Below are 57,252 nucleotides of genomic sequence, written 5' to 3' on the forward strand. Positions count from 1 at the left end.
GTTCTTGACGATAGCGCCCAGCACGCCGTCAGCGGTAGCCAGCACTTCCAGCACGACTTTGTCGGTTTCGATGTCGACGATCAGTTCGTCGCGCTTGACCGCATCGCCCGGTTGTTTGTGCCAGGTGGCAACGGTGCCATCGGCAACCGATTCCGGGAAAGTGGGGGCTTTGATCTCGATAGCCATTGTCTGTGGTTCCTTAAATTCGGTTTCAGGTGCGCGAAGGCGTTAAACAGTAAAGGCGTCTTGCAGCAGTTTTTCCTGCTGTTCGGCGTGCATCGATGCGTAACCGCATGCAGGTGCAGCAGAAGCCTCACGGCCCGCGTACTCGAGTACGAGAGACTTGTTGAGGTTGCTGATGCTGCGACGCATGTGGTGTTGGCTGCAGTACCACGCACCCTGGTTCATCGGCTCTTCCTGACACCAGACGGCATGCTTGACGTTGGTATAAGGAGCCAGGACTTCTTTCAAGTCGTCCTCAGGGAATGGGTACAGCTGCTCGATACGCACGATGGCGATGTCGTCACGACCTTCGGCACGGCGTTTTTCCAGCAGGTCGTAGTAGACCTTGCCGCTACACAGAACAACGCGCTCGACCTTTTTCGGGTCTTGGGCATCGATTTCCGGGATGACGGTCTGGAACGAACCTTCGGCCAGATCTTCCAGCGTCGAGATGGCCAGCTTGTGGCGCAGCAGCGACTTCGGAGTCAGGACTACCAGTGGCTTGCGCAGCGGGCGAATCACCTGACGGCGCAGCAAGTGGTAGATCTGAGCCGGCGTCGTCGGCATGCACACCTGAATGTTGTGCTCGGCGCACAGCTGCAGGTAACGCTCCAGACGAGCCGAGGAGTGCTCCGGACCCTGACCTTCATAACCGTGCGGCAGCAGCATGGTCAGACCGCACAGACGGCCCCACTTGTGCTCGCCACTGGTGATGAACTGGTCGATTACAACCTGGGCGCCGTTGGCGAAGTCGCCGAACTGGGCTTCCCAGATAACCAGGGCATTCGGCGTGGTGGTCGAGTAACCGTACTCGAACGCCAATACCGCTTCTTCGGACAGGAACGAGTCGTACAGGTCAAAACGCGGCTGACCGTCGTACAGGTTCTGCAGCGGGATGTAGGTGCCCGCGTCTTTCTGGTTGTGCAGGACAGCGTGACGGTGCGAGAACGTACCGCGGCCGATGTCCTGGCCAGTCATGCGAATCGGGTGACCTTCGAACGCCAGGGTCGCGTACGCCATGGTTTCGGCGTAGCCCCAGTTGATCGGCAGGCCACCGGCTTGCATCTTCTGGCGGTCTTCGTAGATCTTGGCAACCTGGCGCTGAACCACGAAGCCTTCCGGGATTTCCAGCAGCTTGGCGGACAGTTCCTGCAAGGTCTTCAGATCGAAGCGAGTGTCGTGACGCGCGGTCCAGGTGTGACCCAGGTACGGACGCCAGTCCACGAACAGCTCCTTGTTCGGCTCTTTGACCAGGCTCTTCACAACGTGCAGACCGTTGTCCAGTGCGTTGCGGTATTCGTCGACTTTCGCCTGAACACGCTCTGCATCCAGCACACCGGCCTGAGTCAGGCGATCGGCATACAGCTCACGGGTGGTGCGCTGCTTGGTGATCTGCTGATACATCAGAGGCTGGGTGCCGCTTGGCTCGTCGGCCTCGTTGTGGCCGCGACGACGGTAGCAGACCAGGTCGATCACCACGTCACGCTTGAACTGCATGCGGTAGTCGATGGCCAGCTGGGTCACGAACAATACGGCTTCCGGATCATCACCATTCACATGGAGGATCGGCGCCTGGATCATTTTCGCAACGTCGGTCGCGTACTCGGTGGAACGCGAGTCCAGCGGGTTGCTGATGGTGAAACCGACCTGGTTGTTGATCACGATGTGCACGGTACCGCCGGTCTTGAAACCGCGGGTCTGCGACATCTGGAAGGTTTCCATGACCACGCCCTGACCTGCGAAAGCAGCGTCACCGTGGATGGAGATCGGCAGAACCTTCTCGCCGGTCGGGTCGTTGCGACGATCCTGACGGGCGCGAACCGAACCTTCGACCACCGGGGAAACGATTTCCAGGTGGGACGGGTTGAACGCCATCGCCAGGTGAACTTCACCGCCGGTAGTCATCACGTTGGACGAGAAGCCTTGGTGGTATTTCACGTCACCGGAACCGAGCTCGACCTTCTTCTTGCCTTCGAACTCGTCGAACAGCTCGCGCGGGTTCTTGCCGAAGGTATTGACCAGCACGTTCAGACGGCCACGGTGGGCCATGCCGATGACGATTTCCTTGGTGCCGTAGGAACCGGAACGCTGGATCAGCTCGTCGAGCATCGGAATCAGGCTTTCGCCGCCTTCCAGGCCGAAACGCTTGGTACCCGGGTATTTGGTGCCCAGGTATTTCTCCAGGCCTTCACCGGCCGTCACGCGCTCGAGCAGGTGGCTCTTGATGTCGGCGGAGTACGTCGGACGGCCACGCACGCTTTCCAGACGCTGCTGGAACCACTGGCGCTGCTCGGAATCGGTGATATGCGTGAATTCAGCGCCGATGGTGCGGCAATATGTCTGCTGCAACGCTTCGTGAATTTCGCGTAGGCTCGCTTCCTCTTTGCCGATGAACAGGTCGCCGGCACGGAAGGTCGTATCAAGATCGGCATTGGTCAAGCCGTAATGATTGATCGACAGGTCTGCAGGTGCAGGACGCTGCCACAGTCCCAGCGGGTCAAGCTGGGCTGCCTGGTGGCCACGCATACGGTAGGCCTGGATCAATCGCAGCACTTCAACTTGCTTCTTCTCGTGCTCACTGCTCACGCTGCCGGCGGAAACCGGTTGGGCGCGGCGCTGGTTCTTTGCCAGCAAGACGAAATGATCGCGAATTGTGGAGTGCGAAACATCGGTGGCAGAGTTGCCGTCAGCAGGCAACTTCTGGAAGTAGGTGCGCCACTCTTCTGGCACAGCGTTAGGGTCGTGCAGGTAGAGCTCATAAAGCTCTTCCACATAGGCAGCGTTACTACCGGATAGGTAGGCACTGTTCCACATGCGCTGCATCACGCTTTCTTGCATGCTTGGTCACCCTCGGTTAGGGGAACACCACCGGTGTCGACACCGAGCAAACTTGCAGAAGTCCGAATGCAGCGACCAAAACAAGCCACTAGGATCACACTGATAGTCCGGGTACCAGCCCGGATGCCCCTGCTTGTCTCATTTCTTCAAAATAAGAGCCGCAGCCTTTTAAGCTGCTGCTCAGGTTAAAACTACGGCGCCGGTTGAAGCCTGCGCCGCAGCATCTACGGGTACAGCGGGTACAGCAGCTGAATCACACGCCGCTCGAGAGCAACATGTTACGGATGTGACCGATGGCCTTAGTCGGGTTCAGGCCTTTCGGACATACGTTGACGCAGTTCATGATCCCGCGGCAGCGGAATACGCTGAACGGGTCATCCAGCGAAGCCAGACGCTCGGACGTCTTGGTGTCACGGCTGTCTGCCAGGAAGCGGTACGCTTGCAGCAGGGCGGCCGGGCCCAGGAACTTGTCCGGGTTCCACCAGAAGGACGGGCAGGAAGTCGAGCAGCAAGCGCACAGGATGCACTCGTACAGACCGTCCAGCTTTTCACGCTCTTCAGGGGACTGCAGACGCTCGATGGCCGGAGCCGGCGTGTCGTTCTGCAGGTATGGCTTAACCTTCTCGTATTGCTTGTAGAAGATGCTCATATCGACGACCAGGTCACGGATAACCGGCAAACCTGGCAGAGGACGAACGATCAACTTGTTACCTTTTACGACAGCAGACAGCGGCGTGATGCACGCCAGGCCGTTTTTGCCGTTGATGTTCATGCCGTCGGAGCCGCAAACACCTTCACGGCAAGAGCGACGATAGGAGAAACCTTCGTCCTGCTCTTTGATCAGGGCCAGCACGTCCAGCACCATCAGGTCTTTACCACCGGTATCGACCTGGAATTCCTGCATGAACGGCGCAGCGTCCTGATCAGGGTTGTAACGATATACACTGACTTGCAACATGGCGGTCACCCTTAATAAGTCCGGACTTTAGGTTCGAAAGTCGGAACAGTCTTCGGCGAGAAGTTCACGGCACGCTTGGTGACGCGCTTGTCACCCGGGAAGTACAGGGTGTGGCACAGCCAGTTTTCGTCGTCACGATCTTCGAAGTCTTCACGGGCGTGAGCACCGCGAGACTCTTTACGTACTTCGGCAGCGATGGCGGTAGCTTCAGCCACTTCCAGCAGGTTTTGCAGTTCCAGCGCTTCGATACGGGCAGTGTTGAACGCCTGCGACTTGTCGTTGATCTTCACGTTGGCAATGCGCTTGCGCAGGTCAGCCAGCTGGGCAATACCCTTCTGCATGTATTCGCCGGTACGGAATACACCGAAGTAGTTCTGCATGCAGCTTTGCAGCTCGCGACGCAGGGTAGCCACGTCTTCGCCATCAGTACGGTTGTTCAGTGCGTTCAGGCGCGACAGGGCAGCTTCGATGTCGGCTTCGGTAGCGTCGTCGTACTCGATACCGTCGGTCAGCGCCTTTTCCAGGTGCAGGCCGGCAGCACGGCCGAATACCACCAGGTCGAGCAGCGAGTTGCCGCCCAGACGGTTGGCACCGTGAACCGATACGCAAGCCACTTCACCCACAGCGAACAGACCAGGAATGATCTGGTCGACGCCTTCGGCGTTCTGGGTGATCGCCTGACCATGAATGTTGGTGGCAACGCCGCCCATCATGTAGTGGCAGGTCGGAACAACCGGAACCGGAGCAACCACCGGATCAACGTGTGCGAAAGTCTTCGACAGTTCGCAGATGCCTGGCAGACGGCTGTGCAGCACTTCCTCGCCCAGGTGGTCGAGCTTGAGCATCACGTGGTCGCCATTCGGACCGCAACCGTTGCCGGCGATGATCTCTTTAACCATCGAACGGGCAACAACGTCACGACCGGCAAGGTCCTTGGCGTTCGGAGCATAACGCTCCATGAAACGCTCGCCGTGCTTGTTGATCAGGTATCCACCTTCACCACGGCAACCTTCTGTAACCAGTACACCGGCGCCGGCGATACCGGTCGGGTGGAACTGCCACATTTCAATGTCTTGTACCGGTACGCCGGCACGCAGCGCCATGCCAACGCCGTCACCGGTGTTGATCAGGGCGTTGGTGGTCGACGCGTAGATACGGCCTGCACCGCCGGTCGCCAGCACGGTGGCTTTGGCGCGGATGTAGGTGGTTTCACCGGTTTCGATGCAGATCGCGATCACACCGACGAACTCGCCTTCGCCGTTCTTCACCAGATCGACAGCGTAGTACTCGTTCAGGAACGTGGTACCGGCTTTCAGGTTGCCCTGATAGAGGGTGTGCAACAGTGCGTGACCGGTACGGTCGGAGGCAGCGCAAGTACGCGCAGCCTGGCCGCCCTTGCCGTAGTCCTTGGACTGGCCACCGAACGGACGCTGATAGATACGGCCTTGCTCGGTACGCGAGAACGGCAGACCCATGTGGTCCAGTTCGAAAACGGCAGCCGGGCCTTCCTGACACATGTATTCGATAGCGTCCTGGTCACCGATGTAGTCGGAACCCTTGACGGTATCGTACATGTGCCAGCGCCAGTCATCGTTCGGGTCAGCAGACGCGATCGCGCAGGTGATGCCGCCCTGGGCGGATACAGTGTGCGAACGGGTCGGGAACACCTTGGTGATCACGGCAGTCTTGTGACCACCTTGCGCCAGTTGCAGCGCTGCGCGCATGCCGGCACCGCCACCACCAATAATGATGGCGTCGAAAGAAATCGTTGGAATGTTAGCCATGAATCAGATACCCCAGAGAATCTGCACACCCCAGACGAAGTAAGCGAACATCGCAACGCCGCATACCGCCTGGAAAAGGAAACGTACTGCAGTCGCGGACTTGCCCAGCGCCATTGGCGTCAGGTAGTCGGTCGCGATGGTCCACATGCCGACCCAGGCGTGAGCGCCCAGGGCAACGAGGGCCAGCAGACTGAAGATACGCATCCCGTTGTGGGCGAACAGGCCGTGCCATTGGTCGTAGCCAATGCCCGGGTTCGCTGCGAGGTATCCGATCAGGAAGATGAAATAAGCCGCGAGAACGACCGCAGACACACGTTGCGCCATCCAGTCATAAAGACCGGAACGCGAAAGGTTCGTAACGCTGGTTACCATATCCAAACTCCTGCCAGAACGATCAACACCACGGAAACGGCGATGATAATTTTCGAGCCCAGGCGGCCGCCTTCCAGCGTCTCACCGATGCCCATATCCATGATCAAGTGGCGCACACCGGCTACCAGGTGATACAGAAGAGCGGACAGGAGGCCCCATGCTACGAACTTGGCCAGCGGGCTGGTCAAGCATGCCTTCACCTCGGCAAAACCTTCCTCGGAACCCAGGGATTTGCCCAATGCATAAAGCATGAAGCCAAGGCCCAGGAAGAGGATGATGCCGGAAACACGGTGAAGAAACGACGTAACGCCGGTGATGGGGAGTTTGATGGTCCTTAGGTCTAGGTTTACAGGTCGTTGGCTTTTCACGGCTTTTTTTTCACACTGAAGAGCCCCTAACAATCAGGGCAAAGTTGTTGGGGAGTGCACTGGTCAGGTAACCACCACCCAGGGATGCGACCCCCAATAAAGCAGGCCCAAAAGCCCCTGGCGGTCGGTGGCCGAGTATAGACAGTTAGGCTACTAATGACAACGCAAAGACCTAACCCAAACAGCTGATTGCGCAACGGACATAAAAGGCGTAAATGGCAGCCAATTTCGAGAAAAAAGTCCGGTTAAAGCCTTCTGGAGCAAGACTTTAGGCAAATTGACATTCGAATTTATCTCACTATAGTGGTGCGGGCCCTGCGTGGGGGGTCTGTCTGATGATTTCAAGCATAAATAGGAGGCCACATGGCTGACAAAAAAGCGCAGTTGATCATCGAGGGCGCAGCCCCCGTCGAGCTGCCCATTTTAACCGGCACCGTTGGTCCCGATGTTATCGATGTTCGGGGCCTGACGGCCACGGGCCGTTTCACCTTTGACCCAGGCTTCATGTCGACCGCCTCGTGCGAGTCGAAGATCACCTATATTGACGGCGACAACGGCATCCTGCTGCACCGCGGCTACCCGATCGAACAGCTGGCTGAAAAGTCGGACTACCTGGAAACCTGCTATCTGCTGCTCAACGGCGAACTGCCGACCGCAGAACAGAAGGCCCAGTTCGTCAGCACCGTGAAGAACCACACCATGGTTCACGAGCAGTTGAAGACTTTCTTCAACGGCTTCCGTCGCGACGCCCACCCGATGGCCGTCATGTGCGGCGTAGTCGGCGCCCTCTCGGCCTTCTACCACGACTCCCTGGACATCAATAACCCGCAGCATCGCGAAATCTCCGCGATCCGCCTGGTTGCCAAGATGCCGACCCTGGCAGCGATGGTTTACAAGTACTCCATGGGCCAACCCATGATGTACCCGCGCAACGACCTGTCGTACGCGGAAAACTTCCTGCACATGATGTTCAACACCCCGTGCGAGATCAAACCGATCAGCCCGGTACTCGCCAAGGCCATGGACCGGATCTTCATCCTCCATGCCGACCACGAGCAGAACGCCTCGACGTCCACCGTGCGCCTGGCGGGCTCCTCGGGCGCCAACCCGTTCGCCTGTATCGCTGCCGGCATCGCTGCACTGTGGGGCCCTGCCCACGGCGGTGCAAACGAAGCCGTACTGACCATGCTCGATGAAATCGGCGATGTTTCGAACATCGACAAGTTCATCGCCAAGGCCAAGGACAAGAACGATCCGTTCAAACTGATGGGCTTCGGTCACCGCGTTTACAAAAACCGCGACCCGCGCGCCACCGTCATGAAGCAGACCTGCGACGAAGTATTGAAGGAACTGGGCATCCAGAACGATCCGCAACTCGAACTGGCCATGCGCCTGGAAGAGATCGCCCTGACCGACCCATACTTCATCGAACGCTCGCTGTACCCGAACGTCGACTTCTACTCGGGGATCATCCTCAAGGCGATCGGCATTCCAACCAGCATGTTCACCGTGATCTTCGCCCTGGCGCGGACCGTCGGCTGGATCTCCCACTGGAAAGAAATGCTCTCCAGCCCGTACAAGATCGGCCGTCCGCGCCAGCTGTACACCGGCTACGAGTCGCGTGACATCACCAAGCTGGAAGACCGCAAGTAAGATCTGTCTTGCTGTAGCGTGTTGAGTTGTACCGGGAACGGCCTCTGCTTTTTATATAAAGAGCAGGAGGCCGTTTTTGTTTGTGCTTGGCGGTTTTTTGATCGTGGCATATCCGTTATTTAGGTAACGGCGGCTTATGGTTCCGCCCTTACGGCGGGTCACTTGGAAAAGCGCCAAGTAACCAAGCGCTTTTGCCCCTTACATTCGGTGCCTCGCCGCGGCTCGGCATGCCCTCGCTCCGGTCCTGCTCCGTGGGCCCGCCGCCATCGGCCATCCATGGCCGGGGGCGGCTAACCCGGCATCCTTGCCGGGTTGCCCACTGCACAGAACCTGCGCTCGGCCTCACGAGGGGGCGTACACCGCAACAGCGTCCGAGGCGGCCTACCGGCCGGCCTGTTTGCTGGCTTGGATCCGCGAGATTTCGGTCGGCTGACAGGCCGCCATCGCGAGCAAGCTCGCTCCCACAGAAGAGCAAAGGCAGGTCGGCGTACATCTTCGCTCTTCACCACTCATCAGGCCGAGCGTTAGCTCGCCTGCCGCTCTTGATCTTGATCCACCCGCCCCCTCGGAAGGCTGAGCGGAGGTGTTCATCAGGGGGCAGGCGCGCAGCGCCGTTCGACGAAGTCGAACACATCGAGAGGAGGTCGTCGCGAAGCAGACCGGAGGCGATGCGCCCTGATGAATACCGGAGCGAAGGAACCCCGAGCCTAGGCGAGGGGCCGTACGTAAGGGGCGAGCGTTTTTTGCTTACTTTTTTAGGCGCCTGTAAAAAAGTGAGTCGCCGTAAGGGCGAAACCGTAAGCCGCCGTTACCGCAACAATGGATATGTACACGGTCAACAAGAGACAGGTCGGCCGTCAGGCCGCCTTCGCGAGCAAGCCCGCTCCCACAGGATCGAGCACACCCGACAAATTCCGGTCGGTAATCGCCCAACAAAAATGCCCCGATCTCTCGATCGGGGCATTCAATGTCAGCGCAACTTAGATGTAAAGCGTTGAAGCCTTAGTGCGAAACCGCCCCGCTCGCCCCCAACCCAGTCTGCGAACGAACAAACTGCGGGAAGAACAGCGCCCGCTCATTGTCAGCCGCAGTCGACTTGTCAGTGACCGAGAAGAACCAGATCCCGACAAAGGCAATCATCATCGAGAACAACGCCGGGTACTCATACGGGAAGATAGCCTTCTCGTGATGCAGGATCTGCACCCAGATGGTCGGACCAAGGACCATCAGGCCCACTGCACTGATCAGACCCATCCAGCCGCCGATCATCGCACCGCGAGTGGTCAGCTTTTTCCAGTACATGGAAAGCAGCAGTACCGGGAAGTTGCAGCTCGCCGCGATGGAGAACGCCAGGCCCACCATGAACGCGATGTTCTGGCTTTCGAACAGAATGCCAAGAACGATGGCCAACACAGCCAAGGCAATGGTGGTGATCTTCGAAATACGAATCTCATCCTTCTCGTTGGCCTTGCCCTTCTTGATCACACTGGCATACAGGTCGTGGGACACCGCCGAAGCACCCGCCAGGGTCAGGCCAGCCACTACCGCCAGGATGGTCGCGAACGCCACCGCCGAGATGAAGCCCAGGAAGATGCTGCCACCGACCGCATTGGCCAGGTGCACCGCCGCCATGTTGTTACCGCCGAGCAACGCGCCGGCCGCGTCTTTGAAGGCCGGGTTGGTGCTGACCAGCAGGATCGCGCCGAAACCGATGATGAAGGTCAGGATGTAGAAGTAGCCAATGAAACCGGTTGCATACAGCACACTCTTGCGAGCTTCCTTTGCATCACTCACGGTGAAGAAGCGCATCAGGATGTGCGGCAGACCCGCTGTACCGAACATCAGTGCCAGGCCGAGGGAGAACGCCGAGACCGGATCTTTCACCAGACCGCCCGGACTCATGATCGCCTCACCTTTAGGGTGAACCTTGATCGCCTCGGAAAACAGCATGTTGAAGTCGAAGTTGACGTGTTTCATCACCATCAGCGCCATGAAGGAAGCACCGGACAGCAGCAGAACCGCCTTGATGATTTGCACCCAGGTGGTCGCCAGCATGCCGCCGAACAACACATAAAGGCACATCAGCACGCCCACCAGAATCACCGCGACATGGTAGTCGAGGCCGAACAGCAACTGGATCAGCTTGCCCGCACCGACCATCTGCGCGATCAGGTAGAACGCCACCACCACCAGCGAACCGCAGGCGGACAGTGAACGGATCTGGGTTTGCCCCAGGCGGTAGGACGCCACGTCGGCAAATGTGTACTTGCCCAGGTTGCGCAGGCGCTCGGCGATCAGGAACAGAATGATCGGCCAGCCCACCAGGAAGCCGATCGAATAGATCAGCCCGTCGTAGCCTGAAGCGAACACCAGCGCGGAAATACCCAGGAAGGAAGCGGCCGACATGTAGTCACCGGCAATCGCCAGGCCGTTCTGGAACCCGGTGATCTTGCCGCCAGCGGCGTAGTAGTCGGCTGCCGAATTATTACGCTTGGAAGCCCAGTAGGTGATGCACAGGGTGGCACCGACGAAGGCGACAAACATCAGGATTGCCGACACGTTAAGCGGTTGCTTTTGCACGGCACCGGTCAGGGCGTCAGCCGCCCAGGCGCCAGGTGCGAAAGCAGCGATGCTCAAAAGAGCCATTAGACGGCGGATCATTGCTGAGCCTCCTTGAGAATCGCATTGTTCAGGTCGTCAAATTCGCCATTGGCACGGCGTACGTAGATACCGGTCAGGACGAAGGCCGAGACAATCAGCCCGACGCCAATCGGTATGCCCCAGGTAATCGAGGACTCAGGGTTGATTTTCGCCCCCAGCACCTGCGGCCCATAAGCAATCAGAAGAATGAATCCGGAGTAAAGCCCTAGCATGATCGCCGAAAGAATCCAGGCGAATCGTTCCCTCTTGCTAACCAGCTCCTTGAAGCGCGGGCTGTTTTGAATCGAGAGGTAAATGCTGTCGTTCATTGTTTTTATCCTCGCAGCACAGATTGAAGTGGAACGGTATCCACTCTATGCGGCTGCGGGGCAGGTTCCAGACGACCTTAGTCTTAGAACCATATGACAGATTCGCCAATTTCCAGCATGCGCCAAACAACTGTGGGAGCGAGCCTGCTCGCGAAGGCGTCTGATCAGCCGACAACTCAGTCAACTGACAGAACGCTTCGCGAGCAGGCTCGCTCCCACAGGGTCAAGCGTGCTCTTTGTTATTACTTGGTCCAGTCAGCCACGCGCTCAGGGTGCTTGGCGATCCAGTCCTTCGCCGCGGCTTCAGGTTTGGCACCGTCCTGAATAGCCAGCATCACCTGGCCGATTTCATCCTTGGATTCCCACTGGAAGTTCTTCAGGAACTTGGCCACTTCCGGTGCCTTGGCCTCAAGCCCTTTGCTGCCGATGTTGTTCACGGTTTCTGCCGCGCCATACACGCCTTTCGGATCTTCGAGGAAGCGCAGTTTCCACTTGGCGAACATCCAGTGCGGTACCCAGCCGGTGACGGCGATGGATTCGTTTTTCTTCTCGGCACGGGTCAGCTCGGCAATCATGCCCGCGCCGGAACTGGCCTTGAGTTGATAACCGGTCAGGTCGTAGTCCTTGATGGCTTGATCGGTCTTGAGCATCACGCCTGAGCCGGCGTCGATGCCGACGATACGATTCTTGAAGGTGTCGTCGGTTTTCAGGTCCTCGATCGACTTGGCTTTGACGTACTCCGGCACGATCAATCCGATTTTTGCGTCCTTGAAGTTCGGGCCGTAATCGACGACCTGATCCTTGTTCTTCGTCCAGTATTCGCCGTGGGTCACCGGCAGCCAGGCCGACAGCATGGCGTCGAGTTTACCGGTCGCCACGCCCTGCCACATGATCCCGGTGGCAACGGCTTGCAGCTTCACGTCATAACCGAGTTTCTGCCTGATCACTTCGGCGGCCACGTTGGTCGTGGCAACGCTGTCCGACCAGCCGTCGACGTAACCGATAGTCACTTCCTTCCCGGCGGCACTGGCCACGGTAGAACTGATCGCCAGCACCAAAGCGGCACCTGCGCCCAAGAGTCGTCGCATCTTCATCGTTACTTCCCCGAAAGTGCTGCGCTCGACGGATGCCGAGTCGCTTAAACGTATTGTTGTGGTGCACAGCGCCCCCATCACGCCTCACAGCAAACTCGTCCCGACATCAGCGGAGTACTGACGCCTTCGATGATCAACCTGACGCTCATCGCGACCTGCTCTGCCAGCGACCTCAAGGCATCGAGAAACGACATCAGAAAGCCATTAATCCTGACCACGGGAAACGCACCTGCCAAACCGCCCGAACTTTGCATGTCAAAATCATGCAGGCCACCAAGCACGCGGTAAATGCAGGTAACATGCGCCGCTTTGCTCCCACACGGCCTGACCATGTCCGCGACATACCGCTTCCCCTTTGCTGCTTATCTATTCGCTTGCCTGCTCGGGCTGTTTGCCCTTGGCGGCTTCTGGTACGGCCTCGGCAAACCGGTGATCCTGCCGGACGCGGCCAGCGCCACGCACAAGCTGCAATGCGCATCCTATACACCGTTTGACAAGGATCAGTCGCCGTTCGATGTGCCATTCAACCTGCGTCCCGAACGTATGGATGCCGACCTCGCACTGCTGTCAAAAAGCTTCGAATGCATCCGCACCTATTCCATGACCGGCCTTGAAGCCCTGCCGGACCTTGCACGCAAGCACGGCTTGAAGTTGATGATCGGCGCCTGGGTCAACAGCAACCCGGTGGACACGGAAAAAGAAGTCGACCTGCTGATCGCTTCGGCCAACGCCAACCCGGATGTGGTCAGCGCAGTGATCGTAGGCAACGAAACCCTGCTGCGCAAGGAAGTCACCGGTGCGCAATTGGCGAGGCTGATCAACAAGGTCAAGAGCCAGGTCAAACAGCCCGTCACCTATGCCGACGTCTGGGAGTTCTGGCTCAAGCACCCTGAAATTGCCCCTGCCGTGGACTTCCTGACCATCCATTTGCTGCCGTACTGGGAGGACGATCCATCGAACATCGACGCCGCCCTGCAACATGTGGCCGAAGTGCGTCAGGTGTTCGGCAACAAGTTCGCACCCAAGGACATACTGATCGGCGAAACCGGCTGGCCCAGCGAAGGCCGCCAACGCGAAACTGCCCTGCCGAGCCGGGTCAATGAAGCCAAATTCATACGTGGTTTTGTCGCCATGGCCGAGCAGCAAGGCTGGCATTACAACCTGATCGAAGCCTTCGACCAGCCATGGAAGCGCGCCAGTGAAGGCGCAGTCGGCGGCTACTGGGGACTGTTCGATGCCAATCGCCAGGACAAGGGCGTGCTGGCCGGGCCAGTGACAAACGTCCCGTACTGGTCGCAATGGCTGGCAGTGGGCGGCCTGATCTTTATCGGCACCCTGCTGCTTGGCGGCCGGGTTCGCACGACGCGCGCGGCACTGGTGCTGCCACTGCTCGGCGCATTGGCGGCTTGCTCGATTGGCGCCTGGGGCGACCTGGCACGCGTCACCACTCGCTTCACCAGTGAATGGCTGTGGGTCGGGTTGCTGACCGTGCTGAATCTGCTGGTGCTGGCCCATGCAGCACTGGCGCTGAGTCCGCGTGACGGGTGGCGCGGGCAGGCTTTCGATTTACTGGAGCGCCGTGCTGGCTGGCTGGTTGCAACGGCAGGTTTCGCGGTGGCCGTGATGATGCTGGAACTGGTATTCGACCCGCGCTATCGCAGCTTCCCGAGCGTGGCGTTCATCGTGCCGGCGCTGGTCTACCTGTGCCGCCCGGTGAGCGTGCCGCGCCGGGAAATCGCCCTGCTGACCTTCATCATTGGCGCCGGTATCGCACCGCAACTGTTTCGTGAAGGTTTGCTGAACCAGCAGGCCTGGGGCTGGGCGCTGGCGAGTGTGTTGATGGTGGTTGCGTTGTGGCGCTGCTTGCGGGTTCGCACAGCTTGATGTTGCATTGACCCGACTGGCCTCATCGCGAGCAAGCTCGCTCCCACAATTGATCTTTGTCGCACACGGATTTTGTGTTCACTGAAGATCCACTGTGGGAGCGAGCTTGCTCGCGATAGCGGACTATCAGGCGCTGCGGGAAGCCCTGACCAACCGCAACCCGGCAATCACCACCGCCAACACCGCCAACGTCGTGTTGTACAAGGCCAACGCCGGAAAACCGAGCACCAGCGCCAGCACTGCCAACCACCACCCCGCACGCCCGGACAACACAAAGCCGATCACGGCAGCAGCCAAGGCGCCCCAGCCCAGAACCCCGAAGTGAATCATCAGGCCCAGATTCGAACGCACCTGGCATTCCCAACGGCTTGCCTCATCCACGCAAATGCCGACCCACTGCGCATCCTCCATGAAGCCATAACGCGCGCCATAACTGGCGGCCAACCATACAGGCAGCAAAACAAGCAGCAGGATCACGGGCAGGCGGCGGGACATGAAACACTCCAATTGGCGAAAAACGGCGGCCAGCTTAATCGCCCTTGAACGTTTCGCAAGCTATAACAACTGTTAACTGGGCATTCAATCGCTGCAAAGTGTATCGTCCAGCTACTATAACTTCGAAATCAGGCCTGTTTGGTGCCGAGGCTTGGCACTTTGGCGCGTATCCGGTGGTCATAGCCTGCGAAATTCATTTGACACCTTCTTCTAAGGGATTTAGTCATGCTCCGCTCCTTGCGCTTCGCCGCCCTGTTTGGCGGCCTTATACTGAGTGCGTCCGCACTGGCGGTCGACGTTGACGCCGCCAGTTATGGCTACCCCCTGACCAACCCGTTCGAGGCGACCATTGCGACCACGCCGCCGGACCTGCGTCCGGAGCTCCCCCTGGACGATGACATCGATCAGACCGTGCGCAGCGTCACCTTGCGTCCGGAACGGGCGTTCGAATTGCCGGACAATTTCTGGGCAGTCAAGAAACTCGACTACCGCATTGCCACGCAAGATCACGCCGCGCCGCTGATTTTCCTGATCGCCGGCACCGGTGCGCGCTATGACAGCAGCCTGAACGAATACCTGAAGAAGCTCTATTACAAAGCCGGCTACCACGTGGTGCAGTTGTCATCGCCCACCAGCTACGACTTCATCAGTGCCGCCTCGCGCTTCGCCACGCCGGGTGTTTCCAAGGAAGACGCCGAAGATCTGTACCGGGTAATGCAGGCCGTGCGGGCACAGAACCCGAAAGTACCGGTCACCGACTACTACCTGACCGGGTATAGCCTGGGGGCACTGGATGCCGCTTTCGTCGCGCACCTGGACGAAACCCGCCGCAGCTTCAACTTCAAGAAAGTCCTGCTGCTCAACCCGCCAGTCAACCTCTACACCTCGATCACCAACCTCGACAAGCTGGTCCAGACCGAGGTCAAGGGCATCAACACCAGCACCACGTTCTATGAACTGGTTCTGAACAAACTGACCCGCTACTTCCAGCAGAAGGGCTACATCGACCTCAACGATGCCCTGCTCTACGACTTCCAGCAGTCCAAGCAGCACCTGACCAACGAACAGATGGCCATGCTGATCGGCACCTCGTTCCGCTTCTCGGCGGCCGACATTGCCTTTACCTCGGACCTGATCAACCGTCGCGGCCTGATCACCCCGCCCAAGTTCCCGATCACCGAAGGCACCAGCCTCACGCCATTCCTCAAGCGTGCGCTGCAATGCGACTTCGACTGCTACATCACCGAACAAGTCATCCCCATGTGGCGCGCTCGAACCGACGGCGGCAGCCTGCTGCAACTGATTGACCAAGTGAGCCTGTACGCGCTGAAGGACTATCTGCACGAAAGCCCGAAAATCGCCGTCATGCACAACGCCGACGACGTGATCCTCGGTCCTGGCGACCTGGGCTTCCTGCGCAAGACCTTCGGTGATCGCCTGACCGTTTACCCGCACGGGGGCCACTGCGGCAACATTAACTACCGCGTCAACAGCGACGCCATGCTGGAGTTCTTCCGTGGCTAAATACCTCCTGCTTTTCGCAGCGTTACTCTGTGCAGGCGTCGCGCAAGCCGACAACAGCAAGGCCAACGCTCCCGTGGTCGTCGACAGTGACGGCTTCAAGGAGCCGCTGAGCAAACTCAAGTTCAACCCGGGCCTGGACCAGCGCGAATTCGAGCGTTCGACGCTCAGCGCACTGGCCGTCTACGATCCGCTGGAAGAGTGGAACCGGCGCGTCTACCACTTCAACTACCGCTTCGACCAATGGGTATTCCTGCCAGTGGTCAATGGTTACCGCTACGTCACCCCGAGCTTCCTGCGCACCGGCGTCAGCAACTTCTTCAACAACCTCGGCGATGTGCCGAACCTGTTGAACAGCCTGCTGCAACTCAAGGGCCAGCGCTCACTGGAAACCACCGGGCGACTGCTGCTCAACACCACCATCGGCATCGCCGGCCTGTGGGATCCGGCCACCGCCATGGGCCTGCCACGCCAGAGCGAAGACTTCGGCCAGACCCTGGGCTTCTATGGTGTTCCGGGCGGCGCCTACTTCGTCCTGCCGATCCTCGGTCCGTCGAACCTGCGTGATACCGGCGGCCTGCTGGTGGATTACACAGCAGAGAATGCGATCAACTACCTCAACGTGGCCGAAGTCAGCTCCAATCATCCGGAAGTCTGGATCCTGCGCGGCATCGACAAGCGCAACCAGACCACCTTCCGTTATGGCCAACTGAACTCACCGTTCGAGTACGAGAAAGTGCGTTACGTGTATACCGAAGCGCGCAAGTTGCAGATCGCCGAGTAATTCCGATAGCCGAAAAACACTGTGGGAGCGGGCTTGCTCGCGAATAGGGTGTGTCAGATAACCTTTTTGGTGACTGACACACCCTATTCGCGAGCAAGCCCGCTCCCACATTTGTTTAGCGTTGTCTTCAGCCTTTCAGGGCTTTCCAGATCTTGCCGACAGTCATAACCCCAACCAAGACCACCGCCCCCGCCACAATCCCCGCCACGCCATTGAGCAACACCGGCACGATAAATCCGCCACTGCCTGCCGCTGCACCGACACTTTCGATCCAGTGATGCACCACCGGCACACCGTGCGTGAGAATCCCGCCGCCGACCAGGAACATCGCCGCCGTGCCGATCACCGACAGGCTCTTCATCATGTACGGTGCCGCACGCAGAATTCCGCCGCCGATGCTTTTCGCCATCTGCCCGGGTTTTTGGGTCAACCACAGGCCAAGGTCGTCGAGCTTGACGATACCCGCCACCAATCCGTACACGCCGACCGTCATGACAATGGCAATGCCTGAAAGCACGATGATTTGCTGGGTCAATGGCGCACCGGCCACGGTGCCCAAGGTAATGGCGATGATTTCCGCCGAAAGAATGAAGTCGGTGCGGATCGCGCCTTTGATCTTGTCCTTCTCGAACGCCACCAGGTCAGTGGCAGGGTCGGCCACCGCCTCGACCAACTGCGCATGCTCGACGGCGTCTTCGGCCTTGCTGTGCAGGAACTTGTGGGCGAGTTTTTCAAAGCCTTCAAAGCACAGATAAGCGCCGCCGACCATCAACAGCGGTGTGACCAGCCACGGAATGAACGCACTGATCGCCAACGCCGACGGCACCAGGATCAATTTATTGGTGAACGAACCCTTGGCGACCGCCCAGACCACCGGGATTTCCCGCTCGGCCCGCACGCCGCTGACTTGCTGGGCATTGAGTGCCAGGTCGTCACCGAGTACGCCGGCCGTTTTCTTGGCGGCCATTTGGGTCATCAATGAGACGTCATCCAGCACGGCCGCGATGTCGTCGATCAGTACCAGCAAACTGCTTCCTGCCATGAATCTTGTTTCCTTCTGCAATGAATGCGCAGCAGCATAGCGCGGCATCACGGGCTGCGGTGCATTCTTGAGCGCCGCGCGAGGCCGGTGATACCATGCGCAACCGCCAGAACAGGCAAGGAATCACCGGGTTTATGAGCACTATCCGCGAGCGCAACAAACAACTGATCCTGCGTGCCGCCAGTGAGGAATTCGCCGACAAAGGCTTCGCTGCGACCAAAACCAGCGACATCGCAGCCAAGGCGGGATTGCCCAAGCCCAACGTCTACTACTACTTCAAATCCAAGGAAAACCTCTACCGCGAGGTCCTGGAAAGCATCATCGAGCCGATCCTGCAGGCTTCGACACCGTTCAATCCGGACGGCGAACCCGGCGAAGTGCTCAGCGGCTACATTCGCTCGAAAATCCGCATCTCCCGCGACCTGCCTTTCGCCTCCAAGGTGTTCGCCAGCGAAATCATGCACGGCGCGCCCCACCTGAGCACCGACCTGGTCGAACAGCTCAATGGCCAGGCCAAACACAACATCGAGTGCATCCAGACCTGGATCGACCGCGGACAAATCGCCCCCATCGACCCCAACCACCTGATGTTCAGCATCTGGGCCGCCACCCAGACCTACGCCGACTTCGACTGGCAGATCACCGCCATCACCGGCAAGGCCAGGCTGGATGAAGAAGATTACGAAGCGGCGGCGCAGACGATTATCCGGTTGGTGTTGAAGGGGTGTGAGCCGGGCTGAACGACCGCGGTGTGGCCATCGCTGGCAAGCCAGCTCCCACAGGTTTCTGTGTTGAATTCAAAATCCGTGAACGACACAAATCTCTGTGGGAGCTGGCTTGCCAGCGATGAAGGCAACTCTGTGCTGACTCAAACCCAGATAGCATCCCACAGCGGATAGTCGCCAAGTTTTTCAACAAGTCCGGCCCGCAGTGGATTTGCCACGACATACCGGGCCAACTTCACCAAGTCCTCCTCCCGCCTCAACGCCCGGTCGTGATAACCCTGCTGCCAAAGCGGCCCGCTTCTACTACTCGAAAGATTCACCTCCCTCGTAATCAGGGATTTGGTCTGGCGCATCAGCTTTCTTAGCGAGCAGTTTTCCAATTCGACCAGCCAATGAAAATGGTCGGGCATGACGACCCAAGCCAATGTTTTTGCCAATCCGCCATCTTGTGCACGGCGAAATTGATGAACCACCAATCTGCCCAAAGCGAAGTCGGCAAAAATCGGCTCGCGATCCAGAGTGTTGGTGGTCAGCAAATAGATTCGATTGGGTTCGGCATAGCGACCCGTGCGCAGGCGATGTGAAGCAGGTGAGTCGGACATTCCTTTGCCACTCTCAAGATGAAGTCATGAGAAGGCTAGCCCTGGAAATACTGGGGGGTAATGCAGACTTTTAGCTGGATGTGTCCCGTCGATAGCCATCGCGGGCAAGCCCGCTCCCACAGGGTCTGATGGTGCACATAAAATATGTGAGCACCTTCGATCATTGTAGGAGCGAGCCTGCTCGCGATGGCATTAGCTCAAACGCAGAAGATCAAGCCGCCACCCCCGCATCCGCCACCAACCCCAACGCCTCGATGGCATTGATCGCGCACTGCTCGTCAACATCCGACAGATCGCCGCTGATCCCTACTGCTCCCAGCACATTCCCGTCCTGATCCCGCACCAGCACACCACCCGGTGCCGGCACGACGCTGCCCTGCCCCAGGCTGTTCAACGCGGCGATAAACGCCGGGCGTTGCTGGGCGTCCAGCGCCAGCAGGCGTGAGCCCTTGCCCAGCGCGATGGCGCCCCAGGCCTTGCCGATGGCGACGTGCGGGCGCAGCAGGCTGGCGCCGTCTTCGCGTTGCAGGGTGATCAGATGCCCGCCGGCATCCAGTACCGCGATGGTCAAGGGTGCCGCAGAGATTGCACGCCCTGCGTTGATGGCCTCGTTGACCAGGTTGACTGCGACTTTCAAGGTTAAAGCGCTCATGGTGCCGTCCTCATTTTGTTATAGGGAAAGTCGTGGGGCTGCGCTTTTGTGCCGCAGCCCGATGCAACAAATAGAACACAATGAATTATTTTTTTGTATACAATAATTATCGAAAGGCGCCACATGCGACGAAAAGCCACAGTAGAACGGGCTTCCGACGAATGAAACAAGCGCTTGAGAAAATGGATTGACCTGCGCCGTCCGCCGTGAATACACTCTGCGCAAAGCCACTTGTATACAATTACAAAACGTAAAGAGGCACAAAACCATGAGCAAAATGAGAGCAATCGAAGCCGCCGTTCTGGTGATGCGCCGTGAAGGGGTCGATACCGCTTTTGGCATCCCGGGTGCCGCCATCAACCCGCTGTACTCCGCCCTGCAAAAGGTCGGCGGCATCGATCACGTACTCGCTCGCCACGTTGAAGGCGCCTCGCACATGGCCGAGGGCTACACCCGCACCAAGGCCGGCAACATCGGCGTGTGCATCGGCACTTCCGGCCCGGCCGGCACCGACATGGTCACCGGGCTCTACAGCGCCTCGGCCGACTCGATTCCAATCCTCTGCATCACAGGGCAAGCACCCCGCGCCCGTATGCACAAGGAAGACTTCCAGGCTGTCGACATCACCAGCATCGTCAAGCCAGTCACCAAGTGGGCGACCACCGTTCTGGAACCGGGCCAGGTGCCTTACGCGTTCCAGAAAGCCTTCTATGAAATGCGCTCCGGCCGTCCAGGCCCGGTGCTGATCGACCTGCCGTTCGACGTTCAAATGGCGGAAATCGAATTCGACATCGACGCTTACCAGCCACTGCCGCTGGCCAAGCCGACCGCTAGCCGCGTTCAGGTCGAGAAGGCCCTGGCCTTGCTGGATCAGGCCGAGCGTCCATTGCTGGTCGCCGGTGGCGGCATCATCAACGCCGACGCCAGCGACCTGCTGGTGGAGTTCGCCGAGCTGACCGGCATTCCAGTGATCCCGACCCTGATGGGCTGGGGCACCATTCCAGACGATCACCCACTGATGGTGGGCATGGTTGGCTTGCAGACCTCGCACCGCTACGGCAACGCAACCATGCTCAAGTCGGACGTGGTGCTGGGCATCGGTAACCGTTGGGCCAACCGTCACACCGGTTCGGTTGATGTCTACACCGAAGGCCGCAAGTTCATCCACGTCGACATCGAAGGCACTCAGATCGGCCGCGTGTTCACCCCGGACCTGGGCATCGTGTCCGACGCCGCTGCCGCGCTGACCGTGTTCATCGAAGTCGCTCGCGAATGGCAAGCCGCCGGCAAGCTGAAAAACCGCAGCGCCTGGCTGCAAGACTGCCAGCAGCGTAAAGCCAGCCTGCAGCGCAAGACTCACTTCGACAACGTACCGGTCAAGCCGCAACGCGTTTACGAAGAAATGAACCAGGTGTTCGGCAAGGACACCTGCTACGTCAGCACCATCGGTCTGTCGCAAATTGCCGGCGCGCAGTTCCTGCACGTCTACAAGCCGCGCCACTGGATCAACTGCGGTCAGGCAGGCCCTCTGGGCTGGACCATTCCGGCAGCGCTGGGTGTGGTCAAGGCTGATCCGAACCGTAAAGTCGTGGCCCTTTCGGGGGACTATGACTTCCAGTTCATGATCGAGGAATTGGCGGTGGGCGCGCAGTTCAAGCTGCCGTACATCCATGTTGTCGTGAACAACTCGTACCTGGGCCTGATCCGCCAGGCGCAACGCGGTTTCGACATGGACTACTGCGTGCAGCTGTCCTTCGACAACCTGAACGCGCCTGAACTCAACGGCTACGGTGTGGACCACGTCGCGGTGGCCGAAGGCCTCGGCTGCAAGGCACTGCGCGTATTCGAACCGGCTCAGATCCAGCCTGCCCTGCGCAAGGCTCAGGAACTGATCGAAGAGTTCAGGGTGCCGGTGATCGTCGAGATCATCCTGGAGCGCGTGACCAACATTTCCATGGGCACCGAGATCAACGCCGTCAACGAATTCGAAGACCTGGCGCTGGTCGGCAACGACGCACCGACTGCGATTTCGCTGCTCGACTAACTGCTGACCGCTCTCCCTGTGGGAGCGGGCTATGTGGCGAGGGAGCTTGCTCCCGCTCGGCTGCGAAGCAGTCGTAGAGCTTTTGGGGCCGCTTCGCGCCCCAGCGGGAGCAAGCTCCCTCGCCACATGGCTCGCTCCCACAAGGGGATCCTCACAAAATTTACAGGAGACCACCATGCCGCGTTTCGCAGCCAACCTGTCCATGCTGTTCACCGAACAGGACTTTCTTGCCCGTTTCGAAGCGGCCGCCAAAGCCGGCTTCAGTGGTGTCGAGTACCTGTTCCCGTACGACTTCAGCTCCGCCGAAATCAAGGCCAAGCTCGACGCCAACGGTCTGACCCAAGTGCTGTTCAACCTGCCGGCCGGTGACTGGGCCAAAGGCGAGCGCGGTATCGCGTGCCTGCCGGACCGGGTTGAGGAGTTCCGTGCCGGTGTCGATCTGGCCATCGCCTACGCGCAAGTGCTGGGCAACACCCAGGTCAACTGCCTGGCCGGTATCCGGCCGCAGGGCTTTGACGATGCCACCGTGGAGAAAACCTTCGTCGCCAACCTCAAGTACGCGGCCGACAAGCTGCAAGCGGCGGGCATCAAGCTGGTGATGGAAGCGATCAACACCCGTGACATTCCAGGTTTCTACCTGAACAACACGGCGCAAGCCCTGTCGATTCGCGAGCAGGTCGGCAGCGCCAACCTGTTCCTGCAATACGACATCTACCACATGCAAATCATGGAAGGCGACCTGGCCCGCACCCTGCAATCGCACCTGGGCGAGATCAACCATGTGCAGCTCGCGGACAACCCGGGACGCAACGAACCAGGCACCGGTGAAATCAACTACCGCTTCCTGTTCGAACACCTGGACCGCATCGGCTACCAGGGCTGGGTCGGTTGCGAATACAAGCCGCTGACCACCACGGAAGCGGGCCTGGGCTGGCTCAAAACCCATAACGCGATCTAACACAAATCCCTGTGGGAGCGAGCTTGCTCGCGATAGCGGTGGGACAGTCAACTCAATGCTGAATGTTATGGCCCCATCGCGAGCAAGCTCGCTCCCACATAAAAGCAGCACTCCCCTATTTGCTTGAAGCAGCAACAAAAACAAGAGGATTTTCTCATGGCTAAAATCGGATTTATCGGCACCGGCATCATGGGCCACCCAATGGCGTTGAACCTGCAGAAAGCCGGTCACAGCCTGTTCCTGTCGGCGCACCACGACGCCGCTCCTGCCGACCTGGTCGCCGCTGGCGCCGTTGCTCTGGCGAACCCGAAAGAAGTCGCCCAGGAAGCTGAATTCATCATCGTCATGGTGCCGGATACCCCGCAGGTCGATGACGTGCTGTTCCGTGCCGACGGTATCGCTGCCGGCGTGGGCAAAGGCAAAGTAGTGATCGACATGAGCTCGATCTCGCCGACCGCCACCAAGGCTTTCGCCGCGAAGATCAACGAAAAAGGCGCGCAATACCTCGACGCCCCGGTCTCCGGTGGTGAAGTCGGCGCCAAGGCGGCGACCCTGAGCATCATGGTCGGCGGCGATGCCGACGCCTTCGAACGCGCCCTGCCGCTGTTCCAGGCCATGGGCAAGAACATCACCCTGGTCGGTGGCAACGGCGACGGTCAAACCGCCAAGGTGGCCAACCAGATCATCGTGGCCCTGAACATCCAGGCGGTGGCCGAAGCCCTGCTGTTCGCTTCGAAAAACGGCGCCGACCCAGCCAAGGTGCGTGAAGCGCTGATGGGCGGTTTCGCTTCCTCGAAGATCCTCGAAGTGCACGGCGAGCGCATGATCAAGGGCACCTTCGATCCTGGCTTCCGCATCAGCCTGCACCAGAAGGACCTGAACCTGGCCCTGCAAGGCGCCAAGGAGCTGAACATCAACCTGCCGAACACCGCCAACACCCAGCAAGTGTTCAGCACCTGCGCGGCCATCGGTGGCAGCAACTGGGATCACTCGGCGCTGATCAAGGGCCTGGAACACATGGCGAACTTCTCGATTCGCGACAAAAAATAATCTGCGCCTCTGGCTCGCTCCCTGTGGGAGCGGGCTTGCCCGCGATGGCATCGATGCGGTTTTCCTGAATGACCGCGGCGCCTGAATCGCTGGCAAGCCAACTCCCACAGGACCGAGTCGCAACACCTGCTGTCGTCTTATCCCAATAACAAGAATTCCGGGAGCCCGCCATGTCGGTCGATCCGCAACAATTGCTGCGCGAGCTGTTTGCCACAGCCATCGACGCGGCGCATCCGCAACAAGTCCTCGAAGCCCATCTGCCTGCCGACCGCAGCGGTCGCGTGATCGTCATCGGCGCCGGCAAAGCCGCAGCCGCCATGGCCCAGGTGGTCGAGCGTTGCTGGCAGGGCGAAGTGTCAGGCCTGGTGGTGACCCGTTACGGTCACGGCGCCCCTTGCGAAAAAATCGAAGTGGTCGAAGCCGCGCACCCGGTACCGGACGCTGCCGGCCTGGCCGTGGCCAAGCGTGTGCTGGAACTGGTCAGCGACCTCAACGAATCCGACCGCGTGATCTTCCTGCTCTCCGGTGGTGGCTCTGCCCTTCTGGCACTGCCGGCCGAAGGCATCACCCTGGCGGACAAGCAGTCGATCAACAAAGCCCTGCTCAAGTCCGGCGCGACCATCGGCGAGATGAACTGCGTGCGCAAGCACCTCTCGGCGATCAAGGGCGGCCGCCTGGGCAAAGCCTGTTGGCCGGCCACTGTCTACACCTATGCGATTTCCGATGTACCGGGCGATCTGGCCACGGTCATCGCCTCCGGCCCTACCGTGGCCGACCCGAGCACCTCGGCCGAAGCCCTGGCGATCCTCAAGCGTTATGCCATCGAGGTTCCGGCTTCGGTGCGCACCTGGCTGCAAAGCCCCGAGTCGGAAACCGTCAAACCCGGCGATCCGAGCCTGGCACGCAGTCACTTCCAATTGATCGCCCGTCCGCAGCAATCCCTTGAAGCGGCGGCAGTGAAATGCCGTCAGGCCGGGTTCAGCCCGCTGATCCTCGGCGACCTCGAAGGCGAATCCCGCGAGGTGGCGAAGGTCCACGCAGGCATCGCGCGACAGATCGTCCTGCACGGTCAGCCGCTGGCGGCGCCCTGCGTGATTCTCTCGGGCGGCGAAACCACCGTCACCGTGCGCGGCAATGGCCGCGGCGGGCGCAACGCCGAGTTCCTGCTGAGCCTGACCGACAGCCTCAAAGGCCTGCCCGGCGTCTACGCACTGGCCGGTGACACCGACGGCATCGACGGCTCGGAAGACAACGCCGGCGCAATCATGACCCCGGACAGCTACGCCCGCGCCGCCGCAAAGGGCCTGAGCGCCAGCGACGAGTTGGACAACAACAATGGCTACGGCTACTTCGAGGCGCTCGACGCCCTGATCGTCACCGAGCCGACCCGAACCAACGTCAACGACTTCCGCGCCATTCTGATCCTTGAGAGCACTAAACATGACGCCTGACAAAAAGGTCAAAATCCTCGCCACGCTCGGCCCGGCCATCGACGGCATCGACGACATCCGTGAGCTGGTGCTGGCCGGGGTCAATATCTTCCGCCTGAACTTCAGCCATGGCGATCACGCCGACCACGCCCAGCGTTTCCAGTGGATTCGTGAAGTCGAGCGCCAACTGAATTATCCATTGGGCATCCTGATGGACCTGCAAGGCCCGAAACTGCGGGTCGGAAAGTTCGCCGAAGGCAAGGTGCAACTGGTACGCGGCCAGGCCTTGCGCCTGGACCTCGACGCCACGCCGGGCGATGAGCGCCGGGTCAACCTGCCCCACCCGGAAATCATCGCCGCGCTGGAGCCGGGCATGGACCTGCTGCTGGACGACGGCAAGTTGCGCCTGCGGGTCGTGACCAAATACGCCGACGCCATCGACACCACCGTGCTCAATGGCGGCGAACTGTCGGACCGCAAAGGCGTGAACGTACCGCAAGCGGTGCTCGACCTGAGCCCGCTGACCGCCAAGGATCGCCGCGACCTGACCTTCGGTCTGGAGCTGGGCGTGGACTGGGTCGCGCTGTCGTTCGTGCAACGTCCCGACGACATCCGCGAAGCCCGCAGCCTGATCGGCGACAAGGCCTTCCTGATGGCCAAGATCGAGAAACCCTCAGCTGTCGAACAACTGCGCGAGATCGCCGAATTGAGCGATGCGATCATGGTCGCCCGGGGTGACCTGGGCGTAGAAGTGCCGGCCGAAAGCGTGCCGCAGATCCAGAAGAACATCATCAGCACCTGCCGTCAGCTCGGCAAACCGGTGGTGGTGGCCACGCAGATGCTGGAGTCGATGCGCTTCTCGCCGGCGCCCACCCGCGCCGAAGTCACAGACGTCGCCAACGCCGTGGCCGAAGGGGCGGACGCGGTGATGCTGTCGGCGGAAACCGCGTCCGGCGAATACCCGCTCGAAGCCGTGCAGATGATGAGCAAGATCATCCGCCAGGTGGAAAACGGTCCGGACTACCAGACTCAACTCGACGTCAGCCGACCGAAAGCCGAAGCCACCGTTTCCGACGCGATCAGCTGCGCCATTCGCCGTATCAGCAACGTGCTGCCGGTGGCGGTGCTGGTCAATTACAGCGAATCCGGCGCGTCGAGCCTGCGTGCGGCGCGGGAGCGGCCGACCGTGCCGATCCTCAACCTGACGCCGAACCTGCAGACCGCCCGTCGCCTGAGCGTGGCCTGGGGTGTGCACTCGGTGGTCAACGATCGCCTGCGCCAGGTCGATGAAGTCTGCTCCACAGCGCTGGAGATCGCCCAGGCCCAAGGCATGGCGCAGCGTGGCGACACCTTATTGATCACCGCCGGTGTGCCCTTTGGGCAGCCGGGATCGACTAACTCTCTGCGTATCGAGACATTGATCTAGCGCCCATACCGGCCTCATCGCGAGCAAGCTCGCTCCCACAGTTGATTTGTGTACGGCACAAATACAATGACTGAGCAAAGACTCAATGTGGGAGCGAGCTTGCTCGCGATGCAGGCAACTCGGTTTCACTGACTTTCAGAACTGCCATGCCTGCCAATCACTTCAACACCCACTGCCCCGACTGGGCCGAAGCCTTGCTCAACGGCTTCAGCCAGATCTTTCTCCAGCGTAATCCGCTGTGCGGCCTGCTGTGTCTGTTGGCCATTCTGTTCACTGCGCCCGCCTTGCTGGGCGGCGCCTTGCTCGGCGGTGTCGCCGGGTTGTTCACCGCGCAACGTCGCAACTACGCCAAGGCTGACCGTCAGGCCGGGTTGTTCAGCTACAACGGCGTTCTGCTCGGTCTATTGCTGAGCCTGTACTTCCCTTGGTCGGCGATGATGCCGCCGCTGATTCTGGCCGCCGGTGGCCTGAGCGCGATGTTCACCCAGCAGTGGCTCAAGCGCGTCCGCCTCAGCCAATACCTCCCCGCCTACACCACGCCATTCGTGGTGCTGAGCTGGGTGTTGCTGTGCTTCGCCACGCCCTCGACAGAGGCGCACTTGATCGAGGTCAGCACCCTGAACATGCTCGCCGCCCCTTTCAAAGGCATCGGCCAGGTGATGTTCCTCGGTCATCCGCTGGCCGGTGTGATGATTGCCGCCGGTTTGCTGATCGCTGATCGCCGCGCCTTCTGCTGGGCGTTGTTGGCGTCTGTCGCGGGCATGGGCTGGAGCCTGCTGCAGCACGACTTCTACACCGCACTGCTGGGTCTCGGCGGCTACAACGCCGTACTCGCCGCCCTCGCCTTCAGCTCGCAGCGTCGCCAACCGTGGCTGCCGCTGGTTGGCATCGGCCTGGCGCTGTTGCTGACGCCGGTGTTTGCCGCCATTGGTCTGCCCACGCTGACCGCGCCGTTCATTCTTGGCTGCTGGCTGATCCGCACGGTTGTTCAGATGCTCGGCAAAGCCCGGGTCGAAAGCGCGCCTTGCGCTACCGGGGAGAATCAACCTAGGCTGCGCTGATCATCGAGTCAGGCGTTATCCATGGACAGCAACAAACACTGGCGTGAAGACCTTTACGTCATGATTTTCCAGACCGACACCCAGGCGGGTCGGCGCTTCGACGGCATCCTGCTGCTGATCATCCTCGCCAGCCTGGTGATCGTGATGCTCGACAGCATCGACAGCATTCACCGCAACTACGCCGATGTACTCGCCTATATCGAGTGGGGCTTCACGGTGATCTTCCTCGGCGAGTACATCCTGCGCCTGTACTGCTCGCCCAAACCCCTGCGTTACGCCTTCAGCTTTTACGGACTGGTGGACCTGCTGGCCATTGTGCCCGGCATCCTCGCGCTGTATTACGCCGATGCGCAGTATCTGCTGATTATCCGGATCATCCGCATGCTGCGGATTTTCCGCGTACTCAAGCTCAGCCCTTATCTCAAGCAAGCCAACTACCTGATGTCGGCGCTGCGCGGCAGCAAGCAGAAAATCGTGGTGTTCCTGGTCAGCGTCTGCACACTGGTGACGGTATTCGGCACGCTGATGTATGTGATTGAAGGCCCGGAACACGGCTTCACCAGCATTCCCAAAGGCATCTATTGGGCTATCGTGACACTGACCACCGTGGGCTTCGGCGACATCGTGCCAAAGACGCCGCTGGGCCAGGTTGTTTCGTCGCTGGTGATGATCACCGGTTACTCGATCATCGCCGTGCCAACCGGGATTTTCACTGCTGAACTGGCCAACGCCATGCGCGGCGATCAGCTTCAACACGACTGTCCGGTGTGCAAGAAAAACAGCCACGAACACGGTGCTGCATTCTGCTCCCGTTGCGGCAATGCACTGTTCAAAAAACTGGAATAAGCAAAGAGCTTTTTAATCTTTAAAGGTCTATGCGAGCACGGTTATAGTCGCTGGCAAAATGCCCCATCTTTTATATAGAACAAGGATTGCGCAGTGAAAAAACTCTTTGGCGCCTCACTTCTCGCCGCTGGCCTGGCCCTGGGCAACATCGCCCAGGCTGCACCGACGCTGCTCAACGTTTCCTACGACGTGATGCGCGATTTCTACAAGGACTACAACACTGCGTTCCAGAAACACTGGCAAGCCGAGCACAACGAAAACATCACCCTGCAGATGTCCTTCGGCGGCTCCAGCAAACAGGCGCGCTCGGTGATCGACGGTCTGCCGGCGGATGTCATCACCATGAACATGGCCACCGACATCAATGCCCTGGCGGACAACGGCAAACTGGTTCCGGAGAACTGGGTCACGCGCCTGCCGAACAACAGCGCGCCATTCACCTCGGCCACCGTGTTCATCGTGCGCAAGGGCAACCCGAAAGCCCTGAAAGACTGGCCGGACCTGCTCAAGGATGGCGTGCAAGTCATCGTGCCGAACCCGAAGACTTCGGGGAACGGTCGCTACACCTACCTCTCGGCCTGGGGTTACGTGCTGAAAAACGGCGGTGACGAGAACAAGGCCAAAGACTTCGTCGGCAAGCTGTTCAAGCAAGCGCCAGTACTCGATACCGGTGGCCGCGCCGCCACCACCACCTTCATGACCAACCAGATCGGCGACGTGCTGGTGACCTTCGAGAACGAAGCGGAAATGATCGCCCGCGAGTTCGGCCGTGACCAGTTCGAAGTCATCTACCCAAGCGTTTCCGCCGAAGCCGAGCCACCGGTGTCGGTGGTCGACAAGACCGTCGACAAGAAAGGCACCCGCGCCGCCGCCGAGGAATACCTGAAGTACCTGTGGTCGCCGCAAGGCCAGGAGATCGCTGCCGCCAATTACCTGCGCCCGCGTGACCCGGCCGTGCTGGCCAAGTACACCGACCGTTTCCCGAAAGTGGACTTCCTGTCCGTCGAGAAGACCTTCGGTGACTGGCGTACCGTGCAGAAGACCCACTTTAACGATGGCGGGGTTTTCGACCAGATTTATGCGCAATAAACACCTGTAGGAGCGAGCTTGCTCGCGATGGACGTCAACGATAATGCGTTTTTTCTGAATAAACGCGTTGACCGTGACTCCATCGCGAGCAGGCTCGCTCCTACAGGCAAGGCCATTCGGCGGACGACACACGCGTCCGCCAGTCATTCCGCAATGGAATGATAGCTATCACTCCAATCCCGCTTCCGCCGTTTCAGTCAGGCCGTTAGCCTGCGCGCATTCCTTTCCGTACAGCGAGACCCGTTATGAACCCAGCGACCCAGGCGCCCCGCGACACCGCGACAATGACCCGAGGCATGGTGCTGCTGTTCGCTTTCTGCTGCGGCGCCATTGTCGCCAACATCTACTACGCCCAGCCGATCATCGGCCTGATCGCCCCGGACATCGGCCTGAGCAACACCATGGCCAGCCTGATCGTTTCCCTGACCCAGATCGGCTATGCACTGGGGCTGTTTTTCCTGGTGCCGCTGGGGGATCTGCTGGAGAACCGCCGGTTGATGATCATCACCACCCTGGTGGCGATTGCCAGCCTGCTGGGTGCGGCGTTCACCGATCAGCCGAACGTGTTCCTGCTGATTTCGCTGTTGGTGGGGTTCAGCTCGGTTTCGGTGCAGATCCTGATTCCACTGGCCGCACACCTGGCGCCGGAGGAAACCCGTGGCCGTGTGGTGGGCGGGATCATGGGCGGTTTGCTGCTCGGCATTCTGCTGGCCCGGCCCGTGTCCAGTGTGGTGGCCGATCACTTCGGCTGGCGCGCGATGTTTGTGATTGCCGCGGTGTTGATGGCGGCCATCAGCATCGTGCTGGCCGTGACCATTCCCAAGCGTGAGCCCGATCACAGCGCCTCCTATGGCCAGTTGCTGGGCTCGCTGTGGACGCTGTTGCGCAAGCAACCGGTGCTGCGTCAGCGGGCGTTTTACCAGGGCTGCATGTTTGCCACTTTCAGCCTGTTCTGGACCGCCGTGCCGCTGGAGCTGGCGCGCAATCACGGTTTGTCGCAAAGCGAAATCGCGATTTTCGCCCTGGTCGGGGCCATCGGCGCCATCGCCGCCCCGATCGCCGGACGCCTGGCCGATGCCGGCCACACCCGCATCGCGTCGTTGCTGGCCCTGCTGTTCGCCAGCCTGAGTTTTATGCCGGCGTTCATCCATCCGGCCTACAGCGTCATCGGCCTGGCCGTGACCGGCGTGGTGCTCGATTTCTGCGTGCAGATGAACATGGTCCTCGGCCAGCGTGCGGTGTACGCCCTCGACGGCAAAAGCCGCAGCCGCCTGAATGCGCTGTACATGACCAGCATCTTCATCGGCGGCGCCTTCGGCTCTTCGGTGGCCAGCGCAGTGTACGAACAGGGCGGCTGGTTGTGGATCGTGATTGTCGGCAGCGCGTTTCCGCTGCTGGCGTTGTTGCGGTTCCTGAGTGTTTCGCCGAAGGCATCGTTGGCGACGGCTTAAAACCGTTGACTTGCGACATCCTCAAGATTTGGCACAAGGACCCTCAATGGACCGCCTCGGCGCAATGGAAACCTTCGTCTACGTGGTGGAAACCGGCTCGTTTTCCGCCGCGGCACGACGCCTGAGCATCGGCCAACCGGCCGTGTCGAAAACAATCGCGCAACTCGAATCACGTCTGGCGGTGCGGTTGTTGCTGCGCTCGACCCGCGGCCTGACGCCTACCGAGGCCGGGCTGGCCTTTTTCGAACGGGCCAAGCGTGCCATCGAAGAAGCCGACGAGGCCGACAACGCCGCACGCGGTTCCGCCAGTGGGCTGAGTGGCAACCTGCGTATCTGCGCGCCGGTCACCTTCGGTCGGCTGCACATCGTTCCGCACCTGGGCCCCTTCCTGGCGCAACACCCGGAGCTGAACATCGACCTGATGCTCGACGATCGCAACGTTAATCTGGTGGAAGAAGGCGTCGATATCGCCCTGCGCATGGGCGTGTTGAGCGACTCGGGTCTGACCGCGCGCAAGATCGCCGAATGTCGGCGCATGGTACTGGGTACGCCAGCGTACTTCGAAAAACACGGCGACCCCACCTGCCCCGCCGACCTGTCCAAGCATCAGGCAATCGTCTACACCCTCGGTGACGGCGCAAATTGGCAATTCAACAAGGCCGGCGAGAAGCAATCGGTGATCGTCAGCGGCCGGATCCGTGTCAACGCCGCCGAAGGCCTGCGTGAAGCCGTGCTGGCCCATCAAGGACTGACCATGGCCTCGCAATGGATGTTTGCGCCAGAACTGGCCGACGGTTCGGTCCGGGAAGTGATGAAGGACTGGGCATTGCCGAACCAGGACCTGTGGGCTGTGTTCCCTACAGGCAGGATGGCCAGCACCAAGGCTCGGGCGTTTGTGGAGTATGTGCAGGGGTTGTTGAAGAACGAGGTTTGAAGCCATAGGTTTCGTTTATTGCGATTTTCGATTAATTCGAATAGCCTGCTGAAATCGATTATTCAGAAATTGGAAGCCGTCATGTCGACCGTCATTCATCCGCCAATCAATTTGCCTGCGAAACACGAAATACAGGCCGCAATCGAGGGGCAACGCACCCTGGCTGCCTATCTCGCCACCCAGTTCGAAACTCAGCACATCCAGATATTCGATGAGCAGAACGAAGCACATAACATCGAACTGCCCACCTCGGCGCTCCGTTTGCTAGTCGATATTCTGGCGGAACTCGCAGCAGGTAACGCTGTGAAAGTAGTCCCGGTTCACGCTGAACTGACTACGCAAGAAGCGGCAGACCTGCTCAATGTCTCACGTCCACACCTGATCAAACTGCTCGAATCCGGCGAACTGTCCTACCACAAAACCGGCAAGCACCGACGTGTGCGTTTTGCCGATTTGATGGACTATAAAAACCGGCGCGACACCGCCAGCGAGCAGGCAATGCTGCTTCTCGCCGAGCAGGCACAGGCGTTAAGGACAGGATACGAGTGAGGCACTCTTCATTTACCGCTGTATATGACGCTTGCGTGCTTTACCCCGCGCCCTTGAGAGACTTTCTGATGTGGCTAGCGCTCTCCGGGCTTTTCAGGGCGAAATGGTCAGTGGCAATACACGATGAATGGAAACGCAATCTGCTGAAAAACCGCCCGGATCTCAACGCCACGCAATTGAATCGCACCTGCGAGCTAATGGATCTGGCGATTCCCGACGCCTGCGTGTCGGGATACGAAGCTTTGATACAGGGACTGACGCTGCCCGATGCGGATGACCGACATGGCCTGGCGGCTGCCATTCGTAGCAACGCCAGCGTCATTGTCACCTTCAATCAGAAAGACTTCCCCCGCACCGCGCTGCAACCTTATGGCATCGAGGCCCAGCACCCCGACGAGTTCGTCAATGACCTTTTCGACCTGGATCCGGCAGCAGTGGTCGCCGCGGCACAACGACAGCGCAAGCAACTGAAGGCCCCACCGATGAACACTGACACTTATCTCGATCTATTGTTACGTCAAGGCCTGGTTCAGTCGGTCAAGGCATTGAACAGTTTCCGGGCAATGCTTTGAAAATCACCACGATGCTCTATCAACCACGCATCCAGGGAGTGCCCGACATGGGTCAACACCGGCGACTTCGGCTGCAACTCGACGATGCACTGCAACGTCAGGCACAGCGGGATTGCTCGTCAATACAGGCCAGCAAGCATTCGACCGTGGACTCCAACGGCCCGGAGTTGTCGAGCACGTGCGCGGTCGGGTCGTCGGCCAAAAGCCGTTCGTTGAATCGCGCATTGCGCGCCAGACGCTGATCGATCTCGATCAACGACTCTCGCCCGCGCTCCAGCAAGCGATGGCGCAGTACCGCTTGATCCACAGTCAACAACAGCACCAATACGTCTGGATAGCGCTGGCGTGTGTTCTGCAAATGCCCCCGAGAGCCATTGACCAGCACGTCCTCGCCGGCAGCCAACCAATCGTCGATTTCCCGCGGGATGCCATAGGACAACCCATTGGCGTGCCAGCTCAGAGCAAACGCGCCCTGAGCTTCCATATCGGCAAACTGCTGCGCACTGACACCCAGCGCCGCCTCGCCCACGGCTTCAGCCGAGCGGGTAATGACCCGGCGCACGATACGGCAGCCGCGTTCGACCAACCGCGTTCGTGCGGCATCCAGCAGGCTGTCCTTGCCCGAACCTGAAGGCCCGATGAGATAGATCAACCTGCCCGCCATCAAAACACCCTCTTCATTTGTCGCCACACTTGCTGGAGCACCGGCAAACCATCCTGACTGCGCTTGCACCCGATCAACCCCGCTGGCCCGGCGAATGATCCATCACCTGCATCCGTTGCACCAGCAGGTTTTCCACCCGATCACGGTATAGGCTCAGGGTGTTCGACCAGTGCCGGTTAAAAACTGTTACCCATGTGCTTGAACTGTTTTGTTACCTATGTGGGTGAGTCATACCCTGCGATCTTTTTATTTTGATTTTTGACCATGTCGAAGAGGCGGAAGATCAAGATCAAAAGATCGCAGCCTTCGGCAGCTCCTACAGGGGGCGTGTGTTTAGCCGTAAGAGATTGGTCGGCAAAAAAGGCCGTCCGCGTACAACCCCACCACTCAACAGGCCGAGCGTTAGCTCGCCTGCCGCTCTTGATCTTGATCCACCCGCCCCCTCGGCAGGCTGAGCGCAGGTGTTCATCCGGGGATGGGCGCGCAGCGCCGTTCGACGCAGTCGAACTCATTGCATGTAGGTCGAAGCGAAGCCGACCGGAGGGCAATGCCCCCGGATGAATACCGGAGCGAAGGAACCCCGAGCCTCAGCGAGGGGCCGTACGTTCGGGGCGAGCGTTTTTTGCTTACTTTTTTAGGCGCTTGTAAAAAAGTGAGTCGCCGTAAGGGCGAAACCATAAGCCGCCGTTACCGCAGCAATGGATATGTACACGATCAGCCAAAGACAGGTCGGCTGTCAGGCCGCCATCGCTGGCAAGCCAGCTCCCACAGGGTTCAGCATCAGCCCGGCAATCACATTCGGCAGGCACAAAAAAGCGACCCGAAGGTCGCCTTAGTGCGTTACTGCCCGAATTGCCGTCCCAGCCCACCCGGTACACCGTGAATATCAGTCTCCTCCCACGGCCCCTTCGGACTGATGGACCGGCTCCAGCCGTTATCCCAACGGTAATAGGTACGCTGGCGATAAAAGGTATTGGGCTGATCATCAAGCACATAAACCCCAAGCTTCGGATCCCAATGGCTATTGCCCCCCGGTGGTGGCGCAAAGCTGGCTGACGTGCGCGGCAACGGCTTGGCAGGTTTTACCGGAACAGACGGCTTGCTCGGTACCGGCGACGTCGATGGCGTAGGACTGGGCTGCGACCGCGGAATCGGCGGCGGAGCCGTTTGCTCCGGTGGTCGCTGGACCGCACAAGCGCTTAACCCCAAAACGACGCTGAGCAGGGCAATACGAGCGATGGCGGTCATGGTAGCGTTTTCCTGTTATTTGTCCGGGCTGTCGATGGTCAATGTTTGCGGCGCGGTGGTGCTGCTGGCCAAAGGCTGGCTGCGACCGATCCACTCGCCGGCGGTCGGTTTGCCAGCACGGGAAATGCGCGCAACCAGTTGGACTTCAGGGAAGTTCGACAGTTTCAATTGCGGCATCATCGCGTCGGCATCGCTCAGCTCGACGGTCACCGGCAGGTCGGCCACGGTCATGCGCTTGACCGCCAGCGGGGCCGGTGGACCGGAGACCGCACGGGCGAAGATGAACACGCTGTCGCCAGGCTGGACCTTGGTTTTGAGCTCCGCCGCCAGATCGACGCTGACCTTGAGCAACGCCGCGGTCTTGGCCGCCGGTGCTTGCGCAACCTTGCCACCACTGGCCACCAGTTTCTCCGTGGCCCGGGTGATCCCGCCTTGCAGCGCCTCCCGGGATGGGTCGTCCGGCGGCAACTGCGCCAACAGGCGATTCCAGTAATCGATGGCGTCCTGATAACGTTCGCCTTCAAACGCGGCAATGCCGAGCAAGCCAAGGCTGGTGACTTCTTTCGGATCGGCCTTGAGCGCTTCGTCGGTCAGGGCCTGGACCTTGTCCGACCACTTCTTGCCATCGGCGAAGTACTGGGCCTGGGCCCATTGACCGAGCAGTTCGGGCTGACGACCGGCCAGGTTCACCGTGCGCTCGAACATCTTCGCCGCGTCCGCCGGGCGATCCTGAGCCATGTAGGTTCGGCCGAGGAAGTACATGCCTTCGGCGGAGTCCGGTTGAGCGGCGACCACACGCTCCAGGCGCTGGGTCATTTCTTCCATCGACTTGGGTGCCTGGGAGAATTCGCGGGTCAGTTCGACCTTGTCGCTGGCGCCGTAATGCATGTACAGCCCCAGGCCCAGCACCGGCACCAGAACGGCGGCCAGCAACGGCAGGGGTTTGCCCAGTCGCGACACCCGCGGCGCGTCGACACCTTCGGTGTCCGCCAGCAACTCACGGGCCGCTTCGGCGCGACCGGCGTCCATTTGCGCCGCGTCGAGCACGCCCTCTTCCTGCTGAGTCTGCAACTCAGCCACGCGCTCCTGATAAAGCGCGACGTTCAAGGCGGTACGATCCTCTTCACGCTGGGCACGACGGCTGCGCAAAACCGGGATCAACAGAAAACTCAGGGCAACCAGAAGCAGCAGACCTGCAGCGAGCCAGAAATCAATCATTCTTGGTTTTATCCAACAGGTGGTCGAGGCGCGAGCGCTCCTCGGCAGACAGCGAGCCCGGGGTGTCGGCGCGTTGTACGCGACGACGGCGGACGATCACCGCGATGATCACGACGCCCCCCAGCAACAGGCCGGCGGGGCCGAACCAGAGCAAGGCAGTCTTGGCGTTCAACGCAGGTTTGTAGCGGACGAAGTCACCGTAGCGGTCGACCATGAAGTCGATGATCTGCTGGTTGTCCTTGCCCTCGCCGAGCATGCGGAAAATCTCTTTGCGCAGGTCGGCGGCAATCGGTGCGTTGGAATCGGCAATGTCCTGGTTCTGGCACTTGGGGCAACGCAGCTCCTTGGTCAGCTCGCGAAAACGCTCACGGTCACCTTCCTTGGCAAACTCATAGGTGTCGATGGCCGCGTGGGCCACACCGGCCATGCTCAAGCCCAGGACAGCGGCAGCAATCCAGCGCTTCATGGCTTGGCCTCGTCGACCAGCGCCTGGTACTTGCCCGCCAGTTTTTCGCGCCAGACCTGCTCGTCGATCACGCCGACGAACTTGTCACGAATAATGCCCCTGGCGTCGATGAAGAAGGTCTCCGGCGCGCCGTACACGCCGAGATTCAGGCCCAGCGAGCCTTCGTCGTCACGGATGTCCAGTACATACGGGTTGTGGAAGTCCGTCAGCCACTTCAAGGCATCGGCGTTGACGTCCTTGTAGTTGATGCCGTAGATCACCACGCCCTGCTGGGCCAGCTTGTTCAGCACCGGGTGCTCGACCCGGCAGGAAATGCACCAGGTGCCCCAGACGTTGACCAGCGCCGGCTTGCCCAGAATGTCGGCGCGGGTCAGGGTCTTGTCGCCCTGCACCGCTGGCAAGGAAAACTCCGGGAACGGCTTGCCGATCATGGCCGAAGGCAACTCGGCCGGATCCAGGTACAACCCACGGTAGAGAAACACGGCAACCACCAGAAAAATCGCCAGTGGCAACAACATCAACCAACGCTTCATGCAGTGGCTCCCGACATGCCCAGTGCTTCGCGCACGCGGCTTTTTACCTTGACCCGATAACGCCGATCCAGCGCCGCCAGCAAACCACCGAAGCCGGTCAGCAAACCACCGAACCAGATCCAGCGCACGAAGGGTTTGACGTGTACGCGCACAGCCCAGGCGCCGTTACCCAGCGGTTCACCGAGGGCGACATAGAGGTCACGAGTGAAGCCGGCGTCGATGCCCGCTTCGGTCATCACCGAGTTCTGCACGGTGTACAGGCGTTTTTCCGGGTGCAGCACGCTGATTTCCTTGCCGTTGCGGATCACCCGGACGGTGCCCTTGTCGGACGTGAAGTTCGGGCCTTCGAAGTGCTTGGCGCCTTCGAAGATGAAGTGATAACCGGCCAGGTCCATGGACTCGCCCGGCGCCAGGCGCAGGTCACGCTCGGCACTGTTCTGGCTCGACAGCACGACACCCAGCGCACACACGGCAATACCGAGGTGCGCAATCTGCATGCCCCAGTAACTGCGGGTCAGGGTTGGCAGGCCTTTGATCAGGCCTTTGTGGCGGGTCTTGTCGACAATGTCACGCGCACCGGCCAACAGCACCCAGGCGGCGAGCATGAAGGTCGCGAGCACTGCCCAGTTGAAGTCGCCGTACGCGACGCCAGCCACCACGGCCATGGCCGCACTGCCGAGCAATACCGGCGTCAGCATGCTCACCAGCCATTTCACCGGGGTGTCTTTCCAGCGCACGATCACGCCGACCGCCATCACCACCATCAACAACGCCATCAACGGAATGAACAGCGCGTTGAAGTACGGCGGGCCGACCGACAGCTTGGCGCCGGTCATGGCATCGAGAATCAGTGGATACAAGGTGCCGAGCAGAATCATCGAGGCGGCCACCACCAGCACCAGGTTGTTGCCCAGCAGCAGGGTTTCCCGGGACCAGAGGTTGAAGCCGACCTGGCTCTTGACCACCGGCGCGCGAAGGGCGAACAGCGTCAATGAACCGCCGACCACGAACAGCAGGAAAATCAGGATGAACACGCCGCGCTCCGGATCGGAGGCAAAGGCGTGCACCGAGGTCAACACGCCGGAACGCACGAGGAAGGTGCCCAGCAGGCTCAACGAGAACGCAGCGATGGCCAGCAATACGGTCCAGCTCTTGAACACGCCACGTTTTTCCGTGACCGCCAACGAGTGAATCAATGCAGTGCCCACCAGCCAAGGCATGAACGAGGCGTTTTCCACCGGGTCCCAGAACCACCAGCCGCCCCAGCCGAGCTCGTAGTACGCCCACCACGAGCCGAGGGTGATGCCGATGCCGAGGAAGGCCCAGGCCACGATGGTCCACGGACGCGACCAGCGCGCCCACGCGGCATCCAGGCGACCGCCCATCAGCGCGGCGATGGCGAAGGCAAAGGCCACCGAGAAACCGACGTAGCCCATGTACAGCATCGGCGGGTGCACGATCAGGCCGATGTCTTGCAGCAGTGGGTTGAGGTCGGCACCGTCGCTGGGCATTTGCGGCAGGATGCGTTTGAACGGATTGGAGGTCATGATCAGGAACAGCAGGAAACCGGTGCTGATCATGCCCATTACCGCCAGCACACGGGCCAGCATGACCTGTGGCAACTGCCGGGAGAACACCGACACCGCGAAGGTCCAGCCACCGAGAATCAAAGCCCACAACAGCAGGGAACCCTCGTGGGCACCCCACACCGCGCTGAATTTGTAGTACCACGGCAAGGCGCTGTTGGAGTTGTTGGCCACATAGGCCACGGAGAAGTCATCGACCATGAAGGCGTAGGTCAGGCAACCGAAGGCAAACAGCAGAAAGCTGAACTGCCCCCAGGCGGCCGGCTGGGCCAGGCTCATCCACAGGCGGTCACCGCGCCAGGCACCGAACAGCGGGACCACGGCCTGGGCCAGGGCGAAGCACAGGGCCAGGATCATCGCCAGATGACCCAGTTCGGGAATAAAGATGCCGGATGTCATGGATCAACCCTCCTTCGCGGGCGTTGGAGCCGATTGACCGCTGTCTTTCAACGCCTTGGTCACTTCCGGCGGCATGTACTTCTCATCGTGCTTGGCCAGCACTTCATCGGCCACCACCACGCCATCGGCATTGAGCTTGCCCAGGGCGACGATGCCCTGCCCTTCGCGGAACAGGTCCGGAAGGATGCCGCGATAGGTGATGGTCACGGATTTGTTGAAGTCGGTGACGACGAACTTCACGTCCAGCGAGTCGCCGGAGCGCTGCAAGGAACCGGCCTCGACCATGCCACCGGCGCGGATACGCGTGTCATGGGGGGCTTCGCCGTTGGCGATCTGGGTCGGTGTGTAAAACAGGTTGATGTTCTGCTGCAGGGCGCTCAGGGCCAGGCCGACGGCAGCGCCGACCCCGACCAGGATAGCGAGAATGATGATAAGACGCTTTTTGCGCAGCGGATTCACTTGCCGTTCTCCCGGCGCAAACGACGCGCCTCTTGTTGCAGATACCGCTTGCGGGCCAGGATCGGCGCCGCCACGTTGAGGGCCAATACCGCCAGGCAGATGCCATAGGCTGACCAGACATACAGGCCATGATGACCCATGGCGATGAAGTCGCCGAATGAAGCAAAACTCATCGAGCGACCTCCAGGCTGTTTTCCACTTCGGCCTTGACCCAACTGGCCCGGGCTTCGCGCTTGAGCACTTCAAGACGCATGCGCAGTAGCAGGACCGCACCGAAGAAACAGTAGAAACCCAGCGCCGTCAGCAGCAATGGCAGCCACATCTCGGCTGGCATTGCCGGCTTTTCGGTGAGGGTGAAAGTCGCGCCCTGGTGCAGGGTGTTCCACCACTCCACCGAGTATTTGATGATCGGGATGTTGATCACGCCGACAATTGCCAGCACCGCACAGGCCTTGGCCGCGCTGTCACGATTGCTGATCGCGTTGCCCAGCGCAATGAGACCGAAGTACAGGAAAAGCAGGATAAGCATGGACGTCAGGCGTGCATCCCAGACCCACCACGAGCCCCAGGTCGGTTTGCCCCAGATCGCCCCGGTGACCAGCGCAACCGCCGTCATCCAGGCACCGATGGGCGCCGCGCATTGCAGGGCGACGTCGGCCAGTTTCATCTTCCACACCAGCCCGACGATGCCGCACACCGCCAGCATCACGTAGATGGACTGCGCCAGCATGGCGGCCGGAACGTGGATATAGATGATGCGGAAGCTGTTGCCCTGCTGGTAGTCCGGCGGCGCGAAGGCCAGGCCCCAGACCACGCCAACGCTGATCAGCAGCAACGCCGCGACGCTCAGCCAGGGCAGCATTTTGCCGCTGATGCCGTAAAACCATTTGGGCGAGCCGAGCTTGTGAAACCACGTCCAGTTCATACTGTTTCCATCACGGTTGCTCTTTACTGTGAAGAGCCAGGGTCTTTACTGGTCAAAAAATAACCAGACCTCATTATTCGCCGACGCTGATCTTCAGGCCAGCAGCTATTGCAAAAGGTGTCAGGGTTATCGCCAGGGCGGTCAGGCTACCAAGCCACAGGAGATAACCGGTCGCCGGCATTCCCTGCAAGGCTGCCTGCAAGGCGCCACTGCCAAGGATCAATACCGGGATGTACAACGGCAGAATCAGCAGGGCCAGCAACAGGCCACCGCGCTTCAAACCGACCGTCAGCGCCGCACCCACTGCACCGAGCAGGCTCAGTACCGGTGTACCGAGCAGCAACGAAAGCAGCAACACCGGCAGACAGGCGGCAGGCAAACCGAGCATCAGCGCCAGCAAGGGTGCCAGCAAAACCAGTGCCAGGCCGGAAAAAGCCCAGTGTGCCAGCACTTTGGCCAAAACCAGAAGAGCCAAGGGGTGCGGCGAAAGGACCCACTGCTCAAGCGATCCGTCTTCGAAATCACTGCGGAAAAGCCCGTCCAGCGAGAGCAGAACCGATAAAAGTGCCGCCACCCAGACCAACCCCGGAGACAAGGTTTGCAACAATTGAGACTCAGGTCCGACGGCCAGCGGGAACAGCGAAACGACGATCGCAAAGAACACCAGCGGATTGGCCAGCTCCGCCGGACGACGGAACAGCAGACGCGCCTCGCGGGCGACCAACAGGCCGAACACACTCATACGGCCCAGCTCCCCAGATCGATATCGCGATAACCGGCCGGCATCCGGCTCAGCGTGTGATGAGTGGTCAACACCACCATGCCGCCGCGTTCGCAGTGGCCGGCCAGGTGTTCTTCGAGTTGCGCCACGCCCTGCTTGTCGAGGGCGGTAAAGGGTTCATCGAGGATCCACAGCGGCGGGCTATCCAGATACAGACGCGCCAGCGCGACGCGGCGCTGTTGACCGGCAGACAGGGTGTGACAAGGCACATCCTCGAATCCGCGCAGTCCGACCGCAGCCAGCGCCTGCCAGATCGCCTCCTGGGTCGCCGGATGATGCAAGGCGCACAGCCAGCTCAGATTCTCTTCCGGCGTCAGCAGATCCTTGATCCCGGCGGCATGGCCGATCCACAGCAGGTTGCGCGCCAGTTCGCCGCGTTGCTCGTTCAGCGGCTGGCCGTTGAGCAGCACTTGACCGGCGGTTGGCTGCATCAGCCCCGAGAGCAGGCGCAACAGGCTGGTCTTGCCGCTGCCATTGGGGCCACTGATTTGCATCATTTCGCCACCGGCCAGTCTCAAATCGAGATTTTCGAAGAGCAGCCGAAGGTCTCGCTCACAGGCAAGGGCAACGGTTTGCAGGACAGGACTGGTCAAGGGATCACGGGCCTTATACGGTTCAAGTCGGCACTGGCGCGGCCGTTAAAGAGATGCAGCATAGATGCAATGACGTCTTGTTCTAGAGAGCTGCGTCAAACAATTGCAAAGTTTTCGCCATTTTTGGATACAACGGCGCGGCATTATACATGCCAGGCCCTACTCTAAAGAGTGCATTTTCCTCAGGTTGTGACCGCGTATGACAGGCGAAATGAACATCCTCCCGCTGCCGCAGGCCCTCCCGGCGACCTCACGCCCGCAGGTGCTCAGCGGTGAGTTGCTCAAGCTGCTGACGCCGGTGGAGGGGCTGATCAGCGTCGGTCAAACCGCCCAGGCCGAAGTGTTGTCGCTCAAGCAGGCGGATCAGACTTTCCAGATGCTGCTCAAGGTCACCCTCGACAGCGGCCGCCAGACCACGGTCCAGACCACCGGCAATCAACCGCTGGCCCTGGGCACCACGCTGGTCGTCACCCAGCCCTCGGCCGGCAACCTGGCCGTGACGGTGCAACAGGCCATCGCCTCCAGCGTCGCCACCCTCACCCGCCTCGACACCGCGCAACTGCCCGTTGGCACCTTGCTGCAGGGCAAGGTACTGACCTCGCAAGTGCTGCCGCAGGTCCCCGGCCAGCCCATGGTGTTTCGCTCGATGGTGAGCCTGCTCAACACCGCGTTGAGCGGCAGCACCCTGAGCATCGACAGTCCGCAGCCCTTGCGCATCGGCACCTTGTTGAGCGCGCAGGTGCAAGACAGCCAGACATTGAAATTCGTACCACTGAGCAGCCGCCAGGAACAACTGACGGTCACCCGGCAACTGGTCGACCAGCAAAGCCGCCAAGGCTCGCTGGATGGCTTGCTCAAACTCCTGCAGAACCTTCCACCCTCGGACCAGACCTCCACCGAACTGCACAGCGCCGCTGCCCGATTGCTCTCCGGCCTGCCGGATGTCCAGCAACTGAGCACCCCCAAGGGCCTGGCCCTGGCGCTGGCCAGCAGTGGTGCGTTCCTCGAAAGCAGACTGCTGAACGGGCAAAACCCGACACTCGCGCCGGACATGAAAGGCGACCTGCTCAAACTGGTTGCGCAGTTGAGCCAGGGCTTGCCCGCCCACACCAACTTCGGCGCGACCATCGCCGCCAATACCCTGGCCCAGGCGATGCCGAATTTCGTCCGCAATGCCCTGGGGATGCTCGGTCAGGTCAGTGCCAAACCGTCGCCGAGCGGTTTCCCGCTGCCCGAACGCCTGCTGCAAAGCGCCGAGGGTGAAGACGACCTCGAACACTTGCTACGCCTGGCCGCCGCTGCGGTTTCACGCCTGCAAAGCCATCAGCTGTCGAGCCTGGAACAAACCGGTGTCACCGCCGATGGACGACTGATGAGCACCTGGCAAATGGAAATCCCGATGCGCAACCTGCAGGACATCGTGCCCTTGCAGGTCAAGTTCCAGCGCGAGGACGCCCCCGAGAAAGAACAGCCAAAGGAGCGTCGCGAAGAACGCGAACCCAAGCAACAGCTGTGGCGAGTCGAACTGGCCTTCGCCATGGAGCCGTTGGGCCCCCTGCAAATCCAGGCGCAACTGATCAAGGGCAGCCTCTGCGGCCAGCTCTGGGCCGAACGGCCGTACACCGCCAGCCTGATCGAAAACAATCTGGCCGGGCTGCGTGACCGCCTGGTGTCCGCCGGCCTGAACGTCGGCGACCTGGACTGCCACCTCGGCAGACCACCCCAAGGCCCCCAAACCCGCCTCGAACAACGCTGGGTCGACGAAACCGCATGAAAAACCCCAACGCCCCGCGCCAGGCCATCGCCCTCAAATACGACGGCACCCAAGCCCCCACCCTCACCGCCAAGGGTGACGAAGAACTGGCGGAAGAAATCCTGCGAATCGCCCGCGACTGCGAAGTGCCGATCTACGAAAATGCCGAGTTGGTGAGGCTGCTGGCGCGTATGGAACTGGGGGACAGCATTCCGCAGGAGCTGTATCTGACGATTGCCGAGATCATTGCGTTTGCGTGGAATTTGAAGGGGAAATTTCCGGTGGGGCAGGATCCGGATGCGCTTATAGTGGAGAAGGATGTAACGGATCGCGGGGACGACTATTGATCAATGCTGAAACAGAGACAAGCACATACCCCACACATCTGTTGATTACCATTACGTATTGCTAACAGAAAACCTGCTTGCGTAAAAAATCGACACTTCCTCTGAAAGAAAACCATTTAAAGCGGCTCTCGCAAGCATATCCCCCAAACCCGTTGCGAATTTAAACCCATGCCCGGAGCACGCAGAAACATAAAACACGCCTGGCAATTCCACTGACTCACCGACTATAAACGACTCATCCTGACTCATCGTATATATGCACTTCTTAGATGCAAATGGAATCGAATTCAAACCGGGAAATATCCGCTCGACACAAGCAGATATTTGCTCAATATCACTATCCTTTACCGGCTGGAGGTGCGTACTAGCATCAAACCTGAGTTGTTGGTAATTATGAAACCCAATTTTTACTCCTGGCTCTTCCGCACCGATCTCCGGTGTACCATAAAGCAGGCGCCCGTCTGGCAATTGATACAAAAAAGCGGGGAATCCCTTTAAAAAATCCAAATCCCCCTTGGATTTCGGTTTAAACCAGTAAACAGGTACACTTTTAGGTTGCAGCAATCCCGAGAGATCGCTAATGAGGGAGGCACCTATAGCAGCGCCTGTCGACAGGACAACTCGTTCCGTGTAGACAAGCTCACCCCTATCCAACTGCACCGCCAAACCCTGCGAGGTTTTAACAATACTCGTCACTGAAGTTCCAAATCGGACTTCAGTTCCGTTCCTGACAGCCACATTAAGCATATGTAACTTTGAATCATCCGCTGCAATAGTGTATGCAGCGTGTTCATAAACCGCTTCCATCCCCTCAAGAATGTGAAACGCGGGGAAAAACTCAGCAATCCGCTCCGCAGAGAACAACGCATGATTGATGTTACCCTGCTGAGCGGTAGCCGCACTTTTTGGCACGACACCCGAAGCAACGGGCCCAACAAAAAGCCCTCCAGTTTGAAAAATCAGACGCCTGCTACAAGTTCTGTCAAGCTCGCGCCACAACTTATCTGACTGTGAAAGCAAAGGCAGGTAAGACTGACCTTCCCAATAAGCACGCCTAAAAATCCGGGAGGCGCCATGCGATGATCCCGACAGATTTATAGGTGCACCTGAATCGACGCCAAGTACGTTGCACTCAGAGCACGAAAGCCTCCAAAGCGAAGCACTTCCAACAACACCTAGGCCAATTACGACGACTTTGTATTTATTCTTCATCTTGCCCCCCACCACTACAAAAACACAGTTTTTTTAGAATTGGTTCGAACACAACTACTAACAGCCCAATGATTACGACTAAAAGAGCCATTACAGTTACTGGAGAAGCAGCTTGCTTGTAAATCATCGTCGCCACAAAAAACTGCGTGAGTGGCAATACAAACTGGGACAAACCCATAGACATTACAGAAAGTCTTTTAGCTGAAAACGAAAATAGCGCTAACGGAATAATTGATACGACACCACAACTAAAAACAAGAAGCGTGCGCCACAAGCCAAAATCATCGGGAATCGCCAAGCCGAGATCTGAAAATATAAAAAACAAAGTGCAAAAAAAAGAAAGCACAAGAGATTCTAACAACAAACCACTAAAAACATTCAAAGATGTCATTTTTTTCAGGCACGAATAAAAGCCCCAAGCCAGACCGATACCTAGATAAACTCTTATATCAAGATCATTACTCAACACGAAAAGACTTACCACACTGATCAGCATCATCAACACGGCCACGGCTTTGAACACAGTGACTGGCTCTTTATAAACAATGATACCAATCGCGATACTTAAAATTGGCGCCACCAGATAACCGAGACTGCTTTCAAGTACCCGACCGTGGACAGATGCCCATATGAACGTCCCCCAGTTGATCGCTATCAATATGGCTGCAGCGGCATGTATAAATAACAGTCTAATATTGATTTGAGCAAAAAGTGGTCTTAGCTCCCGACCAACGTACACGACAAGAAATACCGTCAGCAAGGATAAGTAAACCCTATAACTGAGCAACGCCAACGCACTCAAAGATCCAATATACTTCCAGAAAACTGAAGACAGACCCAATAGCACATTTGCCAACACCCCACTGAGCGCACCGATTAAAAAATGTCGACCGCTATTTGAAGGCGGCATCTTCCTACCGCTCCCACAAAGTGATTTCAACTATTTCATAAGACCATATTATTTTTCCATCCTCTTGCATACTGCAATAGGCTTCACCCTTCCTTGTCCAACTCATTACTTCATCAACCAAAAGATTTTGTATCCGCGCCCAATCTTCGGTATAAAAAAGCAATGGAAAGTCATGTCGCTCCAAAAGCCTACAATCGATCACGTATTTTTCTGCATGCAACTCCTCAAGCCTGTTCATTACCTGCCGGATTCCAACTAATGAATTCAGGCCTATTATGACCTTGCCACCATCGCTCAAGTGACCTGGCAATTCTTCAAAAAACCTCTCCAATGTTCTATCACCATAAAACATGGAATCGATTGGAAGCCCTTCTACACCCCCTGTTTTTTTGAGAGCCGTTAGAAAGGAAGCAGAAGGCGTTCTCCAGCCAGGCGCATTAAACAAAATAACATCGTATTTTTCTGCCCCACCTGAAAGACCTTGAAAAAGATCGCCGAATGTAAATTCGATAGAATTCACTCCAAAATTACATAACTCATTCCTCCGCGCTACAAAAACCGCTTCCTTGGAGATATCTGTGGCGGTCACGGACTTAACACCCATTCCTTTCAGCAAAAAAGAATGCACACCACTCCCAGTCCCAAGATCCAAAAACCTGCCATTCGTGCACTCTTTACTTAAATAGCGAATCAACAGCGACCCAAACGCCAATCCGGCGAGACTGACTTTAAAAACCCCAGGCTCATCAATAAGTTTGAAACAATGACCCATTCCAAAATAAACATTGTATGAATCACCACTCACACCAGTGTTACTGACTCGATTAACTTTTGACCACGATTGCTCACCACTCATAACAACCCCCTTTTTTCACAAAGCACTACTTACCTAACTCTACCGACCGATTGGCAGCAGCTGATAAAGCCAGCGCAACAGTCCCATTTAAGTCATTCCGTTCAAAAACCTGAATAGCCTGCTCAGTTGTCCCGCCTGCCGTTTGCACCTCCTCACATAATTGCATCGACGATTTACCAGTCGACCTCATCAACAATGAAGTCCCGTATAACAACTGCGTACAAACTTGCCTGGCAACCTCGGAACCAAATCCCTCATTCTCCGCATACTGCTGTATTGCGTTAGCAAAATATGCGACCAGTGCCGGACCACCTCCCGCTAGTGCAGTGGCTGAATCCATCAGGCCTTCATCATCAACTTGTACATAGATCCCGATCGCGCCGAAAACTATCTGCGCAGCTGCAATCAAATCACTGCCAGCATTTTCTTGAGCATAGTAAATAGTAATTCCTTCCCGCACCTCCGATGCCGTGTTTGGAATCGAACGGATGAATTGTGCATGACCTAAAGTCTTGCACAGCGCTTTAGTCGTAACGCCAGCCATTACGGATATGACCGGCCCAACGTGAGAAAGCAGTACCTGATTATCCAAAATTGCATTTTTAAATCGCTGAGGCGGGACAGCTAAAACAACAATATCAGCGCAATCAATATTTTCAATCCGTTCACTCACCTCGAAACCACAGGCCGCGAGGTATGCGGCTTGACTCGCGTTATTTTCAATTGCCCTTAGATGGCTAGATCCATATCTCTCTCTTAAGCCGAACAATATTGCGCTACCCATATTACCAGCGCCCAGAATATGAATTTTTTCCATAAATTCACTCCTTTCTTTTATCGATTTTTTTGCCCCTCCCTTCACCCACGAAACAAACTTAGATAATTATGTTTTCACCTGTCAACGCACAAACGACAATTCCATAATCACCAACGCAAACAAGTCGTTAAAAAACGGCCTTTGCTGTAGGAAATATCACACTTGATCATGTAGGACTTAGTTGGCTGCAACTGTCTATTCAGGACTTTTAAAAGTAGGACTTAATCTTCCTAAAAAGGAATTTCCTTGAATCATTCTGCAACACTCAAAATGAGCAGCTCTATCTACCATCCAATTAATCATCTGGTAACCACTTTGGATCACCCCCCAATCACTTGGCAAACCGCCCCTGCCCTCAAGGCCAAGGGCGCCGAAGAACTCGCGGAAGAAATCCTGCGAATCGCCCGCGACTGCGAAGTGCCGATCTACGAAAATGCCGAGTTGGTGAGGCTGCTGGCGCGCATGGAGCTGGGGGGGGAAGTATTCCGCAGGAGCTTTATCTGACGATTGCCGAGATCAATGCGTTTGCGTGGAGTTTGAAGGGGAAGGTTCCGGCGGGGCAGGAGCCGGCTTGCCGGCGAACAAGGCCTTGAGTATTGCACCGATCATTCAGCCGCCTTCGCTGGCAAGCCAGCTCCTACAAAGCGTAAAAGCTTGAGACTGCGACCGATAATCAATCCATTGATAAGGCCAGCCCCCAGTGCCGACCATGCTGTCATCGGTAATGCATTGACCATTTCCGGAAACATCGCTGCCTGATAGCCAAGGTAGTAACGCCATGCAAAGAAGCCCCAATACACCACCAGTACCTTGACCGTACCGCCCAACTCCAACGTTTCGCCCACGCACTTCACATTCGTGTACGAGTAAAAACGCAATGCGAGCAACCATCCTGCCAATAGCCCGAGGACGTAGGCCGAGAGGGGAATGACTATAGCTTGGGAGAGATTCAGCGAAGCCAGGGACAGGGTCACGAATATCACCGGTGTGATCTGCAATGACCTTTTCGACACCTGATGCTTGAAGCAGGCAACGACACCGTAATAAGTCAGGATCAGAAACACCGCATAAACCCACAACGGTGTACCACGCAAAATGTCGATCATAAGCCTCCTTGGCACTGCATATTTTGAACAAGATGATCAAACGACTGATGGTGGATCACAAGATAGACGAATCCGAGAAAGCTATCGGCGGGGACTACGACGGCGTAATACCCGCCTGAGGATAGAGAGGACTGCGTCGGATCGCGGTGACGAGCGGCATGGTGAAGACAGTTGCTCCCAAGGGGACAGAGGTGGTCCCGGATTTTGTGAACGACATCGAACCATTGTAGGAGCGAGCCTGCTCGCGATGGACTCAAGTGCGACGCGTTCATTCAGAATGCCCGCGTTATCGTTGACGTCCATCGCGAGCAGGCTCGCTCCTACAGGTAACTAGTTCTTGTGCACTTTGCTCATCAACTCCGCCTCAGCCTGGGTCAAGCCGCAGGACTGGGTGAGTTCGTCGACGCTGGCGCCCATCCCGACCAATCGTGCTGCCTGGGCAAACGACAGGCTGGTCGGGTCGCGCTGTTCCAGCTGAGCGAGTTTGTCCGGCAACGGCGCAACGATCGCCCGCAGTTCATGCAGGTCTTCGCCCATGCGCACGTTGCCGTTCTGGTAGTTGTCAACGCGTTTGCCCAGGTCCTTGATGCGCTGGTCGCGCTGCGCATCGCCCTGGGCCTGTTGCGCGGCGATCTGCTTCTGGGCGCGAATGTACGCCAGGAACATTGCCAGCGTGCCTGCCCAGAACAGGAACAGGACAATGACCGCAACCTCGAGAATCAATCAGATACTCTCCAGTTCCGACCATTCTTCTTCGCTCATCATCTTGTCCAGCTCGACCAGAATGAGCAATTCGTTGTTCTTGTTGCACACGCCTTGAATGAACTTGGCGGACTCTTCGTTACCCACGTTCGGCGCGGTTTCGATTTCCGACTGACGCAGGTAAACCACTTCGGCCACGCTGTCGACCATGATCCCGACAACCTGCTTGTCGGCTTCGATGATGACGATACGGGTGTTGTCGCTGATCTCGGCATTCATCAGGCCGAAGCGCTGACGGGTGTCGATCACGGTGACGACGTTGCCGCGCAGGTTGATGATGCCCAGCACGTAGCTCGGGGCACCCGGGACCGGGGCAATTTCGGTGTAGCGCAGGACTTCCTGGACGCGCATCACGTTGATGCCGTAGGTCTCGTTGTCCAGCTTGAAGGTGACCCATTGCAGGATCGGATCTTCGGAACCTTTTGCCGCCGTTGCCTTGTCATTCATACCCTGACCCCTCAAGAAACCGCCCTGGCGGTGTGTGTTCCGTGCAACGCCATCGAGTGACGTCGCCTGTTGTTTATTTGATGTTTGTCGGTTTGTGGTTCGGCTTGCTGCCGGACATGTGCTTTGCCCCGCCACTGGCGATCAACTCGGCCAACGAGGCGACGTCGAGCAAGGCGCACATGTGTTCAATCACCGTGCCGGCGAGCCATGGCCGCTGACCTCGATGACTTCTCCATTTGATTTCATTCGGGTCCAGGCGCAACGAGCGGCTGACCTGATGCACCGCCAGGCCCCATTCATAGCCCTGGACCGAAATCACGTATTGCAGGCCCTGCTTGAAATCGTCGCGGTAACGGTCGGGCATGACCCAACGCGCGGTATCGAGCACCTTGAGGTTGCCGGCCTGGCTCGGCAGGATGCCCAGGAACCATTCCGGCTGGCCGAACAAGGGCGTCAGCTCGTGACCGGCCAGGGAATAGATCGATCCCAGGCACACCAACGGCACCGCCAGGGTCAAGCCGGCGACATCGAACAGCAGGCATTCGAAAGGCTCGGCGGCCCAGGACGGACGACCCTCGGTGTCCACCGGTGGCGGCGTATTGCTCGGTGGCAGATGCACTTCGACGACGGGCGGCACAAGTACCTGAGGCTCCTCGATAACAGGAGTCTCCAGCACTTCGGCCTCTTTAATCGGCGCCACCAGGGTTTGCAACAGCGGAGCGATGGTCGATACCGGTGCCATAACGGGTTCCGGTGCATCGATCACGACGACGGAAGTCCTGGCCAAAGGCGCAGTCACCGCAGTGGCTGCTCCCGCGGTTTGCTGCGCATCCCGGGCCTGTTCTTCGAGCACCGCCGCCTGGAACTCGTCCAGCACGCCTTGCTCTTCGACGACGCTCAGCGCTTCGACAACCTCGGCCATCTCCTCGGTTGCGTCTTGCAGCAAATTATCCAGATACGACTGCAACGCCAGTTGCGGGCGCGATGTTGTCTTTACCAGTCGATTCATGAGCGCTCACCTGTAGGAGCGAGCTTGCTCGCGATGAACCTGAGAGCGCCACGGGGTGCCAGGTTTCCCGCGTCATCGTTGACGACCATCGCGAGCAGGCTCGCTCCTACAGGGATCGAGGTCATGTCAGGCCACCTGCGCAACAAGTTGCGCCGCCAGCAGATGCTTGAGCAACGCACGGTAGGCGAGAACGCCACGGCTCCTGCCATCGAACTGCGAAGGCGTCAGCCCGGCGCGACTGGCATCGCGCAGACGCGTGTCCACCGGGATGTAGCCTTGCCAGATTTCGTCGGGGAATTTGTCGCGCAGCACGCGCAAGGTGCCGAGGGACGCCTGCGTGCGGCGGTCAAACAGGGTCGGCACGATGGTGAATGGCAATGCCTGTTTGCGCGAGCGGTTGATCATCGCCAAGGTGTTGACCATGCGCTCGAGGCCCTTGACCGCCAGGTGTTCGGTCTGCACCGGGATCACCAGTTGCTGGCTTGCCGCCAAGGCATTGACCATCAGCACGCCGAGCAAGGGCGGGCTATCGATCACGGCGTAATCGAAGTCCTGCCACAGTTGCGCCAGGCTCTTGGCAATCACCAGGCCCAGACCGCTCTGCCCCGGCGACTGGCGCTCGAGGGTGGCCAGCGCGGTGCTGGACGGCAACAGGGAAATTCGTTCGTCGCTGGTCGACAGCAACAGTTGGCCCGGCAGGCCTTGCGGCACGTTGCCTTTGTGCAGGAACAGATCGTAGTTGCTGTGTTCCAGGCTGTCGGGATCGTAGCCGAAGTAGCTGGTCATGGAGCCGTGGGGGTCGAGATCGACCACGACCACGCGCTTGCCCGCCTCGGCCAGCAACCCGGCTAAAGCGATGGAGGAAGTGGTTTTACCGACACCACCCTTTTGATTGGCGACTGCCCAGACTCTCATTCGGATTGTTCCTCCCGGCCGCACGGATCGACCGAGAAATAGCTCAACGTGTTAATGCGGGTGACGGAGAATTGACGGCGTTCTCTCGTACCGGCGACTTGACCGGGGTCGGTGCAGTTTGTGTGCCAGCACGCTTCAATGCGGCATCCGGTTGCGCATGGGCGGTTCCGGTACCGGTCAGGCTGCGGCGAACATCGAGGTTGCGCGACACCACCAGCACCACGCGACGGTTGCGTGCGCGGCCTTCGGCGGTGGCGTTGTTGGCCACCGGCTGAAACTCGCCGTAGCCCACCGACGCCAGGCGACCGGGATTCACCCCTTGCATCGCCAGCATGCGCACGATGCTGGCCGAGCGGGCCGAGGACAGCTCCCAGTTAGTCGGGTACTGCGCAGTGCGGATCGGTTGATCGTCGGTGAAACCTTCGACATGGATCGGGTTGTCGAACGGCTTCAGGATCGCCGCGACCTTGTCGATGATGTTGAACGCGATATCGCTGGGCATGGCATCGCCGCTGCCGAACAACAGGCTGGAATTGAGCTCGATCTCGACCCACAGTTCATTGCCGCGCACCGTCATCTGGTTGGAGCTGATCAGGTCACCGAACGCCGCGCTGATGTCGTCGGCGATGCTCTTGAGCGGATCGCTGGCACCGGAGACACCGGCATCGACCTGATCACTGTCCTTGACCAGCGGCTTGGCCGGGGTCACGGTCTTCGGCCGCTCGTCACCGATGGGGATCGGCTTGAGCGCGCGATCGGAATCGGTGAAGACCCCGATCAGGGCTTCGGAAATGACCTTGTACTTGCCTTCGTTGATCGACGAGATGGAGTACATCACCACGAAAAAGGCGAACAGCAAGGTAATGAAGTCGGCATAGGAAACCAGCCAACGTTCATGGTTTACATGCTCTTCATGTTGGCGACGGCGAGCCATGAGCTTATTCCCTTAATCCATGAAGCCCTGAAGCTTCAACTCGATGGAACGAGGGTTTTCACCTTCGGCGATCGACAGCAGTCCTTCCAGCAACATTTCGCGATATCGCGACTGGCGCAGCGCGATGGCTTTGAGTTTGGCGGCAATCGGCAGCAGCACCAGGTTGGCACTGGCCACGCCGTAGATGGTGGCGACGAAGGCCACGGCGATGCCGTTACCCAGTTGCGACGGATCACCCAGGTTGCCCATGACATGAATCAGGCCCATCACCGCACCGATGATGCCGATGGTCGGCGCGTAACCGCCCATGCTTTCGAAGACCTTGGCCGCTTCGATGTCGCGGGCTTCCTGGGTGTAGAAATCCACCTCCAGAATGCTGCGGATCGCTTCCGGCTCGGCGCCGTCGACCAGCAGTTGCAGGCCTTTGCGGGCGTAATTGTCAGGCTCGGCGTCGGCGATGCCTTCAAGCCCCAGCAAACCTTCCTTACGAGCGGTCAGGCTCCAGTTCACCACGCGATCAATGCCACCGGCCAGGTCGACGCGAGGCGGGAACAGGATCCAGGCGAGGATCTGCATGGCGCGCTTGAAGGCACTCATCGGTGATTGCAGCAGTGCCGCGCCAATGGTGCCGCCGAGCACGATCAACGCTGCCGGGCCGTTGGCAAGGGCGCCCAGATGACCGCCTTCAAGGTAATTGCCGCCGATGATGGCGACAAAGGCCATGATGATGCCGATCAGGCTTAGAACATCCATCAGAGACAGGCCTCGACCAGATGCTTGCCAATGTCGTCGAGGCTGTACACCGCGTCGGCGAGTTCAGCTTTGACGATGGCCATCGGCATGCCGTAGATCACGCAACTGGCTTCGTCCTGCGCCCAGATCGAACTGCCGCCCTGCTTGAGCAGGCGCGCGCCTTCACGGCCATCGGCGCCCATGCCGGTCAGGACGACCGCCAGAACTTTGTCACCGTAGGACTTGGCTGCCGAACCGAAGGTGATGTCCACGCACGGCTTGTAATTGAGGCGCTCGTCACCCGGGAGGATTTTCACCGCGCCGCGACCGTCGATCATCATCTGCTTGCCACCTGGCGCCAGCAGCGCCAGGCCCGGACGCAGGATGTCGCCATCCTCGGCTTCCTTGACGCTGATGCGGCAGAGCTTGTCCAGGCGCTCGGCGAAGGCCTTGGTGAAGGCGGCCGGCATGTGTTGAACCAGCACGATCGGGGCAGGGAAATTGGCCGGCAACTGGGTCAAGACCCGCTGCAGGGCGACCGGGCCGCCGGTGGACGTACCAATGGCCACCAGTTTGTAGTTTTTGCGTTTTGGCGCGGGCGACGACGTAGCGGGTGCATGCGTACGCGTCGGGATCGGTGCCGGTGCCGGACGTGTGGGCGCGCTGCTGGCAAAGCTGCCCACGCTGGAAGGCGCAGGCGCGGGCGCAGCGACAGGCGCCGGAGCGCTGTAGTGACTGACACGACGATTACTGCGCGAGATGCTGAGAATCTTCTCGCACAGCAACTGCTTGACCTTGTCGGGGTTGCGCGAGATGTCTTCGAAATTCTTCGGCAGGAAGTCCACCGCACCGGCATCCAGCGCATCGAGGGTGACCCGGGCGCCTTCATGGGTCAGCGAGGAGAACATCAGGACCGGGGTCGGGCAGCGTTGCATGATGTGCCGCACGGCCGTGATGCCGTCCATCATCGGCATCTCGTAGTCCATGGTGATCACGTCGGGCTTGAGGGCCAGCGCCTGATCGATCGCCTCTTTGCCGTTGGTCGCCGTGCCGACGACCTGGATATTCGAATCCGCTGAAAGAATTTCCGAGACGCGGCGGCGGAAAAACCCCGAATCGTCCACCACCAGGACTTTGACTGCCATAAACACTCCATTAGATGGAGCGAGGCCAGGCGCCCCGCTCCACCAGAATCAAATACGCCGTGTGGCGTAACGCTTGAGCATGCTCGGAACATCGAGAATCAGCGCGATGCGGCCGTCACCGGTGATGGTGGCGCCGGACATGCCCGGCGTTCCCTGGAGCATTTTGCCCAATGGCTTGATGACCACTTCTTCCTGGCCCACCAGTTGATCGACGACAAAGCCGATCCGCTGCGTGCCCACCGAAAGGATCACCACATGGCCCTCGCGCTGCTCTTCGTGAGCGGCGGAGCTGACCAGCCAGCGTTTGAGATAGAACAATGGCAGCGCCTTGTCCCGCACGATCACCACTTCCTGGCCGTCCACGACGTTGGTGGTCGACAGATCGAGGTGGAAGATCTCGTTGACGTTCACCAGCGGGAACGCGAACGCCTGGTTGCCGAGCATGACCATCAGCGTCGGCATGATCGCCAGAGTCAGCGGCACCTTGATGACGATCTTCGAACCCTGGCCCTTGGCCGAGTAGATGTTGATCGAACCGTTGAGCTGGGAAATCTTGGTTTTCACCACGTCCATGCCCACGCCGCGACCCGACACGTCGGAGATCTCGGTCTTGGTCGAGAAACCCGGGGCGAAGATCAGGTTGTAGCACTCGGTGTCGCTCAGTCGATCGGCCGCGTCCTTGTCCATCACGCCGCGTTTCACCGCGATGGAACGCAGGACATTCGGGTCCATGCCTTTACCGTCATCGGAGATCGACAGCAGGATGTGATCGCCTTCCTGTTCGGCCGCCAGGATCACCTTGCCGCCACGGGCCTTGCCCGAGGCTTCGCGCTCTTCCGGCGACTCGATGCCGTGGTCGACCGCGTTGCGCACCAAGTGGACCAGCGGATCGGCCAGGGCCTCGACGAGGTTCTTGTCGAGGTCGGTTTCTTCGCCGACCAGCTCCAGGTTGATCTCTTTCTTGAGCTGGCGAGCCAGGTCGCGAACCAGGCGCGGGAAGCGCCCGAAGACTTTCTTGATCGGTTGCATCCGGGTCTTCATGACCGCGGTTTGCAGGTCAGCCGTGACCACGTCGAGGTTCGACACGGCCTTGGACATGGCTTCGTCGCCACTGTTGAGACCCAGGCGGACCAGGCGGTTACGCACCAGCACCAGCTCGCCGACCATGTTCATGATCTCGTCCAGGCGCGCGGTATCGACGCGTACGGTGGTCTCGGCTTCGCTCGCCGGTTTTTCCGCCGGCGGCGCGGCCGGGGCGCGGGCAGCAGCCGGTGCAACGGCTGCCGGGGCTTCGGCTTTTGGCTCGGGGGCCTTGGCCACAGGTTTCGGCGCCGCCTTGGCTGCCGGTGCCGGTGTCGCAACCGCAGCGTTCGAACCGTTGGCCGCTGTCGCGGTGCCGACCTCGCTGAACTTGCCTTTGCCGTGCAATTCGTCGAGCAGCGCTTCGAACTCGTGATCGGAAATCAGATCGCTGCCAGCCGCCGCCGCGCTTGGGGCCGCAGGTGCAGGCACCGACGCAATGGCCGACTCCAGGGCCTCGACAGCAAAGTTGCCCTTGCCATGCAACTGGTCGAGCAGTGCTTCAAATTCGTCGTCAGTAATGTCGGAACTGTCGCCCGGCGCTTTCGGTGCTTCTGGCGCAGCCGGAGCCTGCGCAATTGCATCGACGGCAAACTGGCCTTTACCGTGCAACTGATCAAGCAACGACTCGAACTCGGCATCGGTGATTTCGTCGCTGGCAGGTGCATCGCTTGCAGGTGCGTGGGCAACCGCCGGCGCCTCTGCCTGTGCCTTGACGGCATTGAGCGAGTCCAGCAATTGCTCGAATTCGTTATCGGTAATATCGCCTGAATCGGCTTCGGCCACCGGCGCTTCAACCACGGCGGCAACAGGTGCTGCAACCACTTCGTCAGCCGATTGCGGCTCGGCCAGACGGGCCAGCGCCGCCAGCAGCTCAGGTGTCGCAGCCGTGATCGGGCTGCGCTCGCGGACTTCGCTGAACATGCTGTTCACCGCGTCCAGCGCTTCGAGAACCACGTCCATCAGTTCCGAGTCGACGCGA

57 protein-coding genes and 1 pseudogene (2 of these 58 only partly in view) are annotated in these 57,252 nt (G+C 59.2%); 20 read left to right on the forward strand and 38 right to left on the reverse strand.

Going from position 1 to position 57,252, the window contains the following annotated elements; genetic code table 11:
- The 6 genes from odhB to sdhC form a co-directional block, all read right to left on the reverse strand.
- On the reverse strand, positions 1–186 hold the 5' portion of the coding sequence (gene odhB, locus KW841_RS08795; RefSeq protein WP_007977514.1) for a 2-oxoglutarate dehydrogenase complex dihydrolipoyllysine-residue succinyltransferase. Its footprint begins 1,035 nt before the window's first position; 186 of the gene's 1,221 nt are visible here — the first part of the coding sequence; the start codon lies at positions 184–186; the stop codon falls past the left edge of the window.
- A gap of 42 nt (positions 187–228) precedes the next feature.
- On the reverse strand, positions 229–3,060 hold the full coding sequence (locus tag KW841_RS08800) for a 2-oxoglutarate dehydrogenase E1 component (RefSeq protein WP_007977512.1): 2,832 nt from the start codon (positions 3,058–3,060) through the stop codon (positions 229–231).
- Positions 3,061–3,313: 253 nt separating this feature from the next.
- Positions 3,314–4,018, reverse strand: coding sequence for a succinate dehydrogenase iron-sulfur subunit (locus KW841_RS08805; protein ID WP_003223007.1), 705 nt, complete (start codon positions 4,016–4,018; stop codon positions 3,314–3,316).
- An 11-nt stretch (positions 4,019–4,029) separates the two neighbouring features.
- On the reverse strand, positions 4,030–5,802 hold the full coding sequence (sdhA, locus tag KW841_RS08810) for a succinate dehydrogenase flavoprotein subunit (RefSeq protein WP_218475286.1): 1,773 nt from the start codon (positions 5,800–5,802) through the stop codon (positions 4,030–4,032).
- 3 nt (positions 5,803–5,805) lie between these two features.
- Positions 5,806–6,174, reverse strand: coding sequence for a succinate dehydrogenase, hydrophobic membrane anchor protein (gene sdhD, locus KW841_RS08815; RefSeq protein WP_007977503.1), 369 nt, complete (start codon positions 6,172–6,174; stop codon positions 5,806–5,808).
- Entirely contained in the window at positions 6,168–6,542 is a 375-nt protein-coding gene (gene sdhC, locus KW841_RS08820) for a succinate dehydrogenase, cytochrome b556 subunit (protein ID WP_015096190.1), read from the reverse strand. Before sdhC ends, sdhD begins: the two co-directional genes overlap by 7 nt.
- A 363-nt stretch (positions 6,543–6,905) precedes the next feature.
- Between sdhC and gltA the strand changes: the two genes are divergently transcribed.
- On the forward strand, positions 6,906–8,195 hold the full coding sequence (gene gltA, locus KW841_RS08825) for a citrate synthase (protein WP_007977501.1): 1,290 nt from the start codon (positions 6,906–6,908) through the stop codon (positions 8,193–8,195).
- Positions 8,196–9,197: 1,002 nt separating this feature from the next.
- Here the strand turns inward: gltA and KW841_RS08830 are convergent.
- From KW841_RS08830 to KW841_RS08845, 4 genes are all read right to left on the reverse strand, one after another.
- Positions 9,198–10,856 (reverse strand): cation acetate symporter, encoded by a 1,659-nt coding sequence (locus tag KW841_RS08830; protein WP_218475288.1) that lies wholly within the window; start codon positions 10,854–10,856, stop codon positions 9,198–9,200.
- Positions 10,853–11,164, reverse strand: coding sequence for a DUF485 domain-containing protein (locus tag KW841_RS08835; protein WP_007971395.1), 312 nt, complete (start codon positions 11,162–11,164; stop codon positions 10,853–10,855). Before KW841_RS08835 ends, KW841_RS08830 begins: the two co-directional genes overlap by 4 nt.
- Before the next feature lie 242 nt (positions 11,165–11,406).
- Positions 11,407–12,258 (reverse strand): glycine betaine ABC transporter substrate-binding protein, encoded by an 852-nt coding sequence (locus KW841_RS08840; protein WP_218475290.1) that lies wholly within the window; start codon positions 12,256–12,258, stop codon positions 11,407–11,409.
- A gap of 77 nt (positions 12,259–12,335) precedes the next feature.
- Positions 12,336–12,512, reverse strand: coding sequence for a hypothetical protein (locus KW841_RS08845; protein WP_256357737.1), 177 nt, complete (start codon positions 12,510–12,512; stop codon positions 12,336–12,338).
- 34 nt (positions 12,513–12,546) lie between these two features.
- On the opposite strand from KW841_RS08845, the gene KW841_RS08850 reads away from it, so the two are divergent.
- Complete coding sequence (locus KW841_RS08850; protein ID WP_218475294.1) at positions 12,547–14,142, forward strand: beta (1-6) glucans synthase; 1,596 nt, start codon at positions 12,547–12,549, stop codon at positions 14,140–14,142.
- Positions 14,143–14,268: 126 nt separating this feature from the next.
- Here KW841_RS08850 and KW841_RS08855 read toward each other — a convergent pair whose 3' ends face one another.
- Positions 14,269–14,637 carry a hypothetical protein gene (locus KW841_RS08855; RefSeq protein WP_218475296.1) on the reverse strand — a complete coding sequence of 123 codons (369 nt, stop codon included), beginning with the start codon at positions 14,635–14,637 and terminating at the stop codon, positions 14,269–14,271.
- Between the two features lie 225 nt (positions 14,638–14,862).
- Between KW841_RS08855 and KW841_RS08860 the strand changes: the two genes are divergently transcribed.
- Together KW841_RS08860 and KW841_RS08865 are read left to right on the forward strand one after the other, a co-directional pair.
- A complete protein-coding gene (locus KW841_RS08860) occupies positions 14,863–16,161 on the forward strand; it encodes a serine/threonine protein kinase (protein WP_218475298.1) in 1,299 nt (432 codons plus the stop codon).
- Positions 16,154–16,942, forward strand: a complete 789-nt coding sequence (locus KW841_RS08865) for a VacJ family lipoprotein (RefSeq protein ID WP_218475300.1) — start codon at positions 16,154–16,156, stop codon at positions 16,940–16,942. The genes KW841_RS08860 and KW841_RS08865 overlap by 8 nt, the downstream gene beginning before the upstream one ends.
- A 127-nt stretch (positions 16,943–17,069) precedes the next feature.
- Here the strand turns inward: KW841_RS08865 and KW841_RS08870 are convergent, their stop codons facing one another.
- The gene (locus KW841_RS08870) at positions 17,070–17,984 is read right to left on the reverse strand and encodes a DUF808 domain-containing protein (protein ID WP_218475303.1); all 915 of its coding nucleotides are present in this window, start codon (positions 17,982–17,984) and stop codon (positions 17,070–17,072) included.
- Positions 17,985–18,118: 134 nt separating this feature from the next.
- On the opposite strand from KW841_RS08870, the gene KW841_RS08875 reads away from it, so the two are divergent.
- Positions 18,119–18,724, forward strand: a complete 606-nt coding sequence (locus KW841_RS08875) for a TetR/AcrR family transcriptional regulator (RefSeq protein WP_218475305.1) — start codon at positions 18,119–18,121, stop codon at positions 18,722–18,724.
- Positions 18,725–18,852: 128 nt separating this feature from the next.
- Here KW841_RS08875 and KW841_RS08880 read toward each other — a convergent pair whose 3' ends face one another.
- Together KW841_RS08880 and KW841_RS08885 are read right to left on the reverse strand one after the other, a co-directional pair.
- Positions 18,853–19,311: a transposase gene (locus KW841_RS08880; RefSeq protein ID WP_126046716.1), complete on the reverse strand. Its 459-nt coding sequence runs from the start codon at positions 19,309–19,311 to the stop codon at positions 18,853–18,855.
- Between the two features lie 211 nt (positions 19,312–19,522).
- The gene (locus KW841_RS08885; protein WP_218475308.1) at positions 19,523–19,963 is read right to left on the reverse strand and encodes a heme-binding protein; all 441 of its coding nucleotides are present in this window, start codon (positions 19,961–19,963) and stop codon (positions 19,523–19,525) included.
- 268 nt (positions 19,964–20,231) lie between these two features.
- Here KW841_RS08885 and gcl point away from each other — a divergent pair, with 268 nt between their 5' ends.
- The 12 genes from gcl (at position 20,232) to KW841_RS08945 (ending at position 33,373) form a co-directional block, all read left to right on the forward strand.
- A complete protein-coding gene (gene gcl, locus KW841_RS08890) occupies positions 20,232–22,007 on the forward strand; it encodes a glyoxylate carboligase (RefSeq protein ID WP_218475310.1) in 1,776 nt (591 codons plus the stop codon).
- A gap of 175 nt (positions 22,008–22,182) precedes the next feature.
- The gene (gene hyi / locus KW841_RS08895) at positions 22,183–22,965 is read left to right on the forward strand and encodes a hydroxypyruvate isomerase (protein ID WP_007971414.1); all 783 of its coding nucleotides are present in this window, start codon (positions 22,183–22,185) and stop codon (positions 22,963–22,965) included.
- A gap of 156 nt (positions 22,966–23,121) precedes the next feature.
- Positions 23,122–24,015, forward strand: coding sequence for a 2-hydroxy-3-oxopropionate reductase (locus KW841_RS08900; protein ID WP_095963879.1), 894 nt, complete (start codon positions 23,122–23,124; stop codon positions 24,013–24,015).
- A gap of 170 nt (positions 24,016–24,185) precedes the next feature.
- The gene (locus KW841_RS08905) at positions 24,186–25,466 is read left to right on the forward strand and encodes a glycerate kinase (RefSeq protein ID WP_007971416.1); all 1,281 of its coding nucleotides are present in this window, start codon (positions 24,186–24,188) and stop codon (positions 25,464–25,466) included.
- On the forward strand, positions 25,456–26,871 hold the full coding sequence (gene pyk / locus KW841_RS08910; RefSeq protein ID WP_007971417.1) for a pyruvate kinase: 1,416 nt from the start codon (positions 25,456–25,458) through the stop codon (positions 26,869–26,871). The genes KW841_RS08905 and pyk overlap by 11 nt, the downstream gene beginning before the upstream one ends.
- A 146-nt stretch (positions 26,872–27,017) precedes the next feature.
- Positions 27,018–27,932: an urea transporter gene (locus tag KW841_RS08915; protein ID WP_218475312.1), complete on the forward strand. Its 915-nt coding sequence runs from the start codon at positions 27,018–27,020 to the stop codon at positions 27,930–27,932.
- 21 nt (positions 27,933–27,953) lie between these two features.
- Positions 27,954–28,778 carry an ion transporter gene (locus tag KW841_RS08920; protein WP_218475314.1) on the forward strand — a complete coding sequence of 275 codons (825 nt, stop codon included), beginning with the start codon at positions 27,954–27,956 and terminating at the stop codon, positions 28,776–28,778.
- Between the two features lie 93 nt (positions 28,779–28,871).
- Positions 28,872–29,867: a sulfate ABC transporter substrate-binding protein gene (locus KW841_RS08925; protein WP_217835968.1), complete on the forward strand. Its 996-nt coding sequence runs from the start codon at positions 28,872–28,874 to the stop codon at positions 29,865–29,867.
- A gap of 245 nt (positions 29,868–30,112) precedes the next feature.
- Positions 30,113–31,318 (forward strand): MFS transporter, encoded by a 1,206-nt coding sequence (locus tag KW841_RS08930; protein ID WP_218475316.1) that lies wholly within the window; start codon positions 30,113–30,115, stop codon positions 31,316–31,318.
- Between the two features lie 46 nt (positions 31,319–31,364).
- Complete coding sequence (locus KW841_RS08935) at positions 31,365–32,252, forward strand: LysR family transcriptional regulator (protein ID WP_218475319.1); 888 nt, start codon at positions 31,365–31,367, stop codon at positions 32,250–32,252.
- Positions 32,253–32,333: 81 nt separating this feature from the next.
- The gene (locus KW841_RS08940) at positions 32,334–32,801 is read left to right on the forward strand and encodes a helix-turn-helix domain-containing protein (RefSeq protein ID WP_218475322.1); all 468 of its coding nucleotides are present in this window, start codon (positions 32,334–32,336) and stop codon (positions 32,799–32,801) included.
- Positions 32,798–33,373, forward strand: a complete 576-nt coding sequence (locus KW841_RS08945) for a PIN domain-containing protein (protein WP_218475324.1) — start codon at positions 32,798–32,800, stop codon at positions 33,371–33,373. Before KW841_RS08940 ends, KW841_RS08945 begins: the two co-directional genes overlap by 4 nt.
- Before the next feature lie 97 nt (positions 33,374–33,470).
- On the opposite strand, the gene phnN is transcribed toward KW841_RS08945, so the two are convergent.
- From phnN to ccmA, 11 genes are all read right to left on the reverse strand, one after another.
- Positions 33,471–34,037 (reverse strand): phosphonate metabolism protein/1,5-bisphosphokinase (PRPP-forming) PhnN, encoded by a 567-nt coding sequence (phnN, locus tag KW841_RS08950; RefSeq protein ID WP_218475326.1) that lies wholly within the window; start codon positions 34,035–34,037, stop codon positions 33,471–33,473.
- An 840-nt stretch (positions 34,038–34,877) separates the two neighbouring features.
- The gene (locus KW841_RS08955; protein ID WP_218475328.1) at positions 34,878–35,285 is read right to left on the reverse strand and encodes a hypothetical protein; all 408 of its coding nucleotides are present in this window, start codon (positions 35,283–35,285) and stop codon (positions 34,878–34,880) included.
- Between the two features lie 15 nt (positions 35,286–35,300).
- Positions 35,301–36,503 carry a c-type cytochrome biogenesis protein CcmI gene (gene ccmI, locus KW841_RS08960; RefSeq protein WP_218475329.1) on the reverse strand — a complete coding sequence of 401 codons (1,203 nt, stop codon included), beginning with the start codon at positions 36,501–36,503 and terminating at the stop codon, positions 35,301–35,303.
- Positions 36,496–36,969 (reverse strand): cytochrome c-type biogenesis protein, encoded by a 474-nt coding sequence (locus KW841_RS08965; RefSeq protein ID WP_104449888.1) that lies wholly within the window; start codon positions 36,967–36,969, stop codon positions 36,496–36,498. Before KW841_RS08965 ends, ccmI begins: the two co-directional genes overlap by 8 nt.
- Positions 36,966–37,502, reverse strand: coding sequence for a DsbE family thiol:disulfide interchange protein (locus KW841_RS08970; protein WP_218475330.1), 537 nt, complete (start codon positions 37,500–37,502; stop codon positions 36,966–36,968). The genes KW841_RS08965 and KW841_RS08970 overlap by 4 nt, the downstream gene beginning before the upstream one ends.
- Positions 37,499–39,487 (reverse strand): heme lyase CcmF/NrfE family subunit, encoded by a 1,989-nt coding sequence (locus KW841_RS08975; protein ID WP_218475331.1) that lies wholly within the window; start codon positions 39,485–39,487, stop codon positions 37,499–37,501. Before KW841_RS08975 ends, KW841_RS08970 begins: the two co-directional genes overlap by 4 nt.
- A 3-nt stretch (positions 39,488–39,490) precedes the next feature.
- Positions 39,491–39,946 (reverse strand): cytochrome c maturation protein CcmE, encoded by a 456-nt coding sequence (gene ccmE / locus KW841_RS08980; RefSeq protein WP_007980760.1) that lies wholly within the window; start codon positions 39,944–39,946, stop codon positions 39,491–39,493.
- Entirely contained in the window at positions 39,943–40,119 is a 177-nt protein-coding gene (gene ccmD / locus KW841_RS08985; RefSeq protein ID WP_007980758.1) for a heme exporter protein CcmD, read from the reverse strand. The genes ccmE and ccmD overlap by 4 nt, the downstream gene beginning before the upstream one ends.
- On the reverse strand, positions 40,116–40,871 hold the full coding sequence (locus tag KW841_RS08990; RefSeq protein WP_007980756.1) for a heme ABC transporter permease: 756 nt from the start codon (positions 40,869–40,871) through the stop codon (positions 40,116–40,118). The genes ccmD and KW841_RS08990 overlap by 4 nt, the downstream gene beginning before the upstream one ends.
- Positions 40,872–40,944: 73 nt before the next feature.
- Positions 40,945–41,613: a heme exporter protein CcmB gene (gene ccmB / locus KW841_RS08995; RefSeq protein WP_007980754.1), complete on the reverse strand. Its 669-nt coding sequence runs from the start codon at positions 41,611–41,613 to the stop codon at positions 40,945–40,947.
- The gene (gene ccmA / locus KW841_RS09000) at positions 41,610–42,245 is read right to left on the reverse strand and encodes a cytochrome c biogenesis heme-transporting ATPase CcmA (RefSeq protein ID WP_218475332.1); all 636 of its coding nucleotides are present in this window, start codon (positions 42,243–42,245) and stop codon (positions 41,610–41,612) included. The genes ccmB and ccmA overlap by 4 nt, the downstream gene beginning before the upstream one ends.
- A gap of 199 nt (positions 42,246–42,444) precedes the next feature.
- Here ccmA and KW841_RS09005 point away from each other — a divergent pair, with 199 nt between their 5' ends.
- Together KW841_RS09005 and KW841_RS09010 are read left to right on the forward strand one after the other, a co-directional pair.
- On the forward strand, positions 42,445–44,019 hold the full coding sequence (locus KW841_RS09005; RefSeq protein ID WP_218475333.1) for a flagellar hook-length control protein FliK: 1,575 nt from the start codon (positions 42,445–42,447) through the stop codon (positions 44,017–44,019).
- Complete coding sequence (locus KW841_RS09010) at positions 44,016–44,345, forward strand: EscU/YscU/HrcU family type III secretion system export apparatus switch protein (RefSeq protein WP_218475334.1); 330 nt, start codon at positions 44,016–44,018, stop codon at positions 44,343–44,345. The genes KW841_RS09005 and KW841_RS09010 overlap by 4 nt, the downstream gene beginning before the upstream one ends.
- 51 nt (positions 44,346–44,396) lie before the next feature.
- On the opposite strand, the gene solA is transcribed toward KW841_RS09010, so the two are convergent.
- From solA to KW841_RS09030, 4 genes are read right to left on the reverse strand one after another with little or no spacing between them, the layout of a single operon-like run.
- Entirely contained in the window at positions 44,397–45,557 is a 1,161-nt protein-coding gene (gene solA / locus KW841_RS09015) for an N-methyl-L-tryptophan oxidase (protein ID WP_218475335.1), read from the reverse strand.
- Positions 45,547–46,467, reverse strand: a complete 921-nt coding sequence (locus KW841_RS09020) for an EamA family transporter (RefSeq protein ID WP_218475336.1) — start codon at positions 46,465–46,467, stop codon at positions 45,547–45,549. Before KW841_RS09020 ends, solA begins: the two co-directional genes overlap by 11 nt.
- Before the next feature lie 4 nt (positions 46,468–46,471).
- Complete coding sequence (locus tag KW841_RS09025; RefSeq protein WP_218475337.1) at positions 46,472–47,323, reverse strand: methyltransferase; 852 nt, start codon at positions 47,321–47,323, stop codon at positions 46,472–46,474.
- Positions 47,324–47,348: 25 nt separating this feature from the next.
- The gene (locus KW841_RS09030) at positions 47,349–48,140 is read right to left on the reverse strand and encodes a pyrroline-5-carboxylate reductase (RefSeq protein WP_218475338.1); all 792 of its coding nucleotides are present in this window, start codon (positions 48,138–48,140) and stop codon (positions 47,349–47,351) included.
- Between the two features lie 246 nt (positions 48,141–48,386).
- Between KW841_RS09030 and KW841_RS09035 the strand changes: the two are divergent.
- Positions 48,387–48,733: pseudogene (locus tag KW841_RS09035) on the forward strand (EscU/YscU/HrcU family type III secretion system export apparatus switch protein).
- Positions 48,734–48,745: 12 nt separating this feature from the next.
- On the opposite strand, the gene KW841_RS09040 reads toward KW841_RS09035, so the two are convergent.
- From KW841_RS09040 to KW841_RS09080, 9 genes are all read right to left on the reverse strand, one after another.
- Positions 48,746–49,246, reverse strand: coding sequence for a hypothetical protein (locus KW841_RS09040; protein WP_218475339.1), 501 nt, complete (start codon positions 49,244–49,246; stop codon positions 48,746–48,748).
- A gap of 330 nt (positions 49,247–49,576) precedes the next feature.
- Complete coding sequence (locus tag KW841_RS09045; RefSeq protein ID WP_007980743.1) at positions 49,577–49,969, reverse strand: DUF2802 domain-containing protein; 393 nt, start codon at positions 49,967–49,969, stop codon at positions 49,577–49,579.
- Positions 49,970–50,455, reverse strand: a complete 486-nt coding sequence (locus KW841_RS09050; protein WP_007980742.1) for a chemotaxis protein CheW — start codon at positions 50,453–50,455, stop codon at positions 49,970–49,972.
- Between the two features lie 73 nt (positions 50,456–50,528).
- A complete protein-coding gene (locus tag KW841_RS09055) occupies positions 50,529–51,464 on the reverse strand; it encodes a CheW domain-containing protein (protein ID WP_218475340.1) in 936 nt (311 codons plus the stop codon).
- 126 nt (positions 51,465–51,590) lie between these two features.
- Positions 51,591–52,379 carry a ParA family protein gene (locus KW841_RS09060; protein ID WP_218475341.1) on the reverse strand — a complete coding sequence of 263 codons (789 nt, stop codon included), beginning with the start codon at positions 52,377–52,379 and terminating at the stop codon, positions 51,591–51,593.
- A gap of 43 nt (positions 52,380–52,422) precedes the next feature.
- Positions 52,423–53,313 (reverse strand): flagellar motor protein MotD, encoded by an 891-nt coding sequence (motD, locus tag KW841_RS09065; protein ID WP_007980739.1) that lies wholly within the window; start codon positions 53,311–53,313, stop codon positions 52,423–52,425.
- 12 nt (positions 53,314–53,325) lie between these two features.
- Complete coding sequence (locus KW841_RS09070) at positions 53,326–54,066, reverse strand: flagellar motor protein (protein WP_218475342.1); 741 nt, start codon at positions 54,064–54,066, stop codon at positions 53,326–53,328.
- The gene (locus tag KW841_RS09075) at positions 54,066–55,190 is read right to left on the reverse strand and encodes a chemotaxis response regulator protein-glutamate methylesterase (protein ID WP_218475343.1); all 1,125 of its coding nucleotides are present in this window, start codon (positions 55,188–55,190) and stop codon (positions 54,066–54,068) included. Before KW841_RS09075 ends, KW841_RS09070 begins: the two co-directional genes overlap by 1 nt.
- Before the next feature lie 48 nt (positions 55,191–55,238).
- A protein-coding gene (locus KW841_RS09080; protein ID WP_218475344.1) for a chemotaxis protein CheA crosses the window boundary here: on the reverse strand, positions 55,239–57,252 show its 3' portion. Its footprint extends 245 nt past the window's final position; only the last 2,014 of its 2,259 coding nucleotides appear in the window; its start codon lies beyond the right edge, outside the window; the stop codon is at positions 55,239–55,241.

Origin of the sequence: Pseudomonas sp. PDM28 (genome assembly GCF_019219115.1) — a bacterium.
Taxonomy (GTDB): Bacteria; Pseudomonadota; Gammaproteobacteria; order Pseudomonadales; family Pseudomonadaceae; genus Aquipseudomonas; species Aquipseudomonas laurylsulfatiphila.

Coding starts and splice junctions, on each gene's coding strand:
- KW841_RS08800 (WP_007977512.1), bottom strand. CDS start 3,060: ATGCAAGAAAGCGTGATGCAGCGCATGTGGAACAGTGCCTACCTATCC.
- KW841_RS08805 (WP_003223007.1), bottom strand. CDS start 4,018: ATGTTGCAAGTCAGTGTATATCGTTACAACCCTGATCAGGACGCTGCG.
- sdhA (WP_218475286.1), bottom strand. CDS start 5,802: ATGGCTAACATTCCAACGATTTCTTTCGACGCCATCATTATTGGTGGT.
- sdhD (WP_007977503.1), bottom strand. CDS start 6,174: ATGGTAACCAGCGTTACGAACCTTTCGCGTTCCGGTCTTTATGACTGG.
- gltA (WP_007977501.1), top strand. CDS start 6,906: ATGGCTGACAAAAAAGCGCAGTTGATCATCGAGGGCGCAGCCCCCGTC.
- KW841_RS08830 (WP_218475288.1), bottom strand. CDS start 10,856: ATGATCCGCCGTCTAATGGCTCTTTTGAGCATCGCTGCTTTCGCACCT.
- KW841_RS08835 (WP_007971395.1), bottom strand. CDS start 11,164: ATGAACGACAGCATTTACCTCTCGATTCAAAACAGCCCGCGCTTCAAG.
- KW841_RS08840 (WP_218475290.1), bottom strand. CDS start 12,258: ATGAAGATGCGACGACTCTTGGGCGCAGGTGCCGCTTTGGTGCTGGCG.
- KW841_RS08845 (WP_256357737.1), bottom strand. CDS start 12,512: ATGCAAAGTTCGGGCGGTTTGGCAGGTGCGTTTCCCGTGGTCAGGATT.
- KW841_RS08850 (WP_218475294.1), top strand. CDS start 12,547: ATGCAGGTAACATGCGCCGCTTTGCTCCCACACGGCCTGACCATGTCC.
- KW841_RS08855 (WP_218475296.1), bottom strand. CDS start 14,637: ATGTCCCGCCGCCTGCCCGTGATCCTGCTGCTTGTTTTGCTGCCTGTA.
- KW841_RS08860 (WP_218475298.1), top strand. CDS start 14,863: ATGCTCCGCTCCTTGCGCTTCGCCGCCCTGTTTGGCGGCCTTATACTG.
- KW841_RS08870 (WP_218475303.1), bottom strand. CDS start 17,984: ATGGCAGGAAGCAGTTTGCTGGTACTGATCGACGACATCGCGGCCGTG.
- KW841_RS08875 (WP_218475305.1), top strand. CDS start 18,119: ATGAGCACTATCCGCGAGCGCAACAAACAACTGATCCTGCGTGCCGCC.
- KW841_RS08880 (WP_126046716.1), bottom strand. CDS start 19,311: ATGTCCGACTCACCTGCTTCACATCGCCTGCGCACGGGTCGCTATGCC.
- KW841_RS08885 (WP_218475308.1), bottom strand. CDS start 19,963: ATGAGCGCTTTAACCTTGAAAGTCGCAGTCAACCTGGTCAACGAGGCC.
- gcl (WP_218475310.1), top strand. CDS start 20,232: ATGAGCAAAATGAGAGCAATCGAAGCCGCCGTTCTGGTGATGCGCCGT.
- hyi (WP_007971414.1), top strand. CDS start 22,183: ATGCCGCGTTTCGCAGCCAACCTGTCCATGCTGTTCACCGAACAGGAC.
- KW841_RS08900 (WP_095963879.1), top strand. CDS start 23,122: ATGGCTAAAATCGGATTTATCGGCACCGGCATCATGGGCCACCCAATG.
- KW841_RS08905 (WP_007971416.1), top strand. CDS start 24,186: ATGTCGGTCGATCCGCAACAATTGCTGCGCGAGCTGTTTGCCACAGCC.
- pyk (WP_007971417.1), top strand. CDS start 25,456: ATGACGCCTGACAAAAAGGTCAAAATCCTCGCCACGCTCGGCCCGGCC.
- KW841_RS08915 (WP_218475312.1), top strand. CDS start 27,018: ATGCCTGCCAATCACTTCAACACCCACTGCCCCGACTGGGCCGAAGCC.
- KW841_RS08920 (WP_218475314.1), top strand. CDS start 27,954: ATGGACAGCAACAAACACTGGCGTGAAGACCTTTACGTCATGATTTTC.
- KW841_RS08930 (WP_218475316.1), top strand. CDS start 30,113: ATGAACCCAGCGACCCAGGCGCCCCGCGACACCGCGACAATGACCCGA.
- KW841_RS08935 (WP_218475319.1), top strand. CDS start 31,365: ATGGACCGCCTCGGCGCAATGGAAACCTTCGTCTACGTGGTGGAAACC.
- KW841_RS08940 (WP_218475322.1), top strand. CDS start 32,334: ATGTCGACCGTCATTCATCCGCCAATCAATTTGCCTGCGAAACACGAA.
- phnN (WP_218475326.1), bottom strand. CDS start 34,037: ATGGCGGGCAGGTTGATCTATCTCATCGGGCCTTCAGGTTCGGGCAAG.
- KW841_RS08955 (WP_218475328.1), bottom strand. CDS start 35,285: ATGACCGCCATCGCTCGTATTGCCCTGCTCAGCGTCGTTTTGGGGTTA.
- ccmI (WP_218475329.1), bottom strand. CDS start 36,503: ATGATTGATTTCTGGCTCGCTGCAGGTCTGCTGCTTCTGGTTGCCCTG.
- KW841_RS08965 (WP_104449888.1), bottom strand. CDS start 36,969: ATGAAGCGCTGGATTGCTGCCGCTGTCCTGGGCTTGAGCATGGCCGGT.
- KW841_RS08970 (WP_218475330.1), bottom strand. CDS start 37,502: ATGAAGCGTTGGTTGATGTTGTTGCCACTGGCGATTTTTCTGGTGGTT.
- KW841_RS08975 (WP_218475331.1), bottom strand. CDS start 39,487: ATGACATCCGGCATCTTTATTCCCGAACTGGGTCATCTGGCGATGATC.
- ccmD (WP_007980758.1), bottom strand. CDS start 40,119: ATGAGTTTTGCTTCATTCGGCGACTTCATCGCCATGGGTCATCATGGC.
- KW841_RS08990 (WP_007980756.1), bottom strand. CDS start 40,871: ATGAACTGGACGTGGTTTCACAAGCTCGGCTCGCCCAAATGGTTTTAC.
- ccmB (WP_007980754.1), bottom strand. CDS start 41,613: ATGAGTGTGTTCGGCCTGTTGGTCGCCCGCGAGGCGCGTCTGCTGTTC.
- KW841_RS09005 (WP_218475333.1), top strand. CDS start 42,445: ATGACAGGCGAAATGAACATCCTCCCGCTGCCGCAGGCCCTCCCGGCG.
- KW841_RS09010 (WP_218475334.1), top strand. CDS start 44,016: ATGAAAAACCCCAACGCCCCGCGCCAGGCCATCGCCCTCAAATACGAC.
- solA (WP_218475335.1), bottom strand. CDS start 45,557: ATGAAGAATAAATACAAAGTCGTCGTAATTGGCCTAGGTGTTGTTGGA.
- KW841_RS09020 (WP_218475336.1), bottom strand. CDS start 46,467: ATGCCGCCTTCAAATAGCGGTCGACATTTTTTAATCGGTGCGCTCAGT.
- KW841_RS09025 (WP_218475337.1), bottom strand. CDS start 47,323: ATGAGTGGTGAGCAATCGTGGTCAAAAGTTAATCGAGTCAGTAACACT.
- KW841_RS09030 (WP_218475338.1), bottom strand. CDS start 48,140: ATGGAAAAAATTCATATTCTGGGCGCTGGTAATATGGGTAGCGCAATA.
- KW841_RS09040 (WP_218475339.1), bottom strand. CDS start 49,246: ATGATCGACATTTTGCGTGGTACACCGTTGTGGGTTTATGCGGTGTTT.
- KW841_RS09050 (WP_007980742.1), bottom strand. CDS start 50,455: ATGAATGACAAGGCAACGGCGGCAAAAGGTTCCGAAGATCCGATCCTG.
- KW841_RS09055 (WP_218475340.1), bottom strand. CDS start 51,464: ATGAATCGACTGGTAAAGACAACATCGCGCCCGCAACTGGCGTTGCAG.
- KW841_RS09060 (WP_218475341.1), bottom strand. CDS start 52,379: ATGAGAGTCTGGGCAGTCGCCAATCAAAAGGGTGGTGTCGGTAAAACC.
- motD (WP_007980739.1), bottom strand. CDS start 53,313: ATGGCTCGCCGTCGCCAACATGAAGAGCATGTAAACCATGAACGTTGG.
- KW841_RS09070 (WP_218475342.1), bottom strand. CDS start 54,066: ATGGATGTTCTAAGCCTGATCGGCATCATCATGGCCTTTGTCGCCATC.
- KW841_RS09075 (WP_218475343.1), bottom strand. CDS start 55,190: ATGGCAGTCAAAGTCCTGGTGGTGGACGATTCGGGGTTTTTCCGCCGC.